This window comes from Pseudomonas sp. AC242 (assembly GCF_979258655.1).
In genome coordinates this window covers 2,983,697-3,041,367 of sequence record NZ_OZ409873.1, presented here as the reverse complement: position 1 = coordinate 3,041,367, position 57,671 = coordinate 2,983,697, and the positions used below count along the sequence as shown (strand labels likewise).

The following is a 57,671-nucleotide window of genomic DNA, read 5'->3' as shown; positions in this document are numbered from 1 at the left end:
GGCTTAGTGTTTATTGATGAAAATACTGGATGGCGGGGGCTTTGTGTTTTGCGGTGTGTCAGTGCGATTCCCCCCTCACCCCAGCCCTCTCCCCCAAAGGGGGCGAGGGGGAAAGGGAGCAGATCTCCAGGCCTTTCAAAACCTGAGTTCGACTCGGTATCTCAAGTCGGTGCAACTTGCACATTCAGCGCGGTCAGTTCCCTCTACCTCTGGGAGAGGGTTAGGGTGAGGGCTGTCGGTAATATAAAAATCTGAAGAGGAGGTATGACATGAATCGATTGACTGGCGGCTGCCTATGCGGCGATGTCCGTTTTGAAGTGGCAGGTCAGCCTTATCGCGTCGGTATCTGCCACTGCCTCGACTGCCGCAAACGCCACGGCGCGCTGTTCGGCACCTCGGCCATATTTCCCGAGGATGCGCTGAAGGTCACTGGCGAAACCCGCGACTACAACGGGCGCTTTTTCTGCCCGCGCTGCGGCTCACCGGTGTTCACGCGTTCGGCAGATGAAGTAGAGGTCAACGTCGGATCGCTCGATGAGCCTAATCAGTTCAAACCCACCTACGAACTCTGGACGATTCGCCGCGACGCGTGGCTGCCGGCGCTTCCACTGGCTCACCACTACGAACGTGATCGCGAAAGCACGGGGCGTACCGAAGAATAGTTGCAACCCTCAGCCGACCTTTGTGGGATCACAGCTAGCCTGCTAGCGAATGCGCTAGTTCAGCCAACACCTTCTTTGGCAGACCCGTCGCCATCGCCAGCAGGCTGGCTTCTACAAGGGATTGGTGTGGATCACAGAATTGCGGGTTGGCACAAAACACTGTGGGAGCTGGCTTGCCAGCGATAGCGGTAGGTCAGGCAACAACGATGTTGAAGGTGCCGCCGCCTTCGCTGGCAAGCCAGCTCCCACAGGAATTGAGGTGGGTTGAGGATTTTTGGTGTGACAAATAGCTAATAGGGGAGCCAGCAGGCTGGCTGCCACAGAGATAAGTGTCAGGCACCGGTCCATTTTCAGCCGCGAATAAAGGCTAAAAGATCCGCGTTAATCGTTTCGGCCTCCGTCGTCGGCATCCCGTGCGGGAACCCCGGATATGACTTCAGCGTGCCATTGGGCAGCAACTTCGCCGACAGCGGCCCCGAGTTCGCATACGGCACAATCTGGTCATCCTCGCCATGCATCACCAGCACCGGCACGGTGACTTTCTTCAAGTCCTCGGTGAAGTCCGTCTGCGAAAACGCCACGATCCCGTCGTAATGCGCCTTCGCCCCGCCAATCATCCCTTGGCGCCACCAATTGGCAATAATCCCTTCCGAAGGCGTGGCCCCCGGCCGGTTGTAGCCGTAGAAAGGCCCGGTCGGAATATCCCGATAGAACTGCGCCCGGTTCGCCGCGAGTTGCGCCTGAAAATCATCGAACACCGACTTCGGCAGCCCGCCCGGATTGCTCTCGGTCTGCACCATCAACGGTGGCACCGCACTGATCAGCACGCCTTTGGCCACATTGTCCTGGCCATGCCGGGCGATGTAATGAATCACCTCACCGCCACCGGTCGAGTGACCGACATGCACCACGTTCTTCAGGCCCAGATGATTAACCACGGCCAGCGTATCGTCGGCGTAATGATCCATATCGTGCCCGTCCCAGACCTGGCTCGAACGCCCATGCCCACGGCGATCATGGGCAACCACCCGAAAGCCCTTGCCGAGGAAAAACAGCATCTGCGCATCCCAATCGTCGGAACTGAGCGGCCAGCCGTGGTGAAAGTGGATCACTGGCGCGTCTTTCGGGCCCCAGTCCTTGTAGAAAATCTCGACGCCGTCTTTGCTGGTGACAAATCCCATGTTCGCAACTCCAGACCAATCTGATGGATAACCCGCGCGTTAATCGCGGACCGGTTTCGCTCATGACGAGTTTTCTACTGTGCAGGCTCGGTGAGAGCCGTTATCAACTGTAGGATTAAAGTCGACATCTGCATGACCGGTGGTCGCAACGTCTGGCTTCGTACGCAAATTAGGCTTTGCTGAAAGGGATAAGCCGAGGCGCGCGTAGGCATCGATGGCCACAGCGGCGCCCCTTCAGAACACCGTGAGTCTGAGGAATTTCCCCGATGCTGACCTTGAATATCAATGGCAAGGATCAGGAGCTCGATGTCCCCGCGGACATGCCGTTGCTCTGGGTCCTGCGCGATGTCGCGCACCTGACCGGCACCAAATTCGGCTGCGGCATGGCCCAGTGCGGGGCCTGCACCGTGCACGTTGACGGCGCGCCGTTGCGCGCCTGCATAACCCCCGCGACCGCCGTGGCCCATGGACAAAAAATTCTTACCATCGAAGGCCTGTCCACCGACGGATCGCACCCGGTGCAACAAGCCTGGGCCGAACTCGACGTGGTGCAGTGCGGTTACTGCCAGTCGGGGCAGATCATGTCTGCCGCAGCCTTATTGGCAAAAATCCCCAAACCCACCGACAGCGATATCGATCAGGCGCTCTCCGGCAATATCTGCCGTTGCGGCACCTATCCCCGCATTCGCGCAGCGGTTAAGCGTGCGTCGGAAATCGGCTGATTCAATCTGTGGGAGATAGACGATGAACAGTCCTGTATCGCGTCGGGGTTTTCTCAAGGGCAGTGCCGTGTTGGGCGGCGGGTTGGTAGTGGCGTTTGTCGTCCCCGGCGGCCACAAATTTGCCTATGCGGCGGAGAATGAAGGCAAGGTTTTCGCGCCGAATGCGTTCCTGCGCATTGCCGCAGACAACAGCGTCACCGTTTTACTGGGCCATTCGGAGATGGGCCAGGGCATCTGGACCGGCCTGACCATGTTGATTGCCGAAGAACTGGACGCGGACTGGTCGAAGATCCGCGTTGAACACTCGGCGGCGTCAGCGGCGGATTACGGCATGCCGGGGTTTGGCGGCATGCAGATCACCGGCGGCTCGACGTCGACGTGGATGGAGTTCGACCGTTATCGACTGGCAGGCGCGACGGCGCGGCAAATGCTGGTAGAGGCAGCGGCGAAGCGCTTTGACGTGGCACCGTCGGCGATTCGTACCGAATCGGGCGTGGTCATCGCTGGTGACAAGCGCGCGACTTACGGCGAGCTGGCAGATGCCGCCGGACAACTGCCGGTGCCGGATCCGAAGTCGATCACTTTCAAGGAAGCCAAGGACTGGAAAATTATCGGCAAACCGACCAAACGCCTCGACACGCCGGAGAAGATCACCGGCCGCGCCAAGTTCGGCATGGATGTGCAGTTTGAAGGCCTGATGACGGCGATGGTTGCGCGCCCACCGGTATTTGGTGCCAGCGTTAAATCCTTCGAAGGTGCTGAGGCGCTGGCGGTGCCGGGCGTGCACAAAGTGGTGCAGGTGCCGAGCGGGGTCGCGGTGATTGCTGATCATTACTGGGCGGCGAAACTGGGCCGTGATGCGCTGAAAGTCGATTGGGATTTGGGGCCGAATGCGGACCTGAGCAGCGAGAAACTGCTGGCGAGCTTCCGTAAATTGGCCACGACACAAGGCACGTCGGCCAGTCAGGCCGGTGATGCCAAGGGCAGTTTTGGTAAAGCGGCGAAGAAAATCGACGTCGAATACAGCGTGCCCTATCTGGCTCATGCGCCGATGGAGCCGCTCAATTGCACGGTGAAGATCAGCGCCGAGAAATGCGAAATCTGGACCGGCACGCAGTTTCAGACGCTCGATCAAATGGTCGCCGGCAAGATCACCGGGCTGAAACCGGAGCAGGTCGAGATTCACACCGAATTCCTGGGCGGCGGTTTCGGGCGCCGGGCCAACCCGACTTCAGACTTTGTCGCCGAAGCCGTGCAAGTGGCGAAAGCCGCGGCCATGCCGGTGAAAACCGTGTGGTCGCGGGAAGACGATATTCGTGGCGGTTACTACCGTTCGATGTTCCTGCATCAGGCGCGGATCGGGCTCGGTGCCGATGGCCTGCCGTCGAGCTGGCAGCATGTATTGGTCGGGCAGTCGATCATGGCCGGCACGATGCTGGAAAAAACCATGGTCAAGAACGGCATTGATGCAACGTCGGTCGAAGGCGTTTCCGACAGCCCTTATGTCAAAGGCCTGGCCAACCACCAGGTCGATCTGCATTCACCGCAAACCGGGATCAATGTGCTGTGGCTGCGCTCGGTAGGTCACAGCCACACGGCGTTTGTCATGGAATCGCTGATCGATGAGATGGCCACGGCGGCAGGCAAAGATCCGGTGGAGTACCGACGAACCTTGCTCAAGGAGCATCCTCGGCATTTGGGCGTGCTCAATCTGGCGGTGGAGAAAGCCAACTGGAAAGCACCGTTGCCCGACGGCCATGCGCTGGGCGTGGCGGTGCACGAGTCGTTCGGCAGTTACGTGGCGCAAGTCGCCGAGGTGTCGCAGGACAATCTGGCGATTCGCGTGCATCGCGTGGTCTGCGCGGTGGACTGCGGGATCGCGGTGAACCCGCAGAGCATCGCGGCGCAGATGGAGTCGTGCATCACTTTCGGTCTGGGCATGGCGCTGCACAGCAAGCTGACGCTCAAGGACGGCGCGGTCGTGCAGTCCAACTATCACGATTATCAGGTGCTGCGGCTCAACGAGATGCCGGTGGTGGAAGTGCACATCGTGCCCAGCAGCGACAAACCCGGCGGCATCGGCGAGGCCGGTGTGCCGCCAACCGCGCCAGCCGTGGCCAACGCGGTGTTCGCCCTGACCGGGCAGCGCCTGCGCGAGTTGCCGCTGCAACTGTCGGGGGTGTGAGATGAAACGACATCTAGTGTTGGGCACGGTGGTTTTACTGGGGCTGGGCGGTTATGCCTCGGACCTGTTCGCCGATGATCAGGAAGCGCTGAAAGCGTTCGGCACGGTGCAGAAAGTTTTCCAGAGCCCGCGTTGCCAGAACTGCCACATTCCCGGGGATTCGCCGCTGCAGTTCGACGCCGGCATCCCCCACGCGATGAACGTGGTACGCGGCATGGACGGCAAGGGCGCCGCCGGTCTGCCGTGCGCAACCTGTCACGCAGAAAACAATCCGCCGGCCAGTTACGGCCCGCATGCACCGCCGGGTGCGCCGCACTGGAGCCTGCCGCCGGCGGCGCACAAAATGGCCTGGATCGGCCTGCCGCCGGACAAGCTCTGCGCGATGATCAAAGATCGCTCGAGCAATGGTGATCGCGACTTTGCCGCGCTGATCAAACACGTCAGCGAAGACAAACTGGTGCTGTGGGGCTGGAACCCCGGGGCCGGGCGCGCGCCGGTGCCAGTGCCGCACGATATTTTTGTCGAGCAATTCAAGCTGTGGGCCGAGGCGGGCGGGCCATGCCCGGTGGCGCAAATGTGAGCCATTGCCAAATTAGCGCTACGCTTGAAAGCATTGTTGCCAATGGAGTGTGCTGATGCTGGTTCCAGGAAAACCTGCGAATGAAACGGCGCGCGTTCAAGCGTTGCACGGTCTTGAACTGCTCGATTCCGCCCCTGAAGAGCGTTTCGACCGACTGACACGGTTGGCGAAACGCCTGTTCAATGTGCCGATTGCACTGGTGACGCTGGTCGACACCAACCGGCAGTGGTTCAAATCGTGTGTGGGGCTTGATGTCAGCGAAACGCCGAGGGATGTTTCATTCTGCGGCCATGCAATTCTTAACGACGGCCTGCTGTTGGTGCCGGACGCCCGCGAGGATGTGCGCTTCCATGACAACCCGCTGGTCACCGGCGCGCCGAACATTCGCTTCTACGCCGGTTACCCGCTGACTGTGCCCAATGGCAATAAAATGGGCACGCTGTGCCTGATCGACACCAAGCCCCGCGACCTCGACCAGGAAGAGCGTGCGCTGTTGCGTGATCTGGCGGAAATGGCCGAGCAAGAGTTGGCTGCTGTGCAGATCGCGAGCATGGATGAATTGACCTTGCTGTCCAATCGCCGTGGTTTCAAGCAACTGGCGCAGCATGCGCTGGACGCCTGCGCGCGGCTGGAACGGCCGGCAACCTTGCTGTTTTTCGACCTCAATGACTTCAAACAGATCAACGATCTGTATGGGCATGCCGAAGGTGACAGTGCGCTGAAGACCTTCGCCGATGTGCTGCGTATTGCCTTTCGCGAAAGTGACGTGGTCGGGCGGCTCGGTGGCGATGAGTTCGTTGCGCTGCTGACCGGCTCCAGCCATGTCGAAACCACAGCGATCATGGCGCGGCTCAAGGATATTCTCGAAGAGCGCAATGCCACGTTGCATCGCGGGTATGCGATTCGCTTCAGCGTCGGGCAGATCGAGTACGACGCCAAGCGCCATGAGACCGTGGATCGGCTGCTGGCGGATGCCGATAGTGCGATGTACGTGCACAAGCAGGCCTTGAAGCGTTGTTGATTCGGGCCTCATCGCTGGCAAGTCGAATCGTCGCACCGCAGCTCCCACAGGGATCTGCAGTGAACCGGGATTTTGTGAACACCCGAGAAACCTGTGGGAGCTGGCTTGCCAGCGATGGCGTCCGCACATCCAACATCGTCATCGGCTGACCCACCGCCATCGCGAGCAGGCTCACTCCTACAATGGTGTCGGGTGTTCTCAAAATCCCGGTTCACCACAAATCCATGTGGGAACTAGCCTGCTAGCGAATGCGTCAGCCCGAACCCTACATATCTATTTGGCAAACAACTGCCCAATGTCTTTAAACGCCTTGAACTCCAGCGCATTGCCGCACGGGTCAAACAGAAACATCGTCGCCTGTTCCCCGACCAAACCCTGAAAGCGAATTCCCGGCTCAATCACAAACTTGGTCTCGAGCGACTGCAAACGCTCGGCCAGCGCCTCCCATTCCTGCATCCCCAACACCACGCCAAAATGCGGCACTGGTACGTCATGCCCATCGACGGCGTTGGTGTGCGCGGCTTCCTGCGAGGTGTTTTTCGGTGCCAGGTGAATCACCAGTTGATGACCAAAGAAATTGAAATCGACCCAGTGCTCACTGGAGCGACCTTCCTCCAGACCAAACACCTCGCGATAAAAGTGCCGTGCGGCTGCGAGGTCATACACCGGAATGGCCAGATGAAAAGGGCTGAGCTGCATAGTGAATTCTCGATCAGGTTCGGTTGACTGAGTTTAGTGCTGTGAAATGTGATTGAAAGACGATAGTTTTTGCGTCGAGCTCAAATTATTTCGATCAGTCGAGGTGCACATGCTGCGTGAATTGAAGACCTTTCTCGCCGTGGCGCGGCATGGCACTTTTGCTGCGGCGGGGCTGCACATTGGCCTGACGCAATCGGCGGTCAGCGCGCAGATCCGCAATCTTGAACAGGCGTTGGGGATTCGCCTGTTCGACCGCACTGGCCGCCAGGCAATGCTCAATCCGGCGGGGCAGCGGGCGGTGCCGATGGCGCAGGAGATGCTGGCGATCTTCAGCCGGATGGCGATCAGCGAGGACGTCAGTGAGTTTCGCGGCGAGCTGAAAATCGGTGCCGTGGCCACTGCGCAAACCGGGTTGTTGCCTCAGGCGTTATTGCGCTTGCGTCAACAGGCACCGGGGCTTGAGCCAAAACTGATGCCGGGCGTGTCGTTGAACCTGCTCAGTCAAGTGGATGCCGGCGAAGTTGATCTGGCAATCATGATCAAGCCGCCGTTCGAACTGCCCAAGGAGTTGTCGGCGCAGGTGATTCGGCGTGAGCCGTTTGTGTTGATCGTGCCGCCGCAGGTCGATGGCAACGATCCGCTGCGGTTACTCGCCGAACGGCCGCATGTGCGCTACGACCGCAATTCTTTCGGTGGGCGATTGGTGACGCGGTTTCTGCACGAGCAGCGCATAGAGGTCAACGTAGCGCTGGAGCTGGATGAACTGGAAGCGATCGTGAAAATGGTCGAGTCGGGATTGGGGGTTTCACTGCTGCCCAAAGCAGGGCTGTGGCTGGACCATCCGCTCAAGGTCAGGATCATCGAGCTGGGCGAACTGACGTTCTATCGCGAGATGGTTTTGCTGCAGCGTTACAGTCAGCGCAATCAGCCGATTCAAAAGCTGTTCGCGCAGTGTCTGGAATAACCCCAATCCCCTTGTAGGAGTGAGCCTGCTCGCGATCGCAGTGGTCCAGAGACATGAATGTTGCTGACCCGACGCCATCGCGAGCAGGCTCACTCCTACAAGGGATTTGGGTTGTTCAAGAAATAGCAGGCATAAAAAAACCCGCCAGATTGGCGGGTTTTTTATTGGCTAAGCGAAGATCACTCTTCGATGTTGCCCATGGCGGTGGTGTTGAAGCCGCCGTCTACGTACATGATTTCGCCGCTGATGCCCGACGCCAGGTCGGAGCACAGGAAGGCGCCGGCGTTGCCGACTTCGTCGATGGTGACGTTGCGACGCAGCGGGGTTTGCGCTTCGTTGGCGGCCAGCATCTTGCGGAAGTTCTTGATGCCCGAGGCTGCCAGAGTACGGATCGGGCCAGCCGATACGCAGTTGACGCGGGTGCCGTCCGGGCCCAGGGAGCCGGCCAGGTAACGTACGCCAGCTTCCAGCGAAGCCTTGGCCATGCCCATCACGTTGTAGTTCGGCATGGTGCGCTCGGCGCCCAGGTACGACAGGGTCAGCAGGCTGCCGTTGCGGCCTTTCATCATTTCGCGGCCGGCCTTGGCCAGGGCCACGAAGCTGTAGGCGCTGATGTCGTGAGCGATGCGGAAACCGTCACGGGTGGTGGCTTCGGTGAAGTCGCCGTCCAGTTGGTCGCCCGGGGCGAAACCAACGGAGTGGACGATGCAATCCAGGCCGTCCCACTTCTTGCTCAGTGCTTCGAAGACCTTGGCGATTTCTTCATCGCTGGCCACGTCGCACGGGAAGCACAGCTCAGGGCTCGAACCCCAGCCTTGGGCGAATTCTTCAACACGACCTTTCAGTTTGTCGTTCTGATAAGTGAAGGCAAGCTCAGCGCCCTCGCGATGCATGGCGGCAGCGATGCCGGATGCGATGGACAGCTTGCTGGCGACACCGACGATCAGTACGCGCTTACCGGCGAGAAAACCCATGTGTTGCTCCTCTTTCAGGTTATTGCGCAGTGGCTGGTGCCAAAAAAGCGGCTTCCAGCAACTGCTGTGTATACGGATGTTGGGGGGCGGCAAAAATACTTTGCGCGTCTCCCTGTTCGACCACTTGGCCATGCTTGACCACCATCAGCTGGTGGCTCAGCGCTTTCACCACAGCCAGGTCATGGCTGATAAACAAATACGTCAGGTTGTACTTGGCTTGCAGTGAACGCAACAGCTCCACCACTTGCCGCTGCACCGTCCGGTCGAGCGCCGAAGTCGGCTCGTCCAGCAGGATCAGCGCCGGTTTCAGCACCAAAGCCCGGGCAATGGCGATTCGTTGCCGTTGCCCACCGGAAAATTCGTGGGGGTAGCGGTGCCGGGTTTCCGGATCCAGACCTACCTCCTTCAATGCCGCAATAATCGCCGCCTGTTGTTCCTCGGCGGTGCCCATCTTGTGAATCCGCAGGCCTTCGCCAACGATGTCACTGACACACATGCGTGGGCTCAGGCTGCCAAACGGGTCCTGAAACACCACCTGCATCTCCCGACGCAACGGGCGAACCTCGTTCTGCGTCAGGCAGTCTAGCTGCTTGCCTTCAAAGCGGATCGCGCCTTTGCTGCCGATCAACCGCAAAATCGCCAGGCCCAGCGTGGATTTGCCGGAACCGCTTTCCCCGACAATCCCCAGGGTCTGACCCTGAGGCAGGCTGAAATTGATGCCGTCCACTGCCTTGACGTGATCCACCGTGCGCTTGAGCAGGCCTTTCTTGATCGGGAACCAGACTTTCAGGTCCTCGACTTCAAGCAGCGGCGCGCCGATTTTATTGCTCGCCGGGCCGCCGCTGGGCTCCGCGCCGAGCAATTCCCGAGTGTACGGATGCTGCGGCGAACGGAACAGCTCTGCGCACGATGCCTGTTCGACGATGCAACCGCGCTGCATGACACATACGCGATGCGCAATTCTTCGCACCAGGTTCAAATCGTGACTGATCAGTAACAGCGACATGCCCAATCTGGCCTGCAATTCCTTGAGCAAATCGAGGATTTTCAGCTGAACGGTCACGTCCAGCGCCGTAGTCGGCTCGTCGGCAATCAGCAATTCCGGCTCGTTGGCCAGGGCCATGGCGATCATCACCCGCTGACGCTGGCCACCGGAGAGTTCGTGGGGCAGGGCCTTGAGACGCTTGTGCGGCTCGGGGATGCCGACCATCTCCAGCAGCTCCAGCGTGCGTTTGGTCGCCACTTTGCCTGTCAGGCCCTTGTGGATGCCGAGCACTTCGTTGATCTGCTTCTCGATCGAGTGCAGCGGATTCAGCGAGGTCATCGGCTCCTGAAAGATCATCGCGATACGATTACCGCGAATGTGCCGGATGGTTTTTTCACTGAGGCCCAGCAGGTTTTGCCCGGCGTAGTTGATGCTGCCGGCCGGATGGCGGGCCATCGGGTAGGGCAGCAGGCGCAGGATTGAGTGCGCGGTCACCGATTTGCCCGAGCCGGATTCGCCGACCAGCGCGAGGGTTTCGCCGCGCTTGATGTCGAAACTCACGCCTTCGACGACCCGGTGCACGCGCTCGCCGATACCGAACTCGACGGCGAGGTCACGCACTTCAATCAGATTGTCCTGATTCATTTCACTTCCTCGGGTCGAAGGCATCGCGAGCGGACTCGCCGATAAACACCAGCAAACTCAACATCAATGCGAGTACGGCGAAGGCACTCATGCCCAGCCACGGCGCTTGCAGGTTGGATTTGCCCTGGGCGACCAGTTCACCCAGCGACGGACTGCCGGCCGGCAAGCCGAAACCGAGGAAGTCCAAAGCGGTGAGGGTGCCGATGGCGCCGGTGAGGATGAACGGCATAAACGTCATGGTCGAGACCATTGCATTTGGCAGGATGTGGCGGAACATGATCGCGCCGTTCTGCATGCCCAGCGCCCGCGCCGCACGCACGTATTCGAGGTTGCGACCACGGAGGAACTCGGCGCGCACCACGTCGACCAGGCTCATCCACGAGAACAGCAGCATGATCCCCAGCAGCCACCAGAAATTCGGCTGGACGAAACTGGCGAGGATGATCAGCAGATACAGCACCGGCAAACCCGACCAGATTTCCAGAAAACGTTGGCCGGCCAGATCGACCCAGCCGCCATAGAAACCCTGCAAGGCCCCGGCAATCACGCCGATGATCGAACTCAACACGGTCAACGTCAGCGCAAAAAGCACCGAAATGCGGAAGCCATAAATCACCCGCGCCAACACATCGCGACCCTGATCGTCAGTACCCAGCAGATTGTCCGCCGACGGTGGCGCGGGCGCCGGGACTTTCAAGTCGTAGTTGATGCTCTGATAGCTGTAGGGAATCGGCGCCCACAACACCCACGCATCCTTGGCCTTGAGCAGTTCGCGGATGTACGGGCTCTTATAGTTGGCTTCCAGCGGGAATTCGCCGCCGAAGGCGGTTTCCGGGTAGCGCTTGATCGCCGGGAAGTACCAGTTGTTGTCGTAATGCACCACCAGCGGCTTGTCGTTGGCGATCAGCTCGGCACCGAGGCTCAGGCCGAACAGCACCAGAAACAGCCACAGCGACCACCAGCCGCGCTTGTTGGCTTTGAACAGTTCGAAGCGGCGGCGGTTGAGAGGGGACAGGTTCATCTCAATGCTCCCGGCTTTCGAAGTCGATGCGCGGATCGACCAAGGTGTAGGTGAGGTCGCCGATCAGTTTCACCACCAGCCCCAGCAGGGTGAAGATGAACAGGGTGCCGAATACCACCGGGTAATCGCGGTTGATCGCCGCTTCGAAACTCATCAGACCCAAACCGTCGAGGGAAAAGATCACTTCGACCAGCAAGGAGCCTGTGAAGAAGATGCCGATGAACGCCGACGGGAACCCGGCGATCACCAACAGCATGGCGTTGCGGAACACGTGGCCGTAGAGCACACGGTGGCGGGTCAGGCCTTTGGCCTTGGCGGTGACCACGTATTGCTTGTTGATTTCGTCGAGGAAGCTGTTTTTGGTCAGCAGGGTCATGGTCGCGAAGTTGCCGATCACCAGCGCAGTCACCGGCAACGCCAAGTGCCAGAAGTAATCGAGGATCTTGCCGCCGAAACTCAACTCATCGAAGTTGTTCGAGGTCAGGCCCCTTAGCGGGAACCAGTCGAGATAACTGCCGCCGGCAAACACCACGATCAGCAGGATCGCAAAGAGGAACGCCGGGATCGCGTAACCGACGATGATCGCCGAACTGGTCCACACATCGAAGTGGCTGCCGTGCCGCGTGGCCTTGGCGATCCCCAGCGGGATCGACACCAGGTACATGATCAGCGTGCTCCACAGCCCCAGCGAGATCGACACCGGCATCTTTTCCTTGATCAGGTCGATGACCTTGGCGTCGCGGAAAAAACTGTCGCCGAAATCCAGCTGCGCGTAGTTCTTGACCATGATCCACAGGCGTTCCGGGGCCGATTTGTCGAACCCGTACATGTGCTCGATTTCCTTGATCAGCGCCGGGTCCAGGCCCTGCGCGCCGCGATAGGACGAACCAGCCACGGACACCTCGGCACCGCCGCCGGCAATGCGGCTGGTGGCGCCTTCGAAGCCTTCGAGCTTGGCGATCATCTGTTCCACCGGGCCGCCGGGCGCGGCCTGGATGATCACGAAGTTGATCAGCAGGATGCCGAACAAGGTCGGGATGATCAGCAGCAGTCGCCGAAAAATATACGCCAGCATCTGATTACTCCGTGCCCGCAGGGTCGGCTTGCAGTTTGGTTTCGACTTCTATCGCCGGTTTCGCGTCAGGCTTGACCCACCAGGTGTTAATCCCGATGTCGTACTTGGGCGAGACTTTCGGGTGACCGATGTGATTCCAGTAAGCCACGCGCCAGGTCTTGATGTGCCAGTTGGGGATCACGTAATAACCCCATTGCAGCACACGATCCAGCGCACGGGCATGGGCCACCAGGCTTTTGCGCGAGTCGGCGTTGATCAGGTTCTCGACCAGTTGATCGACGATCGGGTCTTTCAAACCCAAGGAATTGCGGCTGCTCGGTTTGTCGGCGGCGGCGCTCATCCAGTATTCGCGCTGCTCGTTACCCGGTGAGTTGGACTGCGGGAAGCTGCCGACCATCATGTCGAAATCCCGCGAACGCACGCGGTTGATGTACTGCGAAACGTCGACGCGGCGGATCACCAGATCGATGCCGAGGTCGCTGAGGTTGCGCTTGAATGGCAGCAATACGCGCTCGAATTCGGTCTGCGCAAGGAGGAATTCGATGACCACCGGTTTGCCGGTGGCGTCGACCATTTTGTCGTCAACGATCTTCCAGCCAGCCTCTTGCAGCAGTTGATAGGCCTCGCGCTGTTGGGTGCGGATCATGCCGCTGGCGTCGGTCTTCGGGTTTTCGAACGCCTCACTGAACACCTGTGCCGGCAGCTTGTTGCGGAACGGCTCGAGGATTGCCCGCTGATCGGCGTCGGGCAGGCCGGTGGCGGCCATTTCCGAGTTCTCGAAATAGCTGCGGGTGCGGAAGTAGGCGCCGTTGAACAGTTGCTTGTTGGTCCATTCGAAGTCGAACAACAGGCCGAGCGCCTGGCGCACGCGCACGTCCTGAAACACTGGACGGCGCAAGTTGTAAACGAAGCCCTGCATGCCGGTCGGGTTGCTGTTGGCGATCTGTTCCTTGATCAAGCGGCCCTCGGTGACCGCCGGAATGTTGTAAGCGTTGGCCCAGTTTTTCGCGGTCATTTCCAGCCAGTAATCGAACTGCCCGGCCTTCAACGCTTCGAGGGCGACGGTGTTGTCGCGGTAGTAATCGGTGGTCATCGTGTCGAAGTTATAGAAACCACGATTGACCGGCAGGTCCTTGCCCCAGTAATCCTTGACCCGCTCGTAACGCACCGAACGGCCGGCCTTCACTTCAGCAACCTTGTACGGGCCGCTGCCCAGCGGGATTTCCAGGTTGCCCTTGTTGAAGTCGCGATCGGCCCACCAGTGTTTTGGCAGCACCGGCAACTGGCCGAGGATCAGCGGCAACTCGCGGTTGTTGCTGTGTTTGAACTTGAACAGCACTTTCAGCGGGTCTTCAGCGATGACTTCGGAGACGTCGCTGTAGTAGCCGCGAAACATCGGCGAGCCTTCCTTGGTTAGCGTGTTGAAGCTGAACACTACGTCATCGGCGCGCACCGGGTGGCCGTCATGAAAACGGGCTTCGGGGCGCAGGTAGAAACGTACCCAGCTGTTGTCCGGGGCCTTTTCGATTTTGCCGGCGATCAGACCGTATTCGGTGAACGGTTCGTCGAGGCTGTGCTTGGTCAGGGTGTCGTAGATCTGCCCGATATCATCGGCGGGCACGCCTTTGCTGATAAACGGGTTGAGGCTGTCGAAGCCACCAAAACCGGCCTGACGAAAGATGCCGCCCTTCGGCGCGTCCGGGTTTACGTAATCAAACTGTTTGAAATCGGCCGGGTATTTCGGCGGCTCGTTGTACAGGGTCACGGCGTGTTGCGGGGCGGCCAAGGCCAGCCCGGCGAACAGCAGGCCGCTGGCCTGGACGAGCAGGGCGCGGATCGGTTTCATTGATCTTTCTCCGAAGACTTCAGCCACCACGCGCTCAGGCCTAGTGTGTAGGGCGGCGTGGTGACGAAGGCCAACCGGTTGCGGTAGGCCAGGCGGTGATAATTCAGATACCAGTTGGGAATGCTGTAGTGCTGCCAGAGCAGCACGCGGTCGAGCGCCTTGCCGGCGGCGACTTGTTCGTCGCGGGTGCGCGCGGCGAGCAGTTGTTCGAGCAGGTGATCGACCACCGGGTTGGCGATGCCTGCGTAATTCTTGCTGCCCTTGACGTTCACCTGGCTGGAGTGGAAGTACTGCCACTGCTCAAGGCCCGGGCTTAGGGTCTGGTTGAGCGTCATCGAGATCATGTCGAAATCAAATTGATCGAGGCGCTGCTTGTACTGCGCCCGATCCACGGTGCGCAGGCGCGCGTCGATGCCGATGCTGTTGAGATTCTCGATGTAGGGCTGGTACAGGCGCTCGAGGTTCGGATTGACCAGCAGCAGTTCGAACCGCAGCGGTTGGCCGCTAGCGTTTTGCAGACGCTGACCGTTGAGCTTCCAGCCGGCTTCAGCGAGCAATGCCAAGGCTTTGCGCATGGTTTCCCGGGGGATGCCGCGACCGTCGGTTTTTGGCAAGGTAAACGGCTCGGTGAATAGCTTGGCCGGCAGTTGTTCCTTGTACGGTTTGAGCATCAGCCATTCATGCCCGACCGGCAGGCCGGAGGTTGTGAATTCACTGTTGGGGTAGTAGCTGGTGGTGCGTTTGTAGGCATCGCTGAACAGCGCGCGATTGGTCCACTCGAAGTCGAACATCAGGCCCAGCGCTTCGCGGGTTTTCACGTCCGAGAACGTCGCGCGGCGTGTGTTCATGAACAGGCCCTGACTCTGGGTCGGGATCTGATGCGGGATCTGCGCCTTGATCACATCGCCACGGCGCACGGCAGGGAAGTTGTAGCCGTTGGCCCAATTCTTCGCCTGATGCTCGATGTAGATGTCGAACTCGCCAGCCTTGAACGCTTCGAAGGCCACGTCGCTGTCGCGGTAAAACTCGACTTCCATGCGATCGAAGTTGTACTTACCGCGATTGACCGCCAGGTCCTTGCCCCAGTAATCCTTGACCCGCTCGAAGATCAACTGCCGGCCCGGCGTCACCGAAGTGATGCGATAGGGGCCGCTGCCCAGTGGCGGTTCGAAGGTGGTGGCCTTGAAGTCGCGGTCTTTCCAGTAATGCTGCGGCAGCACCGGCAATTCGCCGAGGCGCAGAATCAACAGCGGATTGCCGGAGCGCTTGAGCACGAAGCGAATGCGCTGTTTGTTGAGAATGTCGACCCGCAGCACTTCCTGCAACGCGGTGCGGTACAGCGGATGGCCGTCCTTGAGCAGCGTTCGATAGGAGAACGCTACGTCGTAGGCGGTGATCGGCGTGCCATCGTGAAAACGCGCCTCGGGACGCAGATTGAAGACGACCCAGCTGCGATCTTCGCTGTACTCCACCGATTGCGCGATCAAGCCGTAACTCGATGCGGGTTCGTCGCCGGACGGCGAATACTGGCCGGTGCCGACCATCAACGGCTCGTTCAGCTCATTGATGCCGTACTGGAGGAAATTCGCTGTGGTGACCGGGCTGGTGCCCTTGAAGGTGTACGGATTGACCGTATCGAAGGTGCCGAACGCCATCACCCGCAACGTACCGCCCTTGGGCGCTTGCGGGTTGACCCAGTCGAAGTGGGTAAATCTGGCCGGGTACTTGAGCGTGCCGAACTGCGCATAACCGTGACTTTCGGTAATCGTCGCGCTTGCGGTTGAGCTCAAGGCCAGGCTGATCAGGAGCAGGAGGAGGGCACGCTTCAAGTCAGATCCGATCCAGGCGGCTTGGGCTTAGTGGGCCGTACAGTAACAGCTTGTCTGGACAGGAAAAAGATGCGGGTTAATGCGGAGTTAATCGTTTGCGCGAAGAGCCCCTCACCCTAACCCTCTCCCAGAGGGAGAGGGGACTGACCGAGTTGTTTCTTCGAGCTACGCCGACCTGAACCGTCGAGTCGAACTCACGTTTTGAAAAGCCCCCTCACCCTAACCCTCTCCCGGAGGGAAAGGGGACTGACTGTGGTGTCTAGGCGAATTGCACCGACGTGCGATATCGAGCTGAACTCAGATTTTGAAAAGCCCCCGATCGGCTCCCTTTCCCCCTCTACCCCTTGGGGGAGAGGGCTGGGGTGAGGGGGATCGATCTAAAGCACGCCACAAAATCCGAACCAAAAAAAAGCCCCTGAAAATTCAGGGGCTCGTCTGTCAGTGCGGCTGATAAACCGTGAGCATCTGCCCCGGCTTCAACGCCTTGCCCGCACCCGGATTCCAGCGCTTGAGATGCTGCATCTCAACGTTGAAGCGCTTGGCTACCACGTACAGCGTATCGCCGCGTTTGACCTTGTACTGAGTCTGCTGCGCGCTGTCGTCCTTGCCTTTGCTCTTGCTGTTGGCCGCAATCACCGTGTTCACACGGCCGGACTTGCGAGCCGGAGCACGCTTGGTGGTGTCCTGCATGACCAGAGTCTGGCCAACTTTGAGGTTCTTGCCGGTCAGCTTGTTCCAGCGTTGCAGATCCTTGACTTCGACCTTGTTGGCCTTGGCAATGGAACCGAGGTTGTCACCACGCTTCACGCGATAAGCCCGCTTGAGCTTGGCCACTTCCGATGGGTCAGCACCCTCGAACACCGGCTTCAGCGAACGCGGGCTGATCAGTTCGTCAGGCCGCATGGTCTGCAAACTGGCGGTCAGCAATTGCGCCTTCGACGTTGGCACCAGCAAATGCTGAGGGCCATCGATGGTGGTGCGTTGCTTGAAAGCCGGGTTGAGCTGGAACAGTTCGTCTTCGTCGATGTTGGCAACCGCGGCGACTTTGGACAAATCCATGCGCTGGTTGATTTCGACGACCTGGAAGTACGGTTCGTTGGCAATCGGGTTGAGGTTCACGCCGTAAGCTTCCGGCGCCAGCACCACTTGCGACAGTGCCAGCAACTTCGGCACGTACGCCTGGGTTTCCGCCGGCAGCGGCAGGTTCCAGTAATCGGTGGGCAGGCCAAGCTTTTCGTTGCGTTCGATCGCGCGGCTGACCGTGCCTTCGCCGGCGTTATATGCCGCCAGGGCCAGCAACCAGTCACCGTTGAACATGTCGTGCAGACGGGTCAGGTAATCCATCGCTGCCGTGGTCGAAGCGGTGATATCGCGACGGCCATCATAGAAGCGGGTCTGACGCAGGTTGAAGTAACGCCCGGTGGACGGAATGAATTGCCACAGACCCACCGCATCGGCCCGCGAATAGGCCATCGGGTTATAGGCGCTTTCAATCACTGGCAGCAGGGCCAGTTCCAGCGGCATGTTGCGTTCTTCGAGGCGTTCGACGATGTAGTGAATATAGAGACTGCCGCGTTCGCCGGCGTTCTCGAGGAAAGAGGGATTGCTGGCGAACCACAGGCGCTGTTGCTCGATGCGCGGGTTGACGCCGAGGCCTTCCTGCAGCTGAAAGCCCTGGCGCATGCGTTCCCAGATGTCTTGGGGAACCTGTGGGCTGGGCTTTTCGGTCAGCCAGATCGGCTTCTGCTTGGCTCGCGCAGCAATGTTCGGCGTATGGGTCGCTTCAGTCTGCGGAGCATGGCTGGAACAGCCCGCCAGCGTGGCGGACACAGCCACCGCGATAGCTTGCGCCAGGCGGGTCAATGCGTCTGAATTGACGGACTTACGTATGGATGACGACATTGGCTGGAAGTAAGTTCCGGGCAAAAATGTCGGGGGATTCTAGAAAGCGCACCCCCCTAGGTCAACCATTCAGAATTTTTGTACCAAGCGGCGGGGTACTTAGAACTTATCTTTCCAGGCCCGCAGAGCCGCAAATACCTCACTCGGCGCCCGGTTTTGAGCGCCTGCCCGTTCGTCCACTTTTTGTGTAACTAATGTTTCAGTGGTGCGCAAAAACGGGTTTGTGAGCTTTTCCAGGGCGAGCGTCGAGGGCAGGGTCATCACACCGTTTTGCCGCTGCTGGGTGACTTTTTCCAGACGGGCGGTAATGTCCGGGTTCGTCGGTTCGACGGCGGCGGCAAACTTGAGATTGCTCAGAGTGTATTCATGCGTGCAGTAGACCAGCGTATCTTCCGGTAACGCTGCAAGGCGGCTGAGAGAATGGTGCATTTGCTCCGGCGTGCCCTCGAACAGGCGACCGCAACCGGCGGCGAACAGGGTGTCGCCGCAGAACAGCAAACCGTGGTGGTAATAGGCCATGTGTCCCAGGGTGTGACCGGGCACCGCATAGACGTCGAAGTCCCAGCCGAGCACGCTGACCGTGTCGTTGTCCTTGAGCGCCACATCGCGCCCCGGAATGTTTTCGCTGGCCGGGCCGTAGACCTTGGCGCCGGTCGCCGCTTTCAGGCGTTCGACGCCGCCGACGTGATCATGATGGTGGTGGGTGATCAGAATGTCGCTCAACACCCAGCCCGGGTGCGCTGCAAGCCATGCCTGTACCGGCGCGGCATCGCCCGGATCGACCACCGCGCAGCGCTGGGTGCGGTGATCCTGTAACAACCAGATGTAGTTGTCGGTGAACGCGGGCAGGGCACTGATCTGTATCATCGTCGGAATTCGCCAAGCGGAAAACATTGGCGCATCTTAGTAGTTCCTGGCGCTTTGGAGAATGCGATGAGTGATAAAGCGTTCGCACAGGCTGATCCTGACTGGCTGGCCCTGATCGGTGCAGCCCGTGAATGGCTGTCCGGCCCGCTCGGGCAATTTCTGCTCGATGAAGAGCGGCGCATGCTCGAAGACGAGTTGGGCCGGTTCTTTGGCGGTTATCTGGTGCATTACGGCCCCTCGGCCGAAACCCCGCCGGCGGCGCCGCAAGTGCAGCGCAATGTGCGCCTCGGTGCGCCGTTGCCGGGGGTCGAGATTGTCTGCGAAGAGCAAGCCTGGCCGCTGAGCGAGCATGCTGCCGATGTGGTGGTGATGCAGCACGGCCTGGATTTCTGCCTGTCGCCTCATGGTTTGCTGCGTGAAGCAGCGAGCAGCGTGCGCCCCGGCGGGCATTTGCTGATCATCGGCATCAACCCGTGGAGCACCTGGGGTCTGCGCCATGTTTTCGCCCACGACGCCTTGCGTCAGGCGCGCTGCATCTCGCCGTCGCGGGTGGCCGACTGGCTCAATCTGCTGGGCTTTGCGCTGGAGAAACGCCGCTTCGGGTGCTATCGTCCGCCGCTCGCGTCACCCAAGTGGCAGGCCCGTCTGGCCGGCTGGGAACGCAAGGCCGGTGACTGGCAGCTGTCGGGCGGTGGCTTCTATTTATTGGTCGCGCGCAAGATCGTCGTGGGGCTCAGGCCGTTGCGGCAGGAACGTCGCGAGCCGATGGGCAAGCTGATTCCGCTGCCGATGGCCAAGGTCAACCGCCGCCGCATCGAACCGTAAACCTTCTTTTATTTGTGGCCGGGCTTGTCCCGGCCTCGGTCATTGTCGATCCGTGATCGGCAAGACAGGCATTTTTCTGGATAGAGTGGCATGAGCGAAAGCGTTGAAAGCGTCGACACCGTAGAACTGTTCACTGACGGCGCCTGCAAAGGCAACCCCGGCCCGGGCGGCTGGGGCGCCTTGCTGGTGTGCAAGGGCGTCGAAAAGGAGCTGTGGGGCGGCGAAGCCAACACCACCAACAACCGCATGGAACTGCTCGGCGCGATCCGTGGCCTCGAAGCCTTGAAGCGTCCGTGCGAAGTGCTGCTGGTGACTGACTCGCAGTATGTGATGAAGGGCATCAACGAGTGGATGGCCAACTGGAAAAAACGTGGCTGGAAAACCGCCGCGAAAGAGCCGGTGAAGAACGCTGATCTGTGGAAAGAGCTGGACGAGCAGGTCAACCGCCACAAAGTCACCTGGAAATGGGTGCGTGGGCACATTGGTCATCACGGTAACGAGCGGGCGGACCAGTTGGCTAACCGTGGTGTCGACGAAGTGCGCGGTTACAAGCAGAGCTGATTTTGCCGTTACACCGTGGCGCGGCCTTCGCGAGCAGGCTCGCGAATGGGACGCCACGGTCTGACTGAAACACCCCACCGAGCGTGTTAACATCCGCGTTTTTTGCAAGATCGACCCGTTGAGAGCTGAACACTGATGGCCACCAGATCCGTTGTACTCGATACCGAAACCACCGGCATGCCGGTGACCGATGGTCACCGGATCATTGAAATCGGCTGTGTCGAACTGATCGGCCGACGCCTGACGGGCCGGCATTTTCACGTTTATCTGCAGCCGGATCGCGAGAGTGATGAAGGCGCCATCGGCGTTCACGGCATCACCAACGAGTTCCTGGTCGGCAAGCCACGCTTTGCCGAAGTCGCCGATGAGTTTTTCGAGTTCATCAAAGGCGCGCAGCTGATCATCCACAACGCGGCGTTCGACGTTGGCTTCATCAACAACGAATTCGCCTTGATGGGCCAGCAGGATCGCGCTGACATCACCCAGCACTGCTCGATCCTCGACACCCTGATGATGGCCCGGGAACGTCACCCGGGGCAGCGCAACAGCCTCGATGCGTTGTGCAAACGTTATGGCGTCGACAACTCCGGCCGTGAATTGCACGGCGCTTTGCTCGACTCGGAGATTCTCGCCGACGTCTACCTGACCATGACCGGTGGCCAGACCAGTCTGTCGCTGGCGGGTAATGCGTCTGACGGCAATGGCACTGGCGATGGTGCGGACAACTCGGCGACCGAGATTCGTCGTTTGCCGGCGGATCGCCAGCCAGCGCGAATCATTCGTGCGACTGAAGATGAGTTGGCGGCGCATCTGGTGCGGCTGGAAATTATTGCCAAGTCTGCCGGTGGCCCGGCGTTATGGACGCAGATCGCCGAAGCCGACGCCCAAGCCTGAAGATCAAAAGATCGCAGCCTTCGGCAGCTCCTACATTGGAATGCAATCCCCTGTAGGAGCTGCCGAAGGCTGCGATCTTTTGTTTTTGGCGCCATGAAGCCAACTGGCCACCCTCGCCACTTTCGCTGCAACCCTCTACCCTGAGTGCATTGGCCGATTCAATTCTGCCGCCTCGGGACACTGAGCCTCATGTACAAAGATTTGAAGTTTCCGGTGTTGATCGTCCATCGCGACATCAAGGCCGACACGGTCGCGGGTGACCGTATCCGTGGCATCGCCCGGGAGTTGGAGCAGGAAGGTTTCAATATCGTTTCGGCCATCGACTACACCGAAGGGCGGTTGGTGGCATCGACTCACCATGGCCTCGCGTGCATGCTGATTGCCGCCGAGGACGCCAGCACTAACTCGCATCTGTTGCAGAACATGGCCGAACTGATCGGTCTGGCACGGGTGCGTGCGCCGGATCTGCCGATCTTCGCTCTCGGTGAGCAGGTCACCCTGGAAAATGCCCCGGCCGATGCCATGGCCGAGCTCAATCAATTGCGCGGCATTCTCTATCTGTTCGAGGACACCGTGCCGTTTCTGGCGCGGCAAGTGGCGCGGGCGGCGCGCAAGTATCTGGATGGCTTGCTGCCGCCGTTTTTCAAGGCGCTGGTGCAGCATACGGCGGACTCCAATTATTCCTGGCACACCCCCGGCCATGGCGGCGGCGTGGCGTATCACAAGAGTCCGGTGGGGCAGGCATTTCACCAGTTCTTCGGTGAAAACACCCTGCGTTCGGATTTGTCGGTGTCGGTGCCGGAACTCGGTTCGCTGCTCGATCACACCGGGCCGCTCGCCGAAGCGGAAGCGCGGGCGGCGCGCAATTTCGGCGCCGATCACACCTTTTTCGTGATCAATGGCACCTCGACCGCCAACAAGATTGTCTGGCACTCGATGGTCGGGCGCGATGATCTGGTGCTGGTCGATCGCAACTGCCACAAGTCGGTGTTGCACGCCATCATCATGACCGGCGCCATTCCGCTGTACCTGTGCCCGGAGCGCAATGAACTGGGGATTATCGGCCCCATTCCTCTGAGCGAATTCAGCCGCGAATCGATTCAAGCGAAGATCGATGCCAGCCCGCTGACCAAGGGCCGCACAGCGAAAGTCAAACTCGCCGTGGTCACCAACTCGACCTATGATGGCCTCTGTTACAACGCCGAGTTGATCAAGCAAAGCCTCGGCAACAGCGTCGAAGTGCTGCATTTCGATGAAGCCTGGTATGCCTACGCGGCGTTTCATGAATTCTTCACCGGGCGCTACGGCATGGCCACCTCGCGCAGCGAAGACAGCCCGCTGGTATTCACCACGCATTCCACGCACAAACTGCTGGCGGCGTTCAGTCAGGCGTCGATGATCCATGTGCAGGACGGCGGCGCGCGGCAACTCGACCGCGACCGTTTCAATGAAGCGTTCATGATGCACATTTCGACTTCGCCGCAGTACAGCATCATCGCTTCACTGGACGTGGCCTCGGCGATGATGGAAGGCCCGGCCGGGCGTTCGCTGTTGCAGGAAACCTTCGACGAAGCCCTGAGCTTTCGTCGCGCGCTGGCCAATCTGCGTCAGCACATTGCCGCCGATGACTGGTGGTTTTCGATCTGGCAGCCGCCGGGTGTCGAAGGCATTGATCGCGTGCAGACCGAGGACTGGCTGCTGCAACCGGATGCCGATTGGCATGGTTTTGGCGAAGTCAGTGACGATTACGTGTTGCTCGATCCGATCAAGGTCACCCTCGTCATGCCGGGGCTCAATGCCGGTGGCGCGCTGAGCGAGAAGGGCATACCGGCGGCGGTGGTCAGCAAGTTTCTTTGGGAGCGCGGCCTGGTGGTGGAGAAGACCGGGCTGTATTCGTTCCTGGTGCTGTTCTCGATGGGTATTACCAAAGGCAAGTGGAGCACGCTGCTCACCGAACTGCTGGAGTTCAAGCGCAGCTACGATGCGAATGTGCGCCTCGACACCTGCCTGCCGTGTGTGGCCCAGCAAGACACCGCGCGTTATCGCGGCATGGGCCTGCGCGATTTGTGCGATCAATTGCACGCCTGCTACCGCAGCAATGCCACAGCCAAACACCTCAAACGCATGTATACCGTGCTGCCGGAAATTGCCATGAAACCGGCCCACGCCTACGATCATCTGGTGCGCGGCGAAGTCGAAGCGGTGCCGATCGATGAGCTGGAAGGCAGGGTTGCGGCGGTCATGCTAGTACCGTATCCGCCGGGCATTCCGCTGATCATGCCCGGCGAACGCTTTACCGAATCGACCCGATCGATTATTGATTACCTGAAATTTGCTCGCACGTTCGATAGCAGCTTCCCCGGTTTTGTCGCGGATGTGCATGGATTGCAGCACGAAGATGAAGGCAATGGGCGGCAATACACCGTCGATTGCGTCAAGGAATGAGGACTTTTCCCAGTATGCAACCGGTCATGAATCCAAAATACCCAGGGCTGTCGGTGCGCGTCGCCGATGAAGGCTTTGCGCCGTATATCTGGGGCAGCGACTTCAGCTTCGAAGTCGCGGCCTATGGTGCCGCCGTGATCGGCCAGCCTGTCGAACAATGGCGGGTGACGCCGATCGTGCCGTACCGCAAGTGCTACGGCATCGATCCGGAGGAGTTCAGCGCTTTCCACAACGCGCCGGACAGCGCGATTTTCATGGCCTATCTCGACGATGAGCCGGTCGGCCATCTGGTGATCAGCACCAACTGGAACGGCTTCGCGCATATCGATGAACTGGCGGTGCATGCGCCGGCCCGGCGCCATGGTGTGGCAAAAGCGCTGCTCGATGTCGCGCAGTTCTGGAGTCGCAAGAAAAAGCTGCCGGGGATCATGCTGGAAACCCAGAACAACAACCTCGGCGCCTGTCGGCTGTATGAGCGTTGCGGCTATGTGATCGGTGGTATCGACCAGTTGCGCTATCGCGGCATTGATCCGAACACCGCCGAAGTGGCGCTGTTCTGGTATCGATTATTCGATAACCCGTTGGAGAACCCGATCAGCTCGCCAGCATCGCCTCGGCTTGTTCCGTGAGGATCGCCAGTAATGTCTGAATCGCTGCCGACGGCGCGACGTGCTTGAAGGTCAGCGCGTAGACGCTGATCGGTACGGCCGGCGACAGCGGGCAGACATCCAGCCCGGCCGGGCGCGCGCCCAGTGCAGTGAACGGGTCGACGATGGCCAGGCCTTCACCGGCCTCGACCATGCTGCGCATCATCTGATGGGTTTGCACCCGCGTCTGCACGCTCGGCGCCGGGCGCAGCGCCTGGAGTTTGTTTTCCAGTGCCGGGCTCAACGGGTCCTGACCTTCGAGGCCGATCATGGCCTGACCGGCCAGATCCTGCAGGGAAATGTATTTCTGTTTCGGCTGCAACCAGCCATGGGGCGCGAGCAATTGCAGCTTGCCCTGGGCCAATGGCCGGCAATCAATGTCGGGGTGTTCGGGGTCGTGCAGGCTTAAACCGAGATCGCTCTCGCGCAGCAACAGGCTGCGGACAATGTCGCGAGTCGGCGCGCTGAGCAGGCTGCACGGTGCGTCGGGCAGACGACGACGCAGGGCGGCGAGACTTTGTGGCAGTAATTGTTGCGCCAGCGGCGCAGTGCCGATGATGCGCAAAGGTGGGGCGAGGTATTGCTTGAGGCTGCTGGCCAGCCGTTGCACCGGCTCCAACGCTTCATAAACGTGGGCGATTTCGACCTGCAACGCCCGCGCTTCGGGTGTCGATTGCAGGCGTCCGCGCACGCTGGCGAACAGCATGAACCCCAACTGACTCTCGGCTTCGCGCAAACGCTCTTCGACCTCGGCCACCGGCAACTGCAACCATTCGGCGGCGGTGCCCAGGTGACCGGTCTGCAAGAGCGCCTGAATCACTTCGATATGACGTAAACGCATGCGTGAAGTCCATGTTCAGCAGGTGGGGTCAGTGGCTGAATCCTACCCCAAGTCTGCGCATATGACTTCTGCTCATAACGGCCAGTTATGAAGCGACGGTTGGCTCGGGTTCACGCGTCAGGGTGATACCTGACTGGACCAGGAGAAACTCGTTCTCGCTGACCTTGTTCACGCGATCGCCAATCGCCAGTTTGTAAATCGGCTCCGAGCCAGTGGAACCGTCTGCCGACGGATTGGATTCCTGGAACTCATGCACGGAATAAACGCGGCCTTCCGCATCTCTTGCATGGAACTGACCGACGAGTACTGCTGCCATCTGCTTAGAACCTCTGGAGATAAAACGCTTGATTTGCGGCTTGGTAGACCGCCATCAAGGCCTGTAAGTTTTCCTACAGGAAAAAAATAATCAGCACGCAGGAATTTGCCCTTGTGTGCTGGTGGAATCGTCACCGGATCATCTATAACTACTCGCTCCTCCCACGGACCATCGAGAGTCTTCCATGAGCAATGTCTACAACGTCGCCGTAGTGGTCGGTAGCCTGCGCAAAGCATCGATCAATCGCAAAGTCGCCCTGGCACTGGCAGAACTGGCCCCGGCGAACCTAAAGCTTGAGATTGTCGAAATTGGCGATCTGCCACTGTATAACGAAGACATCGACGGTGATTCACCGCCGGCAGCCTACAGCACTTTCCGGGAAAAAGTGGGTTCATCCGACGCGGTGCTGTTTGTCACGCCCGAATACAACCGTTCGGTGCCAGCGCCGCTGAAGAATGCCATCGACGTCGGCTCGCGGCCTTATGGCAAGGCTGTCTGGAGTGGCAAACCGGGGGCGGTGATCAGTGTTTCGCCAGGTGCCATCGGTGGTTTCGGGGCGAATCAGCACCTGCGCCAGTCGTTCGTGTTTCTCAACGTGCCGTGCATGCAGCAGCCGGAAGCGTATCTGGGCGGTGCAGGCTCGGCGTTTGATGAGGCGGGCAAGTTGAGTGAGTCGGTGAAACCTTTTCTGCAAAGCTTTATCAATGCGTACGGACAGTTCGTAGAGCAACACAAGAAGTAAGCTCACCGAAATCCCTGGCACTACAGAGATCCTGTGGGAGCGAGCTTGCTCGCGAAGGGGCCATCAGCCAAGCGTCATAGGTGACTGACAGTCCCTCTTCGCGAGCAAGCTCGCTCCCACAGGTTTTAGTGTTCAGCTCTTTTACTTAATTTAAGGCTGTTGCGGATGCTCGCTGCGTCACTGATTTTCCTGCTGACCATTACCCTTGTCATCTGGCAACCCAAAGGCCTCGGCGTCGGCTGGAGTGCGACGCTTGGCGCCGTGCTGGCGCTGATCTTCGGCGTTGTGCACCTGAGCGATATCCCGCTGGTGTGGCAGATCATCTGGAACGCCACTGGCACTTTTGTCGCGCTGATCATCATCAGCCTGTTGCTCGACGAAGCCGGGTTTTTCAATTGGGCCGCGTTGCACGTGGCGCGTTGGGGGCGGGGCAGCGGGCGCAAGCTGTTTGCCTTTATGGTGCTGCTCGGCGCGCTGGTTTCAGCGCTGTTCGCCAATGACGGCGCGGCGCTGATCCTCACGCCGATCGTGATTTCGATGTTGCTGGCACTACGGTTCTCTCCAGCCGCGACCTTGGCCTTTGTCATGGGCGCAGGTTTTATTGCGGACACGGCGAGCCTGCCGCTGGTGGTGTCGAACCTGGTCAACATTGTTTCGGCGGACTTCTTTCACATTGGCTTCAACCGTTATGCCGCAGTGATGGTGCCGGTGAACTTCGTCAGTGTCGCGGCAACGCTGGGTATGTTGCTGTGGTTCTTCCGCCGCGACATCCCAGCGGCGTACGACCCTGAGCAACTCGAACATCCCGAAACCGCGATCCACGATAAAGCCACGTTCTATGCCGGTTGGGCGGTGTTGGTGATTCTGCTGATCGGTTGCTTTGCGCTGGAGCCGCTGGGCATTCCGATCAGTGCGATTTCCGCCGTGTGCGCCGCGCTGTTGCTGGGCATCGCCGCCCGTGGCCACAAGATTTCCACGCGCAAGGTGATGAAGGAAGCGCCCTGGCAGATCGTGATTTTTTCGCTGGGCATGTATCTGGTGGTCTATGGCCTGCGCAATGCCGGGCTGACCGGGTATCTGGCCGGTTGGCTGGATGTCTTCGCAGGTCACGGCGTCTGGGGCGCGGCAATGGGCACGGGGGTGCTGACGGCGTTGCTGTCGTCGATCATGAATAACCTGCCGACGGTGTTGATTGGTTTGTTATCGATCGATGCGAGTCAGGCGAGCGGGGTGGTCAAGGAGGCGATGATCTATGCCAACGTGATTGGCAGCGATCTGGGGCCGAAGATCACGCCGATCGGCAGTCTGGCCACGTTGTTGTGGCTGCATGTGCTGGAGCGCAAGGGCATTCACATTGGCTGGGGGTATTACTTCCGGGTCGGGATTGTGTTGACGGTGCCGGTGTTGTTGGTGACGTTGGCGGCTTTGGCTGTGCGGCTGTCCCTTTAGACCGAGTCGGCCGCAATCGCTGGCAAGCCAGCTCCCACAGGGATCTTCTGTGTGCTCACTACCTGAGTCACACCACAAAGCCAGCTCCTATTAACTTTGTGGTGTGCTCACTACCTGAGCCACACCACAAAGCCAGCTCCTATTAACTTTGTAGTGTGCTCACTACCTGAGCCACACCACAAAGCCAGCTCCTATTAACTTTGTGGTGTGCTCACTACCTGAGTCGCACCACAAAGCCAGCTCCTATTAACTTTGTGGTGTGCTCACTACCTGAGTCACACCACAAAGCCAGCTCCCATTAGCTTTGTGGTGTGTTCACTATCTGGGCCACACCACAAAACCTGTGGGAGCTGGCTTGCCAGCGATGGGGCCGGTACAGGCGACACAAAAAAATCAGGCCTGGCCGGGAACATTCGGCCAAAGGTCCGACACCAGAAACAACCGCTCAGCCTCTTCCCATTCCCCTCGCGCATTTTCGATCAGGCGCACCATCAACTGCGCCGGGGCCAGTGGCTCAAGATCCTCCAGCCACATCCGTAAATGCTCCAAAGTCCAGGTCTGATCCGCCGGATAATGCGCCGGTGCCAGCCAGGCATGGCGGGGCAGGGGTTGCCAGCGTCCGGCTGGACGTTGCGCGACAAACGCCGGCCAGTCCTTCTGATGCAACCAACTGCCGCGCAAATGCTGCGGATGCGCACCGTTCGGTGATTCAGCCTGCCCGGGCCACGGGTACAACAGATAACCGCCCAGCCACAGCTGCGCACTGAACACCTCGATGTCCAGCTTCGCCAATACTGCACGGCTTTCCGGGCGCGCCGAAATCGGCAACTGATGTTGCGCCAGATGCGCCAGTTTGCGGTCCAGCCGATCATGACAACCCGGCCCCAGCCATTGCGCCGGATCACGACCGTCACCATTTTGCGGCCCAAGGTAAAGCTTGATCGCCAGTTCCAGGTGATGCACGCCATCGCGATCACGCAGCAGCATGTCCAGCTCACCGAGGGTGTGGCCCTCACGGCGGATCGGCAGGTTGGCGGCGATCAATTCAATGCCCGGCGCATGCTGCACGGCAAACTGCCACAGACGCTCGTAATACAAGCCCAGCCGCCGCGTACGTGCCTGTGACAACCAATGCAGCAAGCCATAGCTGTCGTGATCAAGCTGACGCAACCAGTGTTCCAGTCGCTCTGGATCGTGCACCCAGTCGCTGCCCGCCAGCGGATGGCGCTGCGGCCACGGTGTGGTGGCAAGCATCGGCGGGGCGAGGATCACCCACGCCAGATCGCGCACTTCCGGATGGCGTAATTGGTGGGGCAACTGGAGCAAGTCGGGAAATAGGATCATCTTGCGAGCATAGCCGTAAACACGAGCACACCCTTGAGGCTGAAAGGATTTTGTCTAACCGGCGCTTTCGCCCATAATCGTGTTTTTCGCGTTTTCGATTGTCCGCAGAGGTCCCATGGAGCAATTTCGTAATATCGGCATCATCGGTCGCCTGGGCAGTTCCCAGGTGCTGGATACCGTCCGCCGACTGAAACGGTTTCTGCTCGATCGTCACCTGCATGTGATCCTCGAAGACACCATCGCTGAAGTGCTGCCGGGCCACGGCCTGCAAACCTCGTCGCGCAAGATGCTCGGCGAAGTCTGCGACATGGTCATCGTCGTCGGCGGTGACGGCAGCCTGCTCGGCGCCGCACGTGCGCTGGCCAAACACAATATTCCGGTGCTGGGCATCAACCGTGGCAGCCTCGGCTTCCTCACCGATATTCGCCCGGATGAGCTGGAAGTCGAAGTCGCCAAGGTGCTCGACGGCCACTATCTGGTGGAAAACCGCTTCCTGCTGCAAGCCGAAGTGCGCCGGCATGCCGAGGCCATTGGTCAGGGCGACGCGCTCAACGATGTCGTGCTGCACCCCGGCAAATCGACGCGGATGATCGAGTTCGAGTTGTACATCGACGGCCAGTTCGTCTGTAGCCAGAAGGCCGACGGCCTGATCGTCGCCACGCCGACCGGTTCCACCGCGTACGCGCTGTCCGCCGGTGGGCCGATCATGCATCCCAAGCTCGATGCCATTGTGATCGTGCCGATGTACCCCCATATGTTGTCGAGCCGGCCAATTGTGGTCGATGGCAACAGTGAGCTGAAAATCGTCGTGTCGAAAAACATGCAGATTTACCCGCAAGTCTCCTGTGACGGGCAGAACCATTTCACCTGCGCGCCGGGCGACACCATCACCGTCAGCAAGAAAGCGCAGAAGCTGCGCTTGATTCACCCGCTCGACCATAACTACTACGAAGTCTGCCGCACCAAGCTCGGCTGGGGCAGCAAGCTGGGCGGTGGAGGCGACTGATGCTCGATCCCGCGCGCAGTTATGACCTGATTGGTGACGTGCACGGATGCGCTCTGACCCTCGAACACTTGCTTGACCGTCTCGGTTATCACAAGCAGGGCGGGGTCTGGCGGCATCCATCGCGCATGGCCGTGTTCGTCGGCGACATCATCGACCGTGGCCCACGCATTCGCGAAGCGCTGCACATCGTCCACGACATGGTCGAGGCCGGTCAGGCCTTGTGCATCATGGGCAACCACGAATTCAACGCGCTGGGCTGGAGCACGCCGGCGCTACCGGGCAGCGGCAAGCAGTTCGTGCGCGAACACACGCCGCGCCATGCACGCCTGCTGCACGAAACCCTGACCCAATTCGAAGACCATCCCGGCGACTGGCACGATTTCCAACGCTGGTTCTATGAGCTGCCGTTGTTTGTCGACGCTGGGCGTTTCCGCGTCGTCCACGCGTGCTGGGATGCTGGCCTGATCGAACCGCTGCGCGCGCTGTTCCCCAACGGTTGCATCGACGAACACTTCCTGCAGGCCTCGGCCGTGCCGGACAGCTTCGCCTGCACCGTGTTCGACCGTCTGCTGCGCGGCACTGACATGCGCCTGCCGGATGGCCTGACCATGACCAGCGGCGACGGTCTGGTGCGTTCGTTCTTCCGCACCAAGTTCTGGGAAGACGATCCGAAAACCTACGGCGATATCGTCTTCCAGCCGGATGCACTGCCGGATCCGGTGGCGCAGAAGCCGCTGACCTCCAGCGAAAAAAACAACCTTCTGCGCTACGGCGTCGACGAGCCGTTGCTGTTCGTCGGCCACTATTGGCGCAGCGGCAAACCGGCGCCGATCCGCCCGAACCTCGCGTGTCTGGATTACAGCGCGGTGCTCTACGGCAAACTGGTCGCCTATCGTCTGGATCAGGAAACCCGCCTCGATCCGCATAAATTTGTCTGGGTCGATGTCGAGCGGCCGGAGGTGCTGCAATGAGTGCGGTAGCGGTATTACGTCTGCCGTTGGCAGTGGACTTGAGCGGTTTCGTCAAACTGCTGCAACGTATGCAAGTGCCGCATCGGGTCAGCGAAGAGGCCGGCGAACAAGTGTTGTGGGCGCCGGCGGAAATCAGCGATGACGTGCGTTCACTCTACGAACGCTTCCCGGCTGGCGATCCCGATCAGCAAATGGACATTCCCGTCGCGCCGACCGTCAAGCGGCCGAGCTTTGCCGAGCAACTGAAATACGCCAAGGCCACGGGGTTCATCCTGTTGTTGTGCCTGATCGTTGGTGGATTGACGTACCTCGGTGAGAATCTGCAGACCCTGCGCTGGCTGACCTTCCTCGATTTTCAGGTAGTCGGCGAGTACATCCATTTCACACCGTTGGCCGACAGCCTTGCGGCGGGGCAGTGGTGGCGGCTGGTCACGCCGATGCTGATCCACTTCGGCATCCTCCACCTGGCCATGAACGGCATGTGGTACTGGGAGCTGGGCCGGCGTATCGAGTCGCGTCAGGGCAGCATTAACCTGATCGGCTTGACGCTGTTGTTCAGCCTCGTTTCCAACTACGCACAGTTTGTCTGGAGCGGCGCGACCTTGTTTGGCGGGCTGTCCGGCGTACTTTACGGTTTGCTCGGGCATTGCTGGATCTTCCAGCTGCTGTCGCCGAACCCCGCCTATCGCCTCCCGCGCGGCGTGCTGGTGATGATGCTGGTGTGGTTGCTGGTGTGCATGTCCGGGCTGATCTCGATGATCGGTTTCGGCGAAATCGCCAACGCTGCCCACGTCGGCGGGTTACTCATCGGATGCTTCACCGGTTTGTTGGGCGGTTTGTATAACCGCCGTAAACTGGCCGCCTAAAATTTTCTGTAGATAAAGAGCACGGAGACCCTGATGTCCTCTTTTAACGACATGATCAACAACATTACCCCGGACATCTACGAGAGCCTGAAGCTGGCCGTGGAAATCGGCAAATGGTCCGACGGTGGCAAACTCACCGCCGAACAGCGCGAGCTGTCGTTGCAGGCGATGATCGCCTGGGAAATCCAGAACCTGCCTGAAGACCAGCGCACCGGTTACATGGGTCCGCAGGAATGTGCCTCGAAGTCGATTGAAGTGCCGAACATCCTGTTCAAGTCGGATGCCATCCATTGATCGAGATTGGCCGCGGTGCAATCAGCAAAATGTCGGCGCGCCTGGACGGGCCGAACGTGCAATACGCGTTTCGTCTGGATGACGTCGAGGTGCCGGTCAACCCGTTGATCGGCACCACGGTGCGTCTGGAATACCTGGGGGCGATCCACTGCACCCATTGCGGGCGCAAGACCAAAACCAGTTTCAGTCAGGGCTATTGCTACCCGTGCATGACCAAACTGGCGCAGTGCGATCTGTGCATCATGAGCCCGGAGCGTTGCCACTATGACGCCGGCACCTGTCGCGATCCAGCGTGGGGCGAGCAGTTCTGCATGACCGATCACGTGGTTTACCTGTCCAATTCGTCGGGCATCAAGGTTGGCATTACTCGTGCTACGCAACTGCCGACTCGCTGGATCGATCAGGGTGCATGTCAGGCATTGCCGATCATGCGCGTCTCGACACGGCAGCAATCGGGCTTCGTTGAAGACCTGTTCCGCAGTCAGGTGGCGGACAAGACCAACTGGCGCGCGTTGCTCAAGGGTGATGCGGCGGCGGTCGATCTGGCGCAGGTACGTGACCAGTTATTCGAAAGCTGCGCCGAAGGCCTGCAAGGTTTGCAGGAGCGATTCGGCCTGCAGGCGATTCAGACCATTGCCGATGTCGAACCGCTGGAAATCCGCTACCCGGTCGAGCAATACCCGGCCAAAATCGTCAGCTTCAACCTGGACAAGAACCCGATTGCCGAAGGCACGCTGCTGGGGATCAAGGGCCAGTACCTGATCTTCGACACCGGCGTGATCAACATTCGCAAGTACACGGCCTATCAGCTCGCCGTGCATCAATAAGGACGCCAGCATGCGCACCGAACAACCGAAGATGATTTACCTGAAGGACTATCAGGCGCCCGAGTACCTGATCGACGAAACACACCTGACCTTCGAGTTGTTCGAGGATCACAGTCTGGTGCACGCGCAGTTGGTGATGCGCCGCAACCCGGCGCGTGGCCCGGGCCTGCCGCCGCTGGTGCTCGATGGCCAGCAGCTGGAATTGTTGTCTGTGAGTCTGGCCGATCAGGCGCTGTCTGACGCCGACTACCAGCTGACCGAAAACCATCTGACTCTGCAACCGACCAGCGAAACCTTCACGCTCGACACCAGCGTCAAGATCCACCCGGAAACCAACACCGCACTGGAAGGCCTGTACAAGTCCGGCACGATGTTCTGCACCCAGTGCGAGGCCGAAGGTTTCCGCAAGATCACTTATTACCTCGACCGCCCGGACGTGATGAGCAAGTTCACCACCACCGTGGTCGCCGAACAGCACAGCTACCCGGTGCTGCTCTCCAACGGCAACCCGATTGCCTCGGGCCCGGGCGAAGACGGCCGGCACTGGGCTACGTGGGAAGACCCGTTCATGAAACCGGCGTACCTGTTTGCGCTGGTGGCCGGTGACTTGTGGTGCGTTGAAGACACCTTCACCACCATGACCCAGCGCAACGTCGCGCTGCGCATTTACGTCGAGCCGGAAAACATCGACAAGTGCCAGCACGCGATGAACAGCCTGAAGAAGTCGATGCGCTGGGACGAAGAGGTTTACGGTCGCGAGTACGACCTGGACATCTTCATGATCGTCGCCGTCAACGACTTCAACATGGGTGCGATGGAGAACAAAGGCCTCAACATCTTCAACTCCAGCGCCGTACTGGCCCGCGCCGAAACCGCGACCGATGCTGCGCACCAGCGCGTTGAAGCGATCGTCGCTCACGAATACTTCCACAACTGGTCGGGCAATCGCGTGACCTGCCGCGACTGGTTCCAGCTGTCGCTGAAGGAAGGTTTCACGGTGTTCCGTGATTCCGGCTTCTCCGCCGACATGAACTCGGCCACGGTCAAGCGTATTCAAGATGTGGCGTACCTGCGCACCCACCAGTTTGCCGAAGATGCCGGCCCGATGGCTCACGCTGTGCGCCCGGACAGCTTTATCGAGATTTCCAACTTCTACACCCTGACCGTGTACGAGAAGGGTTCGGAAGTGGTCGGCATGATCCACACCTTGCTCGGCGCCGAAGGCTTCCGTAAGGGCAGCGATCTGTACTTCGAGCGCCATGACGGTCAAGCGGTGACCTGCGACGACTTCATCAAGGCGATGGAAGATGCCAACGGCGTCGATCTGACCCAGTTCAAGCGCTGGTACAGCCAGGCTGGCACGCCGCGTCTGGCGGTGAGCGAGTCGTACGACGCCGCCGCGAAAACCTACAGCCTGACCTTCCGCCAGAGCTGCCCGGAAACCCCGGATAAAGTTGAAAAACTGCCGTTCGTGATTCCGGTCGAACTCGGCCTGCTCGACAGCCAAGGCAACGAGATTGCGCTGCGTCTGAGCGGTGAAGCGTCGGCGCAAGGCACTACTCGCGTGATCTCCGTTACCGAGGCCGAGCAGACTTTCACCTTCGTTGATATCGCTGAGCAACCGCTGCCATCGCTGCTGCGCGGCTTCTCGGCGCCGGTGAAACTGAGCTTCCCGTACAACCGCGATCAACTGATGTTCCTGATGCAGCACGACAGCGACGGCTTCAACCGCTGGGATGCCGGTCAGCAACTGTCGGTGCAGGTCCTGCAAGAGTTGATCGGCCAGCAGCAGAAGGGCGAGAGTCTGAAGCTTGATCCGCGTCTGGTGTCGGCGCTGAAAACCGTGCTGTCCGATGAGTCGCTGGATCAGGCGATGGTTGCGGAAATGCTCTCGCTGCCGGGTGAGGCCTATCTGACCGAAATCAGCGAAGTGGCGGATGTCGAGGCGATTCACACCGCTCGCGAATTTGCCCGCAAGCAACTGGCGGACAGTTTGTTCGAGGCGCTGTGGCTGCGTTATCAGGCCAACCGTGACCTGTCGAAGAAAACCCCGTACGTGGCCGAAGCCGAGCACTTCGCCCGTCGCGCGCTGCAGAACATTGCGCTGTCGTACCTGATGCTCAGTGGCAAGCCGGAAGTATTGGCAGCGGCGCTGGAGCAGTTCGAGAGCGCCGACAACATGACCGAGCGCTTGACGGCGCTGGCGGTGTTGGTCAACTCGCCGTTCGAAGAGCAGAAAGCGCTGGCACTGGCCAGTTTCGCCGAGCACTTCAAGGACAACCCGCTGGTCATGGATCAGTGGTTCAGCGTGCAGGCCGGCAGCACTTTGCCAGGCGGTCTGGAGCGCGTGAAAGCGTTGATGCAGCACCCGGCGTTCAACATCAAGAACCCGAACAAGGTGCGTGCGCTGGTCGGTGCATTTGCCGGGCAGAACCTGATCAACTTCCATGCGGCCGATGGCTCGGGTTATCGCTTCCTTGCGGATCTGGTGATCGAGCTGAACGGCTTCAACCCACAGATCGCCTCGCGCCAACTGGCGCCGCTGACTCGCTGGCGTAAATACGACGGTGCGCGGCAGGCGCTGATGAAGGCTGAGCTGGAGCGGATTCGGGCGTCGGGGCAGTTGTCGAGTGATGTGTATGAGGTGGTGAGCAAGAGCCTGGCTTGATGGTGTGTTGGAGTCGGTGTTCCAGCTGTGGACCGGCCCTCACCCTAACCCTCTCCCAGTGGGAGAGGGGACTGACCGAGGTGATGTTCGAGTTACACCGACCTGAAAGTCCGAGCCGAACTCAGATTCTGAAACAGATCAAAAGCCCCTCACCCTAGCCCTCTCCCAGTGGGAGAGGGGACTGATCGAGGTGGATGTTCGAGTTACGCCGACCTGAAAGTCCGGAGGCGAACTCAGGTTTTGGATAGCACGAAGATCTGCTCCCTTTCCCCCTCGCCCCCCTGGGGGAGAGGGCTGGGGTGAGGGGGTGGGATTCACGCATCACCACAAAACCCAAGCCGTACATATAAAAAAAACGCCGCACTAATAATGCGGCGTTTTTATTGACTGAAAGTTACTTCAGGTCAAACCGGTCCAGGTTGGTGACCTTCGTCCACGCCGCCACAAAGTCCTTCACAAACTGCTCCTTCGCATCCGAACTGGCATACACCTCAGCCAGCGCCCTCAACTGTGCATTGGAACCAAACACCAGATCCACCCGCGTCGCCGTCCACTTCACGCTGCCGGTTTTACGGTCGCGCCCCTCGAACTCATCCGCATCCCTTGAAGTCGGCTTCCACTCCACGCCCATGTCCAGCAGGTTGGTGAAGAAGTCGTTGGTCAGCGCTTCAGTTTGCGAGGTGAACACGCCATGCCGGGTTTGCCCGACGTTGGTATTCAACACCCGCAAACCACCCAGCAGCACAGTCATTTCCGGTGCGGTGAGGGTCAGCAGTTGTGCCTTGTCGATCAGCAGCGCCTCGGCCGAAACGGTGTACTTGCCTTTGCTGTAGTTGCGGAAGCCATCGGCAATCGGTTCAAGGAAGCCAAAGGAGTCGACGTCGGTTTGCTCTTGGCTGGCATCCGTCCGTCCCGGAGTGAATGGCACCGTGACCGAATGGCCGGCATTTTTCGCTGCTTGTTCGACCCCGGCATTCCCGGCCAACACGATCAGGTCCGCGAGCGAGACTTTCTTGCCAGCAGCGCCGTCATTGAACTCGTTCTGAATGCCCTCAAGGATTTGCAGCACTTTGGCCAGTTGCTCAGGCTGGTTGGCTTGCCAGAACTTCTGCGGTGCCAGACGCAGGCGGCCGCCGTTGGCGCCGCCGCGTTTGTCCGAACCGCGGAATGTCGAAGCAGCGGCCCAGGTGGTCGAGACCAGTTGTGACACCGAAAGCCCCGACGCGAGGATTTTGCTTTTCAGCGCGGCAGCGTCGCTGTCGTCGATCAGTGGGTGCGTGGCATCCGGAATCGGGTCTTGCCACAGCAGTTCTTCGTTCGGCAGTTCCGGGCCAAGGTAACGAGACAATGGACCCATGTCGCGGTGGATCAGTTTGTACCAGGCACGGGCAAACGCATCGGCCAATTGATCTGGATTGGCGAGGAAGCGCCGCGATATCTGCTCGTAGGCTGGGTCGAAGCGCAACGCCAGGTCGGAGGTGAGCATGGTCGGCGAAAGCTTTTTGCTCGGGTCATGGGCATGCGGAACGGTGCCGGCACCGGCGCCGTTTTTCGGGATCCACTGATGCGCACCAGCCGGGCTTTTGCTCAGCTCCCACTCGAAGCCGAACAGGTTTTCCAAGTAGTTGTTGCTCCACTTTGTCGGCGTGGTGGTCCAGGTCACTTCCAGGCCGCTGGTGATGGTGTCGCCGCCCTTGCCTGTACCGAACGCGTTGCGCCAGCCCAAGCCCTGTTCTTCCAGGCCTGCCGCTTCCGGTTCTGGCCCGACGTTATCGGCAGGGCCGGCGCCGTGGGTTTTACCAAAGGCGTGACCGCCCGCGATCAACGCCACGGTTTCTTCATCGTTCATGGCCATACGGCCAAAGGTTTCGCGGATATCGTGGGCCGACGCGACCGGGTCAGGATTGCCTTCAGGCCCTTCGGGGTTTACGTAAATCAGGCCCATTTGCACCGCAGCGAGCGGGTTTTCCAGATTGCGTTCGCCCTGATCGGTGCGGCTTTCTTCTTTGCCATGCAAATCCGGCTCGGCGACCAGCGTGCCGTCACCGGGCTCCTGCATGGCTGACTTGTCTTTGCCGTAACGGCTGTCGCCACCGAGCCATTCGTGCTCGGAACCCCAATAGACGTCTTCGTCCGGTTCCCACACATCGGGACGGCCACCGGAGAAACCGAAGGTCTTGAAACCCATGGATTCCAGCGCGACGTTACCGGTGAGAACAATCAGGTCGGCCCAGGAAATATTACGGCCATATTTCTGCTTGATTGGCCATAACAGGCGCCGGGCCTTGTCGAGGCTGACGTTGTCCGGCCAGCTGTTCAGCGGCGCAAAACGTTGTTGCCCGGAGCCGGCGCCACCTCGACCATCGGCGGTGCGATAGGTACCGGCGCTGTGCCAGGCCATGCGGATGAAGAGGGGGCCGTAATGGCCGAAGTCGGCCGGCCACCAATCCTGGGAGTCGGTCATCAGTGCGTTGAGGTCTTGTTTCAGGGCTTGAAAGTCGAGGCTCTTGAAGGCTTTGGCGTAGTCGAAGTCCTTGCCCAACGGATCGGACTTGGGCGAGTGCTGACTCAGGATTTTCAGGTTGAGTTGATTCGGCCACCAGTCACGGTTCGTCGTACCACCACCGGCGGCGTGGTTGAACGGGCATTTCGATTCGTTTGCCATGTTCGGGTCCTTATCAGGTCTGCTACGGCCGGCTCGTGCCGACTTCGGACTAGTAAGGCTAGACCCGACTTGAGGAGTCAGCTAATAGGCCGACTATTGGAGGCTGATAGGCAAAGTCTTTCAGCTTCTTTCGGAGCACTTCACGGATGAGCCGATAGCGGCTGCCTGCTTGAAACATGCGTTGTTGAGCCTCTGCAAAAAACAAAATGTGAAAATCGGGATGACAGGAAGAAATGTTATTGTATAACATAAAATTCGTTTCATTCTGTTTCTACCAGCGTTAAAGCAAAACGCTGGCAGCGATCCTCACATTTCAGCGCATGGAAATTTTGCAATGCCTGCCCGTTCCCACCCCCTGCAACGACGCCTCAATCCGTTGGCCGCCGCGCTGCTTTTTGCGTCGCCGGTATTCGCCGCCGACACCCTCGAACTGCAACCGCAAGTCATCACCGGCAATCCGCTCGGCAGCCAGACACTTGCCTCGCCCTCGACGGTACTTAGCGGCGACGACCTCACGTTCCAACAGAAGGGCAGCCTCGGCGAAACCCTGAACAAGCAACCCGGCGTGTCCTCGTCGTACTTCGGCCCGGGTGCGAGCCGACCGATTATTCGTGGCCAGGACGGTGATCGCATCCGTATTCTGCGCAACGGAGTCGGCGCGCTGGATGCCTCGTCGCTGTCTTACGACCACGCCGTGCCGCTGGACCCGGTCAACGTCGAGCGCGTTGAAATCGTCCGTGGCCCGGCGGCTCTGCTGTACGGCGGCAGTGCCATTGGCGGGGTGGTCAACACCTTCGATAACCGCATCCCGACTGAGGCCATCGATGGCATTCATGGCGCTGGTGAGTTGCGCTATGGCGGTGCCGACACCACGCGCAGCAGCGCCGGCAAACTGGAGGCTGGTAACGGACAATTCGCCTTGCATCTGGACGCTAGCGCCCGCGAGTTCAATGACCTGAAAATCCCCGGTTACGCGAAAACCGCTCGCGAACGCGCAAACGACGACGGCGACTCGAAAAAACATCGCCTGGCCAACAGCGATGGTCGCCAGGATGGCGGCGCGGTCGGCGGGTCGTACACCTGGGATGACGGTTATGCCGGTCTGTCCTACAGCAACTACGATTCCAATTACGGTTCGCCCGCTGAACAAGACGTACGTATTCGCATGCAACAGGAGCACTACGCCTTTGCCTCGGAGATACGCAATCTCGACGGGCCATTCACCTCGATCAAACTGGATGCCGGTTACACCGATTACGAGCACCGCGAAATCGAAGGCGGCGAGGTTGGCACGACGTTCAAGAACAAAGGTTACGAAGCACGGGTCGAGGCGCGGCATCAGCCGTTGGGGCCGTTCAATGGCGTGATTGGTGCACAGGTCAGCCGCAACGAGTTTTCGGCATTGGGTGAAGAGGCGTTTGTGCCGCAGACCGATACCAATGCCGCTGCGCTGTTCATTCTTGAGGAGTTGCAAGCCACCGATCGACTGCTGTTCACCCTCGGCGGACGCCTTGAGCACACCACGGTCGACCCGGACGCGAAGGGTAACGAACGCTTCGCCAGCGCCGACCGCTCCAGCAGTTTCACCGCTGGCAGTCTTTCCTCTGGCGCGGTGTACACGCTGACGCCGATCTGGTCGGTGGCTGCGACGCTGGGCTACACCGAGCGCGCACCGACGTTCTATGAGCTTTACGCCAACGGTGCCCATGTGGCGACCGGCACCTATGAAGTCGGTGATGCCGGGCTGTCGAAAGAAAAAGCCGTGTCCAGTGATCTGGCGTTGCGTTTCGATAACGGCACGCACAAGGGCAGTGTCGGTGTGTTCTACAGCCACTTCTCCAATTACATCGGTTTACTCGGCACGGGCCGCACATTGAATGATGAAGGCGAGGAGGACGCCGATGGCATCCCTGAATACACCTACTCCGGCGTGCGGGCGCGCTTCAGCGGTATTGAGGCGCAGGACCGCTGGAACCTTGGCGAAAATGCCTACGGCAAGTTTGCCCTGGAGTTGTCCGGTGACTACACCCGCGCGAAGAACCTGGACACCGGCGAAGATTTACCGCGAATCGCGCCGCTGCGGCTCAACACCGGGCTGCTGTGGGAACTGGACAAGTGGCAGGCGCGCATCGATGTAGAGCACGCCAGTTCACAACATCGGGTGCCGGATAACGAAAGCGGCACCGACGGCTACACCACGCTGGGCGCCAATGTCGGGTATCACTTTGATGTCGGCCAGAGTAAATGGCTGGCCTTCGTCAATGCCGAGAACCTGACCAATCAAACCGTGCGTTACGCCAGTTCGATCCTGCGCGACATTGCGCCGGCAGAAGGGCGCAGCATTCAGGTCGGATTGCGCACGAGGTTCTGATAATCACTGATTCCCACTGTAGGAGCGGCCGCAGGCTGCGATCTTTTGATCTTTATTTTAAAAGCAAAAGATCGTCCGATCGCGGCCCGAGCCTGCGGCAACTCCTACACGGGCGTGATCAGGTGGATTGGGCGGTGTCGTCATCCGGCACGTCGTCGAGAATATCCTCTTGCCCCGGCAATTCAGTAATCACACTGAAATCCGTCACTTCAACCGCACCCAACCCATACCCCAGCAAATGGAAAGAAAACGCTTTGCGCTCTTGCGGGTTGTCGAAGCTGAAGTTCATTTCCAGCGGCTGCTCGGCGGTTGCCACCATCTCCTGCGGCAAGCCGATCTGCACGTCCTGTTCAAACTCCTTGGCCTTGAGCTGAATGTACGCCGCCTGCTGCGGATCGACCGAGCGCACGGTCAGGCGTACGCGGGTGTGCGAGCCTTTGGGCATTTCCAGGTATTGCGCGCCAATCAGATTGTCGGCCCAGTCATCGTTGATCTGCGCTTGCAGCGGGATGACGTTGGTGCTGCCGAATTGATAGCGATGATTGAGCGGCGTGCGCAACAGCGACAGGTCGAGGGCGTTGGCACGGGCGGCGATCTGTCGGGCCGGGTGGCCGCTGTAGTTGCCTTTATAGATGGCGCTGTCGGCGATGAACCCGGCGCTTTCGTAGTAGCGGCAGCGACGCGGCATATCGCACTCGGAAAAGATCCCCTGACCGTTGTGATAGCGCAGCTTGCCGTTGGTGAACGACATGATTTCGCGGCCGCTGTCATAGTCGCGAAACAGCGAGCGACCGCTCAGGGCGGAAGGCACCGGCAAGTCGAAGTAATCGAGAATCGAGGTGCTCAGATCGACGTGGCCATACACGCCTTTGTTCAGCCGTGGCAGTTGTGCCTGCTCCGGTGCCAGGGTCAGGTTGAAGCCCCACGAAGAAGCCAGGCGGACACCGTCGATGCCGTGGGATTCGTCCGAGGTGATCACCACCAGCGTGTCTTTCAGAACGCCTTGGCGTTCGAGGCCGTTGAGAAACTGCTCCAGCGCATCGTCGAGATAACCGACGGCCGCCTGTTTTGGCGTTTCGTAGCGTTCCAGATATTCCTCGGGTGCGGAGTAGGGCTGATGCGTGCCGACGGTCAGCAACGTCAGCATCCACGGTTTTTTCTGTTTTTTCAGTTGGCCGACATAGTCCAGCGCGCCTTCGAAAAATGCCTTGTCATCCTTGCCCCACGGGAACTCCAGATAGTTGCTGTTGGTGAACCACTCCAGACCGTGCGTCGCATCGAAACCGATGTGCGGCATGATCTTGTCTTTGGCCATGAAACGCAGCCCGGCACCTTGCAAGTAGTGAGTGCTGAAGCCGTGATCTCGCAGTTGCGCCGGCAGGCAGGCCTGATTGCGCTCGTTGAGGGTGAGCATTTCCACGCCTTTGGGCGTGCCGTTGTTGAGCTTGTCGTAATCGCCGCAGAGCATCGCGTACAGACCGCGAATGGTCTGGTGTGTGTGCAGCACGTAATCCGGGGTGTTCATGCCGCGCTCGGCCCAGCGGCTGAGGTTGGGCATCAGGTCTTCCTGATAATGGCTGCTGATCGCCTCGCGGTTGGCGCGGATATAGGCGCCGGGAATGCCTTCCAGCGCGATGATCAGTACGTTGCGCGCTTGCCCCGGCGCGGCCAGCAATTTCTGCCCGTTGAGGTCGACGTCGGTGAGTCCGGCCATGGCCGGCGCGGGTTCTTCGACGTCACCGTCCAGCCACTCCTCGGCCTGGATCTGCAGATCAGCGGCCTCGCTGGCCAGCAACTGGTGTGGCAGGTTGTACTGGCGCCACGGATCGGCTTCGCTCGGCCACAGGTTTTGCGCACCCCAGTGCGCGGCGAACAATAGCAGTGGCGCGCTCCAGGCTGCGCGGGGCAGGGGCGGGCGCGGCATGCCACGGCCGGCAAATTGGGTCAGCAGCCAGAACACCAGAGCCAGCAGCAAAGTGATGCCCAGTGCAGGATGGGCCAGGCCGCCACCGGTGGAATTTTCCACGAACTGCGGATCGATCAGGTAATGAATGTCGGAAGGTGTCGGCAGACGCCCGACGGCGCTGACCAGTTCAGCGGTCGCCACCGCCAGCAAGGCCCAGAACAGCAGCACCGGCAAGGCCAGCCACCACGCCCGGCGATGCAGCAACACCACCAACAGGCTGCCAATGGCCAGATCCGATAAATAGCCCAACGGCGCCGACCAGCCCAGCGCCGCACGCAGGCACACCGGCACCACCAGCACCAGAACAATCAGCGAAAAGAGGCGGGCATGCGGCTGCCGCAACCGGTTAAAAAGAGCACTCACAAAAAAGACCTTCCAGCCATTAAATCGTCATAAAAGTGTGCGCGATGATACCAAGGGTGGGCTGTCTGATCGCCCTTTTAAACGCTCAGCTGATGCGCTGGCGTGCGGGCTAATCAAGGTGATGGTGCGTCCGCAGGCCTGACCGGCCCTCGTGTTGCACGACCATTGGCGATATTGCTGCCGACGGATTTATTGTTTCAGGCTGTTTAAGGTGCCTAACCATCACCGGCATCCAATGTAGGAGCTGTGCAACGCTGCGATCGTTTTAAACCTCACAATCAAAAGCGCGCAGCCCGATTTCGCTCAACAACCCGTGCTATCGATATGCGATAAAGATATTTAATTTCTATTTTTTATAGCGATAAAGTCAGGCCTTTCAGCAAACCACCCCCATGCTGCGAGGTTGTCATGGCCACACCGTTCAAACGTCCCGCACTGACTCTGTTGGCCGCTTCTCTGGTCGCGAGTGCGTTGTTCAGCACCGGCGCTCAGGCCGAAGGCAAGATCAGCATCGCCCAGCAATTCGGCATCGGTTACCTGATTCTCGATGTGGTGCGCGATCAGAACCTCATCGAAAAACACGGTAAGGAACAGGGCCTCGACATCAAGGTCGACTGGAACAGCATCTCCGGCGCCACCGCGATGAACGAAGCGTTGCTCACCGGATCGCTCGACGTGGTTTCCGCCGGCGTGCCGCCAATGCTCACCGTGTGGGATCGCACCAAGGGTAAACAGAATGTCAAAGCCATCGCCGCACTGGGCTCGATGCCCAACTATCTGCTGACCAACAATCCGAACATCAAAACGCTCAAGGACTTCACCGACAAGGACCGGATTGCCGTGCCGGCCGCCGGCGTCGGCTTCCAGTCGCGCACTTTGCAGATCGAAACCGCCAAGGAGTTCGGTGACGCGCAGTACAAGAAATTCGACGACATTTCAGTCAGCCTGCCGCACCCCGATGCGACGGCCGCGCTGATCGCCGGCGGCTCGGAAATCAACTCGCACTTCTCCAGCCCGCCGTTCCAGTACCAGGCCCTGCAGAATCCCAACGTGCACAAAGTGCTGAGCTCTTATGATGTGCTCGGTGGGCAGGCGACGTTCAACGTGCTCTACACCACAGAAAAATTCCACGACGAAAACCCGAAAACCTACAAGGCGTTCTATGACGCGTTGGCCGAGGCCGAGAAGATCATCAAGGCTGATAAGCCGGCGGCGGCTCAGGCGTACATTCGTGTCGAGCAGTCGAAACTGCCGCTGGCTCTGGTCGAGCAAATCGTCAAGGATCCGGAAATCGATTTCACTGTGGTGCCGCAGCGCACCTTCATCTATGCCGAGAAATTGCAGGAACTGGGCGTGCTGAAGAACAAGGCCGACAGCTGGAAGGATTATTTCTTTGAAGAGGCGCATGGTGGGGCCGGTAGCTGAAGAACCCGGCCCGGTGCAGGGGATTTCCGGAACTCAACCGGCAGGCTCGATCAGTCGCGTAATGGGGTGATCGTGCCCCTCGACGTGCCATTTCACCCACAACCGATTGCGTCCGTCGGAACTTTTATCTGGCTCGATGGACAGCCAGTTACGACTGGCAATCAGGCAATTTCCATCGTATCCAATGGCTTGCATTTCGGCAGTAAGGTCGGTGTCGATCTTTTCCCGGGTACCGGTGATCGTTTCCAGGCTTCTGATCGTCAGCACAGGCAGAGGAGGATGGACGATGCCGGTTGAAATCAACTGATGGATGACTTCTGCACCATTGTCGATATGTCGGGGGTTGGCCGAACGAATGACGCTGGCGGCGGCTACATGCACATCCCCGGAGACAATGGTGACTTTGCATTTCGCCAACTTGGCAAAATCGAGCAATCCATTGATCAGTTGCTTACGCTCGTTTTTGTGCGGCTGATGGCGCCAGTGGTCCCGGAAATCATCCTCCGGCCCGATCTCCCCTGGAATCCATCCGATCAGGGCCTCAAGCAGCGCAAGGTTGACGAACGATACCGGAACGCTGGAGATGAACAGCAGGTGTGAAGGTTTGCTGACCGTCAGGCTTTTGATCCAGGTAAACATCTGCGAGATGCTTTTTTGCGACATGATTTGCGTGGGCTGTTTGAGCTGGCCGTTTCTGCCTTTGATGTCGGGCGCGCGTTCAGACCTGAGGTCGGGAACGACAATGGCGAGGCCACCGAGGCCTTCAAAAGCGAAGGTATGCCCTTGACGAGTAATTGCTCCCGGGCGGCTCTCGGTTTCGTCAACCTGTAATTGGTAGAGTCGAAAATAATAACTGGCAATGCGGAACAGCCCCTGGTGTACGGGACTTTCATGCAGGGCTTGAGGATAGGAACCCCAACCGTCAATGATGTCGTGATCGTCCCACATCATCAGGGTCGGAACGCAGCTGAGCATGTTCAGTATCTGTGGTCGGGCCCAGTATCGCGGATAAACACTGGCGAAAAACTCGTCTGCCTGAATCTCCATTTCTTCAGTCCACAGAGTGTCATCGCGATTCCAGGAGAACTGTTTGTACCATTCATTCAAGGGGCCTTGAGTCTGCAACAGTTCATCGCTGTAAATCTGATCGCCTCCCATGACCAACAGATGGTACTCGGCTTGTTTGTGGGTCTGCGCGAGATGACTCCAGCGTTCGGCATAACGATCTGCCAACGAATTGAGGTATTTGACATCCGACACACCGTTGCAGGAGGTGTAAGCGATGCGGGGCGCCTGATCCAGAGGCGGGACGTGAAATGAGCCCGACACATCTCCCAAGTCATAGTCGATCTTCAACTGCGTTTTACTTTGCTGGATCTGCATGTCCAGTCGCCAGACGGCCATGCGCGGTTTGATCAAAGGAATCCGGGCAATCCGTTTGATCGTCGGATTGTGTGCCTGCGCGACCTGCGTAGTGGGTGCCGGCGCGTTGAGGTCTTGCACCAGCAGGGCAGATACACAGTATTTCTGATTCTGAATACCGCGAAAGCTCAAAACCGGGCCAAAGGGACTCATGTTGTCGTCCTCGCTGACAATAGAAAAACGGATGCCACGCAATGCCGTGGTGTCTCCGAGCGTAGTCCGTTTTTGCAAGTAGCGAGGACGCGAGGGGAGCGTTTCAGTTCATGCCATCATCAAAAATGCTTTCGATTGATAACCCGAATGCCCGGGCAATCTGAAAGGCCAGTGGCAGACTCGGGTCGTAGCGTTCGTTTTCTATAGCGTTAATCGTCTGACGCGACACGCTCAGGCGTTCAGCCAGATCGACCTGCGACCATTTGCGCTCGGCGCGCAATTCCTTGAGGCGGTTTTTCATTGGTAACGGCGTCGCGCAATGTGCAGGCCGACAATCCACATCAGACCCATCACCGGCCACACGCACGTCCACGGAATGTGCGGAGCGCCGACGTTTTCCAGAAAACCGTAGCTGAACGTCAGCAGTGCCGAGGCGGCAAAGGCAAAACCCAAGGCTTCGAACTGGATGCGCAGATGCATTTCATCCATGCGCCGCATATTGCGCACGATGGCCCAGCACATCAGTCCCGCCGGAACGATCGGCGTCAGTGCGACGGCCGAGCGCAGTACGATGGGGGCGTCCATCAGGTATTGCGAGGCAATCAATGAGGCTGTCAGGACCAGCATGTAGATGATTAATGCTGCGCCCAATTCGAGGTAGTACCGGTTCATTCTTCACTTCCTATGTAAAAGACCCTTTACATGGTCGCCGAAGATTTATCCGATGTAAAGCACGCTTTCCATCATGGCTGGTAGCCTCGAACAGACTCATGCCGGAGGATTTCGCCTAGGTCAGTAGCTTAAAAGCACACTTTCTGGACAGCGTAATAGCCACTCAGTAGCATTCGAGCCCAACGGATTATCCCTTCGCACGTCGTCCGACGTGGAACGCTCAAGGAATCGATATGCGCGACACCCCCATTGACCAAAAACGAACGATCGTGACCCAGGTCAACGGCGAGATTCGCTATGAAACCCGGATCAGTTTCAGCTCCACGTCGCTCGTCGATGGCGAAATTCGGGTGCATCGTGCTGAAGGCAATCAGCTAGATGTTCCGGTGGCCGGGGCGGACTTCGCTTTGCGCTTTGATCTGGATGGGGTGCATGGAGTACCGGTGACGCAGCAGGCAGCGGTTGAACCGGTTGAACCGGTGCCTGCCGATAACAGCTTGAAGTTATTCACCTCGAAAACCGTGTGGATCACCCTCGGGTTGTGGTTCTTCGTCAGTTCGGTGTTCGGTTGGCTGGGGATTGTGGTGGCAGGCGGATATCTCGGTTACCAGTGGCGTGAGGTGGAAAAGCGCAAGAAACAGTTGGCCAAGGCGCCCGTAGATAAAGCCGTGACCCGTTCCGGCTCGGGGATGTCACGGGAAAGCGTACGCAAGGCATTGGCCCGCAGGCATTAATGTGGCGCACAGCAAAAACAAAAAAGGGGCGGCCTGATCATCGATCAGGCCGCCCCTTTTTTATTGCTGCTCAGTCAGATCAATGCATTTTGCTGTGATCGTGACCTTCGATGTTGGTCAGCGCGCGAACCGGCGCTTTAACCTCGAGGGTTTCTTTATCACCCTTGGCGTTTTCCACGATCAGGGTCAGCGGCACAGTTTCGCCTTCCTTCAACTGAGCGGTCAGGCCCATCAGCATCACGTGGTAGCCGTTCGGATCAAGCTTGACGGCTTTGCCGGCCGGCAGCTCGACAAACTTCACCGGGCCCATGCTCATGACGTCGTTCTTCATGGTCATTTCGTGGATCTGCACGTCTTTGGCCGCTGGCGTCGCGACACTGAGCAACTTGCTGTCGCTGTCGGCGGTGAGGGTCATGAACGCGCCGCTGGCGGATTGGTTCGGCACGGTGGCACGGACCCAGGCATCGTCGACTTTGGTCGCTGCGGTCGCCTGGAATGCCAGACCCAGCAGAGAAAAACCGATGACAGCGCGTTTGAGGTGGTTCAGAACAGGTTGCATCAGCAAACCTCCATAACAGTAAGCAAATCTTCCGTACATTGTTCTGCCGAAAGCGACGTGGACAGACCCAGGCGCAAGCCGCCGTTGGAGTCGTAAACGTAACTGGTGGCAGTGTGCGAGATGGTATAGGTGTCGTCGGCCGGGACTTTCTCGTAGAACACGTCGAATTCCTTGGCCGTGGCCGCGGTTTCCTCAAGCGTGCCGTACAGCGCAACGAACGTCGGGTCGAAGGCTTTCATGTAGGCGTCGAGGATTTCCGGGGTGTCGCGCTCGGGATCGAGGGTGATGAAAATCACCTGCAAGCGATCGCCATCGGCGCCCATCAGCTTTTTGATTTTCGCCGCGCGGGCGAGGGTGGTCGGGCAGACTGCCGGGCACTGGGTGAAGCCGAAGAAGACCATCGGCATCATGCCGCGAAAGCTCGACAGCGTCATGGTTTCGCCATCGGTGTTCTTCAGTTTGAAGGTGCGCCCCATGATCTTGTTACTCAGATCCTTGCCGTACTTGTACGACAGTTGGCCACGGGTGTCGCAGCCGGCGAGCAGGCCTAGCCCGAGCACGCCCATTCCCGCAAGCACCTTGCGGCGAGTCAACAAAGCCGTCATCTAATACCGCCTTTTGCAGCCCGTCAGTCAGCAGGACTGGCGGGGGGTTAACCGTAAAAGCGGCGCATGATACCAAACTGAAGGCAGAGGCCGGCCACGGATCGCCGCACGGCGCAGGATCGAGCGACAAAAGGTGTAAGAAAAAGTGACCACAGCTTACTGCACGCGTGATTCAGCGGCGCTCCAGCCCCCGCCCAGCGCGGTGTACAGATTGACCTCGGCGACCAGTTGCGCGAGGCGATCGGTGATCAGGCCTTGCTGCGAACTGAACAGCGAACGCTGCGCATCGAGGAACGTCAGGCTGCTGTCGACGCCATTCTGATAGCGGTTCTGCGCCAGGTTGTAATACGTCTGCGTGGCTGCGACGAGATCTCGCTGCGCCTGCAATTGTTGCTGATAGGTGCTGCGCGCGGCGAGGCCGTCGGCGACTTCCTGAAACGCGGTTTGAATCGATTTTTCGTATTCGGCCACCGCCACATCTTTCTGTAATTTCGAATAATCAAGACTGGCGCGCAGGCTGCCGGCGTTGAAAATCGGCAGGTTGATCTGCGGCTGAAAGGTCCAGGCGCCAGAGCCGCCGCCGAACAGTCCGGACAGATCGCGACTCGACGTGCCGGCATTCGCCGTCAGGCTGACACTGGGGAAAAACGCCGCCCGCGCCGCACCGATATTGGCGTTGGCCGCTTTCAGTTTGTACTCCGCCTGAAGGATGTCCGGCCGACGCTGCAGCAGATCCGAGGGCAACCCGGCGGGCAGTTGTTGCACCAGATCGCTGGCCAGCGGACGGGCGGGCAGGGTCACTGGCACCGGCGCGCCAACGAGCAAGGTCAGGCTGTTCAAGTCCTGGGCGACCTGGCGCTGGTAGCGCGCCAGATTGGCCCGAGAGCTGTCGACGCTGGTCTTCGCTTGCGCCTGTTCCAGCGCCGACGATTTGCCGGCCTCGCGATTACGGGTGGTCAGGTGCAGGCTCTGTTCATCGGCGGCGAGGGTGTCGCGGGTCAGCTCCAGCAACTCCTGATCGGCGCGCCAGGTCAGGTAGGCGTTGGCGACGTTGGCCACCAGGCTCAGCTCGGCACTGCGCCGCGCTTCTTCAGTCGAGAGCCAGGTCTGCAAGGCCTCCTCGCTGAGGCTGCGCACGCGACCGAAGAAGTCCAGCTCATAAGCGCTGATGCCAAGGTTGACCGAGTACGTCGAATTGATCAGCGCTTTGCCCTGGGTCACGCTCGGCGGCATCCGCTGGCGTAACTCGTTGGCGTTGGCCGACACCGCCGGGAGCAGGTCGGCGCGCTGAATGCGGTATTGCGCCTGGAACGCTTCGACGTTGAGTGCCGCCACGCGCAGGTCGCGGTTGTTGACCAGCGCGCTTTCGATCAACTGTTGCAGCGCCGGATCAGTGAACAGCGTGCGCCAGTCCTCGCTGCTCGTGGCTGGCTGCGTGGCTGCGGGATACTGCGCGGCAGTGGGTGAAGCGGGGCGCTGGTACTCGGGAATCAATGAACAACCGCCCATCAGAATCGCCATGGACAGCAGGGAAAGTCGCAACGTCAACATCGAACTGCCTCATGCATTAAAAGAGCGTTGTGCTCAGGCCCCGGCCATCCATTTCGCCAGACCATGGCGACCACTGACCCCGAGTTTGGCCGTGGCGCGTTTCAGATATGTCTCGATCGAGCTGTTTTTGACTCGCAGTTGTTCGGCCATTTGCGGCACTGTGCCGCCGGTCAACAGGCCCAGACAGACTTCTTTTTCGCGCACTGACAGGGCGATGTCGCTGATCGCCAGGCGTTCATCGAACACCTGCGCCAACGGTGCCTGATCCAGTTCGGCCAGGGGCTGGCGCGGTTGTCTGGCGAGGATTTGCCGGCTGATCTGCGCGTGGCGTTCGATCAGTGGCAGCAAGGTGTCGGACAGGCGCTTGAGAAACGATAGCTCGGGCAGGGAAAACACCCGTTGGGTATGCGGTCGGTAAAACGAGATCACGCAACGGCGATTGGACGTGCGCGAAACCAGATTGCATTGATGTGCGCTGTGTTGCGGATGGCGAGGCTGGAGCGAGGCTTTCAGTTGAATCAGCAGCGAGTCGTTCATCTCGATCATCTTCTGCAGCAGCGGATGATCGTCGGGGCTCTCCAGCGGATCGGGCGCGGCACAGGTCTGCGCCAAACCGGCGCTGCCCAACGGTTTGATGTCGACCACGCTGGCCTGACGCTCATCCAGCGTCCACTCACTGAGATCTACCCGGTTGACCGGCACCAGCGTGTCGACCAACTGGAACATGTTCGTGGCGAAGTGATCATCGCCGGTGCTGGCAATCAACTCACCCAGTTGCCAGTAGAAGTGCGGGTTTTCCATATTACGAATGCTGCCGGTCAGATTCATATCCTTCATCCCTGGTTCAGAGCCATCACTGAATCGTCTGCCGTCTCTGTAAAAGCCGCCCACGCAGTCATTTCTCCTTGAACATGATCTGGAGCGGGATTTAAGCCTATGGATTTGTCCTACGTCTGTAGGGGAAAACAGGGACACAAAGTGCCACTATTTCTGAATATTGGCGCCGGGGTTCTGACGCTGTTGAACGCCGGCGTAACGGCGAGAGTGACTGTTCAGTCACGCTCAAGCCCCGGAAACCGGGCGATGATGAATTCTGATCGGCAGTGCTCGGGTAAATGGCGGCGCTGCTATGTGGTTTTTTTCCTACAAGCTTTTCAGTATTTCCTCTCCGAATTTTTAGACAGTGCCTGCGATAACCACGCCCATAGCGCGTACCAGGGTGGTGGTTGTCCGGGTTTCAGGTGTCATGTCGGTGGCGGGGCCGATGCTTGAATACCGGCAAAATTTCATGAGAAGGACCTTATGCAGCCTACTTCTGCCAACGTGGCGGACGATCTGTCCGTGCCTGTCGAGACATTCGCGCTGACTGCCGCTCAGCGGGATATCTGGCTGGACCAACTGAGCCGCGGAGATTCGCCGCTGTACAACATTGGCGGTTACGTCGAACTGAGCGGGCCGCTGGATCCGGCATTGATGCAATCGGCACTCGAATGCCTGGTTGCGGCGAACGACGCCTTGCGCATTGTGCTGCTGGCGGACGTCGGTCACGACGGGCTACCGTTGCAAGGGTTTGCACAGACGTTGCCGTTGCCCATGCCGCTGTTTGATTTCAGCGGGCACCCCGATCCCCAGTCGGCGGCTCGGGCGCTGGTCGAAGAGCAAATGGCCCAGGCTTATGTGATGAGCGGGCAAGCGCTGTTCCGCTTCTGTCTCATTCGCCTCGATCAGCACCGCCACTGGCTGGCGGCGCAGGCCCACCATTTGATTATCGATGGTTGGGGTTTTGGTCTGCTGTTCAAATCGGTGGGCGACATTTACAGCGCGTTGTCCCGTGGCGAGCGTCCAGATGTGGCGGCACCGTCCTATGTCGCCTTTATCGAAGATGACGCGCGCTATCATCAGTCATCACGCTATGAACTCGATCAGCGCTACTGGCTGGACAAATACCGCAGCCTTCCCGAACCCTTGTTGATTCCCCGTCATCGCGAACCCCTTGACCCTGAAGCGGCGCCGAGTTGCATCCACGTCGAGGCTTTTCCGGCCCTGCTGCACGAGCGCATGAAAGACACCGCGCGACACCTCGGTGGTTCGGCCTTTCACGTATTGTTGGCGGCGCTGCACGTGTATTTCAGTCGTACCGCCCAGCGTGATGAGTGGGTTGTCGGCTTGCCGATTCTCAATCGCTCCGGTGCCCGTTTCAAAAGCACCTTGGGCTTGTTCACCCAGGTCAGTGCGATGCGCATGGACTTTGGCCGTGAGCTGTCATTCGCTGACTTGATCAAGGCGATCGGCGATGGCCTCAAACAGGACTTCCGCCACCAACGCTACCCGCTGAGCGAGATGAACCGCGCGCTGGGTCTGTTACGCGAAGATCGCTCGCAACTGTTCGAGCTGTCGGTGTCCTACGAGCAGGACGACCATGACTACCGTTACGCTGAGGCGCCGGGGCACGTGGTCAAAGTCTCCAACCAGCACGAGGCGACACCGCTGGCCATTCACCTGCGCAGCAACCGTTACAACGACAAGGCCTGGTTGCATCTGGTGTATTCGCCGGCCTATTTCACGGCTGACGAGATCGCGGCGTTGACCGAGCGCTTGTTGCTGATACTGGAGCAAGGGCTGGAGTGTCCGGAACTGGCAATCGCCGATTTCAACCTTAATAGCCCGGCAGAACTGGCCCGGCTCAATCAGTGGAACGACACTCGCGTCAGTTATCCGCAAGGGCAACTGATTCATCAGCGATTCGAATCGCGAGTGGCCGAACAACCGGACGCCGTGGTCGCGACGTGTCAGGGACGAATCCTTGGTTATGCCGAGCTGAACCGGCAAGCCAATGCGTTGGCCCATCATCTGCTGGGCCTCGGTGTGCGGCCGGATGACCGGGTTGCAATCGTTGCCCGCCGCGGCCTGGAAACGCTGGTCGGGCTGCTGGCGGTTCTCAAGGCTGGCGCCGCTTATGTGCCGATTGATCCGGCGCATCCGCCCGAGCGCCTGAGTTACTTGCTCGGCGACAGCGCTCCGGTGGCGATACTGACGCAAAGTGATCTGCGTGATCGCTTGCCCGCCACAGCGCTGCCAGTGATCGAGCTTGATCGCCGAGAATGGTCGCTCGACAACGTGACCGATCCCGACGTGCCGGGGTTGAACACCAACCACCTCGCCTATGTGATTTACACCTCCGGCTCGACCGGGTTGCCCAAAGGCGTGATGGTTGAACACCGCACCTTGGGCAATCTGCTCGACTGGCACTGCGCGGCATTCGCTCTCGGCCCTGGCCAGCACACGTCGAGCCTGGCCGGTTTCGGTTTCGACGCGATGGCGTGGGAGGTCTGGCCGGCGTTGTGTGCCGGAGCGACGTTGCATTTGTCACCCGCGAGCGAAGGCAACGAAGACATCGATGCGCTGCTGACGTGGTGGCGGGCGCAGCCGCTGGACGTCAGCTTTCTGCCAACACCGATTGCCGAATACGCCTTCAGCCAACAACTCGATCACCCGACCTTGCGCACCTTGCTGATCGGCGGTGATCGTCTGCGCCAGTTCAATCGTGCGCAGAGTTTTGCGGTGATCAACAACTACGGCCCGACCGAAGCCACGGTGGTCGCCACCTCAGGTTTGATCCTTCCGGGGCAGGCGTTGCACATCGGCAAACCGGTGAGCAATGCCACGGCTTACCTGCTCGATGATCAGCAGCGCCCGGTGCCGATCGGCATCATCGGCGAGTTGTATGTCGGCGGCGCCGGGGTTGCCCGGGGCTATCTGAATCGCCCGGAATTGACCGCAGAACGCTTCCTCGACGACCCGTTCAGTGCGCAGCCGGATGCGCGCATGTATCGCACCGGCGATCTCGCACGGTGGCGCACCGACGGCAATCTTGAGTACATCGGTCGTAATGATGACCAGGTGAAAGTTCGCGGCGTGCGTGTTGAACCGGGCGAAATCGAAGCCGCGCTCGCCAGCCATGATGCGGTGCAGGAAGCCGTGGTGCTGGTGCGCGACGGCCAGCTGTTGGCGTGGTTCACCGAGCGTGAAACGCTGGACATCCTGCAACTGCACGCGCACCTGACAGCGCGTTTGCCGGCCGCCCTGTTGCCCGCCGCTTACGTCCGTCTGGCGAGTCTGCCGCTGACGGCCAACGGCAAGCTCGATCGCCAGGCCTTGCCGGCGCCGGGGCCGGACGCGTTGATCCGTCGTCAATACGAGGCGCCACAAGGTGACGTCGAAATCGCTTTGGCGCAGATCTGGGCCGAGGTCTTGCAAGTCGAACGGGTCGGGCGTCACGACCACTTTTTCGAACTGGGCGGCCATTCGTTGTTGGCCGTCGGCCTGATCGAACGCATGCGTCAGATTGGCATGAGCAGCGATGTTCGCGTGCTGTTCAGCCAACCGACCCTGGCGGCGCTGGCAGCGGCGGAGGGCAGTGGCCGCGAAGTCGAAGTGCCGGCCAACCGCATTGCCGCCGATTGCACGCACATCACGCCGGACCTGTTGCCACTGGTGCAATTGGATCAGGCGATGATCGAGCGTATCGTTGCGACGGTGCCGGGTGGTGCCGCCAATGTGCAGGATATCTACCCCTTGGCGCCGTTGCAGGAAGGCATTCTCTACCACCACATCACCGCTGCGCAGGGCGATCCGTATCTGCTGCAATCGCTGCTGGCATTCGACAGCCTCGAGCGGGTCGAGGCCTTCGCCGTTGCGCTGCGTCAGGTCATGGCGCGGCACGACATCTTGCGCACGGCGGTGGTCTGGGAGGGGCTGACGTCACCGGTTCAGGTCGTTTGGCGCGAGGCCATTTTGCCGGTGCAGGAAGTCGAACTTGACCCTGCTGGCGGCGCAATCATCGATCAGTTGCACGAGCGCTTCGATGCGCGGCGTTATCGCCTCGATGTCAGTCAGGCGCCGCTGCTGCGCCTGATGTATTCCCGTGATCCCGCGCATAACCGGGTGGTCGGCATCTTGTTGTTCCATCATTTGGCGATGGACCACATTGCGCTGGAGGCGATGCGCGAAGAAATTCACGCCAGCCTGTCCGGGCACGGCGAACCGCTGGCGGCACCGGTGCCGTACCGCAACTATGTGGCGCAGACGCGATTCGGCGTCAGCGAGCAGGAGCATGAAGCGTTCTTCCGGCAGATGCTCGGCGACATCGACGAGCCGACCTTGCCGTTCGCTTTGCAGAACGTACAGGGCGACGGCAGCAACATCGAAGAGGCCGAGCAAGCCTTGGCCAGCGATCTCTATCAGCGTTTGCAGCAGCAGGCACGCCTGGCCGGCGTGAGTGTCGCCAGCCTGATTCACCTCGCCTGGGCGCAGGTGCTGGCGGCGACATCCGGCCAGCAAAGCGTGGTGTTCGGCACAGTGTTGATGGGGCGCATGCAGGGCGGCGCGGGTGCCGACCGGGCGTTGGGGGTGTTCATCAACACCTTGCCGCTGCGGGTCGATGTCGGCGAAGGCGCGCGCGCAGCGGTGAAATCCACTCATGCGCGCCTGACCGCTTTGCTCGCCCATGAACACGCGTCCCTGGCGCTGGCCCAGCGGTGCAGTGGCGTTGCTGCGCCAGCGCCGCTGTTCAGCGCCTTGCTCAACTATCGGCACAGCGATGATGTCGAGCAAAAAACCTCCCGGCAAACCTGGCAGGGCATCGAAACCCTGGCCAACGAGGAGCGCACCAATTACCCGTTTACCCTGAGTGTCGATGACTTCGGCACAGGCTTGCGTCTGACCACCAGAACCTTGTCGAACATCGGCGCGCAGCGGATTGGCGCTTACGTGCAAGCGGCCCTGAATGGCTTGGTCGCGGCGCTGGAGACCGAGCCTCAGCGGCCGCTGAATAGCCTGCTGCCGTTACCGCAGGAAGAACTGCAACGGCTGCTGATCGAGTTCAACGATACGGTGGTCGGCTGCCCGCTGGACCAGCCGCTTCACACACTGTTCGAACAACAGGTGCAGCGCAAACCGAATGCCGTCGCCGTGCAATTCGCCGAACAGCGCCTGACTTATCGCGAGCTGAACGAGCAGGCCAACCGCTTGGCTCATCATCTGCGCGGGCTGGGCGTGCGGCCGGATTCGCGGGTAGCGATTTGTGTCGAGCGCGGGCCTGAACTGGTGATCGGCCTGCTGGGCGTACTCAAGGCGGGCGGTGCTTATGTGCCGCTCGATCCGGATTACCCGCTGCAACGGCTGAATTACATGTTGCAGGACAGCGCACCGGTCGCGTTGCTGGTGCATGCGGCGACGCGTGACCTGCTTGGCGAACCCGGCGTGCCGCTAATCCATCTCGACCTCGGCGCCTGGCAGAACCAGCCGCACGACAATCTGCAGGTGCCAGATCTCGGCGCGGCGAATCTGGCCTACATGATCTACACCTCCGGCTCTACCGGCACGCCGAAGGGTGTGATGATCGAGCACCGCAGCGCCTGCAACATGGTGCACTGGGGCTCGCAGTTGTCGCCGCCAACTGAGCACGGGGCGTTGCTGCAAAAGGCCCCGTACAGTTTCGACAGTTCGGTATGGGAAATCTTCTGGCCGCTCTGCTCGGGCATGCGCCTGGTGCTGGCGCGGGCCGATGGCAACCGCGATTCGGCTTATGTCACGCGAGTGATTCGCGAGCAGAACATTACCGTGGTCAAGTTCGTGCCGGCGTTGTTGCAGCAGTTCATCGAACAGGACGACGTCAGCCAGTGCACCAGCCTCACCGACGTGCTTAACGGTGGCGGCGAGTTGACCGTCGCCCTGGCCCGGCAAGTCCGCGAGCGCCTGCCGTGGGTGCGCCTGCACAACGTCTATGGGCCGACCGAAACCACGGTCGACAGCAGCGGCTGGACGCTGCAACCCGGCGATCCGGTGCCGCCGACACTGGTGCCGATCGGCAAGGCGCTGAGCAACACGCGGTTGTATGTCCTTGATGCATGCGATCAGCCAGTGCCGCTTGGCGTGAGCGGGCATTTGCACATTGGCGGGGTGGGCGTGGCGCGGGGCTATTTGGGACTGCCGCAATTGCAGGCCGAACGCTTTATCGACAGCCCGTTCGTGGCCGCTGATCGCTTGTATCGCACCGGTGATCTGGTGCGTTACGGCGCCGATGGCAACCTCGAATTCCTCGGTCGCAACGACTTTCAGGTCAAGCTGCGCGGGGTGCGCCTTGAGCTGGGCGAGATTGAAGCGCGCCTGCTGGAACACCCGGCCATTCGCGAGGCCGTGGTGCTGGTGCGCGATGAGCGACTGGTGGCGTATTACAGCGTGCGTACCGGGCTGACTGCACCGACGCTTGAGGCCTTGCGAGCGCATGTACTGGCGCAGTTACCGGAATTCATGGTGCCCGGTGCCTACGT

At 59.8% G+C, this 57,671-nt stretch carries 45 protein-coding genes (1 of these 45 cut by a window edge); 23 read left to right on the top strand and 22 right to left on the bottom strand.

Going from position 1 to position 57,671, the window contains the following annotated elements; all coding sequences use genetic code 11:
* Positions 1-269 precede the first annotated feature (269 nt).
* Entirely contained in the window at positions 270-662 is a 393-nt protein-coding gene (locus ACZZ0A_RS13515; RefSeq protein WP_463543291.1) for a GFA family protein, read from the top strand.
* Between the two features lie 350 nt (positions 663-1,012).
* Here ACZZ0A_RS13515 and ACZZ0A_RS13510 read toward each other — a convergent pair whose 3' ends face one another.
* Entirely contained in the window at positions 1,013-1,843 is an 831-nt protein-coding gene (locus tag ACZZ0A_RS13510; protein ID WP_150707278.1) for an alpha/beta fold hydrolase, read from the bottom strand.
* A gap of 266 nt (positions 1,844-2,109) precedes the next feature.
* Here ACZZ0A_RS13510 and ACZZ0A_RS13505 point away from each other — a divergent pair, with 266 nt between their 5' ends.
* Genes ACZZ0A_RS13505 through ACZZ0A_RS13490 form a run of 4 tightly spaced genes read left to right on the top strand, consistent with a single transcriptional unit; the run spans position 2,110 to position 6,351 of the window.
* On the top strand, positions 2,110-2,565 hold the full coding sequence (locus ACZZ0A_RS13505) for a (2Fe-2S)-binding protein (protein ID WP_003224136.1): 456 nt from the start codon (positions 2,110-2,112) through the stop codon (positions 2,563-2,565).
* A 22-nt stretch (positions 2,566-2,587) separates the two neighbouring features.
* Positions 2,588-4,750 (top strand): xanthine dehydrogenase family protein molybdopterin-binding subunit, encoded by a 2,163-nt coding sequence (locus ACZZ0A_RS13500; RefSeq protein ID WP_463543290.1) that lies wholly within the window; start codon positions 2,588-2,590, stop codon positions 4,748-4,750.
* Between the two features lies 1 nt (position 4,751).
* A complete protein-coding gene (locus tag ACZZ0A_RS13495; RefSeq protein WP_463543289.1) occupies positions 4,752-5,330 on the top strand; it encodes a hypothetical protein in 579 nt (192 codons plus the stop codon).
* A 55-nt stretch (positions 5,331-5,385) separates the two neighbouring features.
* The gene (locus ACZZ0A_RS13490; protein WP_095111842.1) at positions 5,386-6,351 is read left to right on the top strand and encodes a GGDEF domain-containing protein; all 966 of its coding nucleotides are present in this window, start codon (positions 5,386-5,388) and stop codon (positions 6,349-6,351) included.
* Positions 6,352-6,624: 273 nt separating this feature from the next.
* Here the strand turns inward: ACZZ0A_RS13490 and ACZZ0A_RS13485 are convergent, their stop codons facing one another.
* Positions 6,625-7,050, bottom strand: a complete 426-nt coding sequence (locus ACZZ0A_RS13485) for a VOC family protein (protein WP_463543288.1) — start codon at positions 7,048-7,050, stop codon at positions 6,625-6,627.
* Between the two features lie 109 nt (positions 7,051-7,159).
* On the opposite strand from ACZZ0A_RS13485, the gene ACZZ0A_RS13480 reads away from it, so the two are divergent.
* Positions 7,160-8,014 carry a LysR family transcriptional regulator gene (locus tag ACZZ0A_RS13480; RefSeq protein ID WP_463543287.1) on the top strand — a complete coding sequence of 285 codons (855 nt, stop codon included), beginning with the start codon at positions 7,160-7,162 and terminating at the stop codon, positions 8,012-8,014.
* A 179-nt stretch (positions 8,015-8,193) separates the two neighbouring features.
* Here the strand turns inward: ACZZ0A_RS13480 and fabI are convergent, their stop codons facing one another.
* From fabI to gloB, 8 genes are all read right to left on the bottom strand, one after another.
* Positions 8,194-8,988 carry an enoyl-ACP reductase FabI gene (fabI, locus tag ACZZ0A_RS13475; RefSeq protein WP_007910591.1) on the bottom strand — a complete coding sequence of 265 codons (795 nt, stop codon included), beginning with the start codon at positions 8,986-8,988 and terminating at the stop codon, positions 8,194-8,196.
* Between the two features lie 19 nt (positions 8,989-9,007).
* On the bottom strand, positions 9,008-10,618 hold the full coding sequence (locus ACZZ0A_RS13470) for an ABC transporter ATP-binding protein (RefSeq protein WP_463543286.1): 1,611 nt from the start codon (positions 10,616-10,618) through the stop codon (positions 9,008-9,010).
* Position 10,619: 1 nt separating this feature from the next.
* Positions 10,620-11,639: an ABC transporter permease gene (locus ACZZ0A_RS13465; RefSeq protein WP_095047909.1), complete on the bottom strand. Its 1,020-nt coding sequence runs from the start codon at positions 11,637-11,639 to the stop codon at positions 10,620-10,622.
* A gap of 1 nt (position 11,640) precedes the next feature.
* Complete coding sequence (locus tag ACZZ0A_RS13460; RefSeq protein ID WP_007910584.1) at positions 11,641-12,714, bottom strand: microcin C ABC transporter permease YejB; 1,074 nt, start codon at positions 12,712-12,714, stop codon at positions 11,641-11,643.
* A 4-nt stretch (positions 12,715-12,718) separates the two neighbouring features.
* Positions 12,719-14,560: an extracellular solute-binding protein gene (locus ACZZ0A_RS13455; protein WP_463543285.1), complete on the bottom strand. Its 1,842-nt coding sequence runs from the start codon at positions 14,558-14,560 to the stop codon at positions 12,719-12,721.
* Positions 14,557-16,389: an extracellular solute-binding protein gene (locus tag ACZZ0A_RS13450; protein ID WP_463543284.1), complete on the bottom strand. Its 1,833-nt coding sequence runs from the start codon at positions 16,387-16,389 to the stop codon at positions 14,557-14,559. Before ACZZ0A_RS13450 ends, ACZZ0A_RS13455 begins: the two co-directional genes overlap by 4 nt.
* 438 nt (positions 16,390-16,827) lie before the next feature.
* Positions 16,828-18,291, bottom strand: a complete 1,464-nt coding sequence (locus ACZZ0A_RS13445; protein ID WP_007910577.1) for a transglycosylase SLT domain-containing protein — start codon at positions 18,289-18,291, stop codon at positions 16,828-16,830.
* A gap of 99 nt (positions 18,292-18,390) precedes the next feature.
* On the bottom strand, positions 18,391-19,158 hold the full coding sequence (gene gloB, locus ACZZ0A_RS13440) for a hydroxyacylglutathione hydrolase (protein ID WP_463543283.1): 768 nt from the start codon (positions 19,156-19,158) through the stop codon (positions 18,391-18,393).
* A 66-nt stretch (positions 19,159-19,224) separates the two neighbouring features.
* Between gloB and ACZZ0A_RS13435 the strand changes: the two genes are divergently transcribed.
* The 5 genes from ACZZ0A_RS13435 (at position 19,225) to ACZZ0A_RS13415 (ending at position 24,512) form a co-directional block, all read left to right on the top strand.
* Positions 19,225-19,983, top strand: a complete 759-nt coding sequence (locus tag ACZZ0A_RS13435; RefSeq protein ID WP_007910573.1) for a class I SAM-dependent methyltransferase — start codon at positions 19,225-19,227, stop codon at positions 19,981-19,983.
* Positions 19,984-20,073: 90 nt separating this feature from the next.
* Positions 20,074-20,544 (top strand): ribonuclease HI, encoded by a 471-nt coding sequence (gene rnhA / locus ACZZ0A_RS13430; protein ID WP_007910572.1) that lies wholly within the window; start codon positions 20,074-20,076, stop codon positions 20,542-20,544.
* A gap of 135 nt (positions 20,545-20,679) precedes the next feature.
* Positions 20,680-21,438, top strand: a complete 759-nt coding sequence (dnaQ, locus tag ACZZ0A_RS13425) for a DNA polymerase III subunit epsilon (RefSeq protein WP_305442941.1) — start codon at positions 20,680-20,682, stop codon at positions 21,436-21,438.
* Positions 21,439-21,627: 189 nt separating this feature from the next.
* Positions 21,628-23,883 carry an Orn/Lys/Arg family decarboxylase gene (locus ACZZ0A_RS13420; protein ID WP_095111848.1) on the top strand — a complete coding sequence of 752 codons (2,256 nt, stop codon included), beginning with the start codon at positions 21,628-21,630 and terminating at the stop codon, positions 23,881-23,883.
* Positions 23,884-23,897: 14 nt separating this feature from the next.
* On the top strand, positions 23,898-24,512 hold the full coding sequence (locus tag ACZZ0A_RS13415) for a GNAT family N-acetyltransferase (protein ID WP_007910569.1): 615 nt from the start codon (positions 23,898-23,900) through the stop codon (positions 24,510-24,512).
* Here the strand turns inward: ACZZ0A_RS13415 and ACZZ0A_RS13410 are convergent.
* Positions 24,478-25,371: a LysR family transcriptional regulator gene (locus ACZZ0A_RS13410; protein ID WP_095111850.1), complete on the bottom strand. Its 894-nt coding sequence runs from the start codon at positions 25,369-25,371 to the stop codon at positions 24,478-24,480. The two genes, ACZZ0A_RS13415 and ACZZ0A_RS13410, sit on opposite strands and share 35 nt — an antisense overlap.
* An 85-nt stretch (positions 25,372-25,456) precedes the next feature.
* Positions 25,457-25,687, bottom strand: coding sequence for a hypothetical protein (locus tag ACZZ0A_RS13405; RefSeq protein ID WP_007910567.1), 231 nt, complete (start codon positions 25,685-25,687; stop codon positions 25,457-25,459).
* Between the two features lie 184 nt (positions 25,688-25,871).
* Here ACZZ0A_RS13405 and ACZZ0A_RS13400 point away from each other — a divergent pair, with 184 nt between their 5' ends.
* Positions 25,872-26,429, top strand: a complete 558-nt coding sequence (locus ACZZ0A_RS13400) for an NADPH-dependent FMN reductase (RefSeq protein WP_007910565.1) — start codon at positions 25,872-25,874, stop codon at positions 26,427-26,429.
* Positions 26,430-26,594: 165 nt separating this feature from the next.
* The gene (locus ACZZ0A_RS13395; protein WP_116029626.1) at positions 26,595-27,878 is read left to right on the top strand and encodes an arsenic transporter; all 1,284 of its coding nucleotides are present in this window, start codon (positions 26,595-26,597) and stop codon (positions 27,876-27,878) included.
* A 393-nt stretch (positions 27,879-28,271) separates the two neighbouring features.
* Here the strand turns inward: ACZZ0A_RS13395 and ACZZ0A_RS13390 are convergent, their stop codons facing one another.
* Complete coding sequence (locus ACZZ0A_RS13390; protein WP_095111851.1) at positions 28,272-29,222, bottom strand: DUF1853 family protein; 951 nt, start codon at positions 29,220-29,222, stop codon at positions 28,272-28,274.
* A 115-nt stretch (positions 29,223-29,337) separates the two neighbouring features.
* Between ACZZ0A_RS13390 and ACZZ0A_RS13385 the strand changes: the two genes are divergently transcribed.
* The 6 genes from ACZZ0A_RS13385 to pepN are packed head-to-tail and all read left to right on the top strand — an operon-like array spanning position 29,338 to position 35,854.
* Positions 29,338-30,228: an NAD(+) kinase gene (locus ACZZ0A_RS13385; RefSeq protein WP_003224174.1), complete on the top strand. Its 891-nt coding sequence runs from the start codon at positions 29,338-29,340 to the stop codon at positions 30,226-30,228.
* The gene (locus tag ACZZ0A_RS13380; RefSeq protein WP_007919225.1) at positions 30,228-31,199 is read left to right on the top strand and encodes a metallophosphoesterase; all 972 of its coding nucleotides are present in this window, start codon (positions 30,228-30,230) and stop codon (positions 31,197-31,199) included. The genes ACZZ0A_RS13385 and ACZZ0A_RS13380 overlap by 1 nt, the downstream gene beginning before the upstream one ends.
* A complete protein-coding gene (locus ACZZ0A_RS13375) occupies positions 31,196-32,065 on the top strand; it encodes a rhomboid family intramembrane serine protease (protein WP_095111852.1) in 870 nt (289 codons plus the stop codon). Before ACZZ0A_RS13380 ends, ACZZ0A_RS13375 begins: the two co-directional genes overlap by 4 nt.
* 33 nt (positions 32,066-32,098) lie before the next feature.
* The gene (locus tag ACZZ0A_RS13370) at positions 32,099-32,359 is read left to right on the top strand and encodes a YeaC family protein (RefSeq protein ID WP_007919229.1); all 261 of its coding nucleotides are present in this window, start codon (positions 32,099-32,101) and stop codon (positions 32,357-32,359) included.
* Positions 32,356-33,186 (top strand): DUF2797 domain-containing protein, encoded by an 831-nt coding sequence (locus tag ACZZ0A_RS13365; RefSeq protein ID WP_007919231.1) that lies wholly within the window; start codon positions 32,356-32,358, stop codon positions 33,184-33,186. The genes ACZZ0A_RS13370 and ACZZ0A_RS13365 overlap by 4 nt, the downstream gene beginning before the upstream one ends.
* A 10-nt stretch (positions 33,187-33,196) precedes the next feature.
* Positions 33,197-35,854: an aminopeptidase N gene (gene pepN / locus ACZZ0A_RS13360; protein ID WP_463543282.1), complete on the top strand. Its 2,658-nt coding sequence runs from the start codon at positions 33,197-33,199 to the stop codon at positions 35,852-35,854.
* 394 nt (positions 35,855-36,248) lie between these two features.
* Here the strand turns inward: pepN and katG are convergent, their stop codons facing one another.
* Positions 36,249-38,519 (bottom strand): catalase/peroxidase HPI, encoded by a 2,271-nt coding sequence (gene katG / locus ACZZ0A_RS13355; protein ID WP_463543281.1) that lies wholly within the window; start codon positions 38,517-38,519, stop codon positions 36,249-36,251.
* A 334-nt stretch (positions 38,520-38,853) separates the two neighbouring features.
* Here katG and ACZZ0A_RS13350 point away from each other — a divergent pair, with 334 nt between their 5' ends.
* Positions 38,854-40,890 carry a TonB-dependent receptor gene (locus ACZZ0A_RS13350; protein ID WP_463543280.1) on the top strand — a complete coding sequence of 679 codons (2,037 nt, stop codon included), beginning with the start codon at positions 38,854-38,856 and terminating at the stop codon, positions 40,888-40,890.
* A 118-nt stretch (positions 40,891-41,008) separates the two neighbouring features.
* On the opposite strand, the gene ACZZ0A_RS13345 is transcribed toward ACZZ0A_RS13350, so the two are convergent.
* Positions 41,009-43,219: an LTA synthase family protein gene (locus ACZZ0A_RS13345; RefSeq protein ID WP_463543279.1), complete on the bottom strand. Its 2,211-nt coding sequence runs from the start codon at positions 43,217-43,219 to the stop codon at positions 41,009-41,011.
* 408 nt (positions 43,220-43,627) lie between these two features.
* Between ACZZ0A_RS13345 and ACZZ0A_RS13340 the strand changes: the two genes are divergently transcribed.
* A complete protein-coding gene (locus ACZZ0A_RS13340; RefSeq protein ID WP_007915967.1) occupies positions 43,628-44,644 on the top strand; it encodes an ABC transporter substrate-binding protein in 1,017 nt (338 codons plus the stop codon).
* A gap of 33 nt (positions 44,645-44,677) precedes the next feature.
* Here ACZZ0A_RS13340 and ACZZ0A_RS13335 read toward each other — a convergent pair whose 3' ends face one another.
* The 3 genes from ACZZ0A_RS13335 to ACZZ0A_RS13325 form a co-directional block, all read right to left on the bottom strand.
* Positions 44,678-46,261, bottom strand: a complete 1,584-nt coding sequence (locus ACZZ0A_RS13335; protein ID WP_141232651.1) for an alkaline phosphatase D family protein — start codon at positions 46,259-46,261, stop codon at positions 44,678-44,680.
* 61 nt (positions 46,262-46,322) lie between these two features.
* Positions 46,323-46,520 carry a helix-turn-helix transcriptional regulator gene (locus ACZZ0A_RS13330; protein WP_095111858.1) on the bottom strand — a complete coding sequence of 66 codons (198 nt, stop codon included), beginning with the start codon at positions 46,518-46,520 and terminating at the stop codon, positions 46,323-46,325.
* Positions 46,517-46,891 (bottom strand): hypothetical protein, encoded by a 375-nt coding sequence (locus ACZZ0A_RS13325; RefSeq protein WP_095111859.1) that lies wholly within the window; start codon positions 46,889-46,891, stop codon positions 46,517-46,519. Before ACZZ0A_RS13325 ends, ACZZ0A_RS13330 begins: the two co-directional genes overlap by 4 nt.
* Positions 46,892-47,124: 233 nt before the next feature.
* Between ACZZ0A_RS13325 and ACZZ0A_RS13320 the strand changes: the two genes are divergently transcribed.
* The gene (locus ACZZ0A_RS13320) at positions 47,125-47,625 is read left to right on the top strand and encodes a hypothetical protein (protein ID WP_463543278.1); all 501 of its coding nucleotides are present in this window, start codon (positions 47,125-47,127) and stop codon (positions 47,623-47,625) included.
* Between the two features lie 79 nt (positions 47,626-47,704).
* Here ACZZ0A_RS13320 and ACZZ0A_RS13315 read toward each other — a convergent pair whose 3' ends face one another.
* The 4 genes from ACZZ0A_RS13315 to ACZZ0A_RS13300 all read right to left on the bottom strand — a co-directional run bounded on the left by ACZZ0A_RS13315 (position 47,705) and on the right by ACZZ0A_RS13300 (position 51,168).
* Positions 47,705-48,184 carry a copper chaperone PCu(A)C gene (locus ACZZ0A_RS13315; protein ID WP_463543277.1) on the bottom strand — a complete coding sequence of 160 codons (480 nt, stop codon included), beginning with the start codon at positions 48,182-48,184 and terminating at the stop codon, positions 47,705-47,707.
* Positions 48,184-48,789 (bottom strand): SCO family protein, encoded by a 606-nt coding sequence (locus ACZZ0A_RS13310; protein WP_463543276.1) that lies wholly within the window; start codon positions 48,787-48,789, stop codon positions 48,184-48,186. The genes ACZZ0A_RS13315 and ACZZ0A_RS13310 overlap by 1 nt, the downstream gene beginning before the upstream one ends.
* Before the next feature lie 156 nt (positions 48,790-48,945).
* A complete protein-coding gene (locus ACZZ0A_RS13305; protein WP_007915981.1) occupies positions 48,946-50,340 on the bottom strand; it encodes an efflux transporter outer membrane subunit in 1,395 nt (464 codons plus the stop codon).
* A 33-nt stretch (positions 50,341-50,373) separates the two neighbouring features.
* Positions 50,374-51,168, bottom strand: a complete 795-nt coding sequence (locus ACZZ0A_RS13300) for a helix-turn-helix transcriptional regulator (protein ID WP_095111863.1) — start codon at positions 51,166-51,168, stop codon at positions 50,374-50,376.
* Positions 51,169-51,642: 474 nt separating this feature from the next.
* Here ACZZ0A_RS13300 and ACZZ0A_RS13295 point away from each other — a divergent pair, with 474 nt between their 5' ends.
* Positions 51,643-57,671: the 5' portion of an amino acid adenylation domain-containing protein gene (locus tag ACZZ0A_RS13295; protein ID WP_463543275.1), read on the top strand. The gene runs 382 nt beyond the window's last position; the window shows 6,029 of its 6,411 coding nt (coding positions 1-6,029); its start codon is at positions 51,643-51,645; the stop codon falls past the right edge of the window.

Coding starts and splice junctions, on each gene's coding strand:
- ACZZ0A_RS13455 (WP_463543285.1), bottom strand. CDS start 14,560: ATGAAACCGATCCGCGCCCTGCTCGTCCAGGCCAGCGGCCTGCTGTTC.
- ACZZ0A_RS13315 (WP_463543277.1), bottom strand. CDS start 48,184: ATGCAACCTGTTCTGAACCACCTCAAACGCGCTGTCATCGGTTTTTCT.
- ACZZ0A_RS13330 (WP_095111858.1), bottom strand. CDS start 46,520: ATGAAAAACCGCCTCAAGGAATTGCGCGCCGAGCGCAAATGGTCGCAG.
- ACZZ0A_RS13480 (WP_463543287.1), top strand. CDS start 7,160: ATGCTGCGTGAATTGAAGACCTTTCTCGCCGTGGCGCGGCATGGCACT.
- ACZZ0A_RS13500 (WP_463543290.1), top strand. CDS start 2,588: ATGAACAGTCCTGTATCGCGTCGGGGTTTTCTCAAGGGCAGTGCCGTG.
- ACZZ0A_RS13505 (WP_003224136.1), top strand. CDS start 2,110: ATGCTGACCTTGAATATCAATGGCAAGGATCAGGAGCTCGATGTCCCC.
- ACZZ0A_RS13370 (WP_007919229.1), top strand. CDS start 32,099: ATGTCCTCTTTTAACGACATGATCAACAACATTACCCCGGACATCTAC.
- fabI (WP_007910591.1), bottom strand. CDS start 8,988: ATGGGTTTTCTCGCCGGTAAGCGCGTACTGATCGTCGGTGTCGCCAGC.
- ACZZ0A_RS13300 (WP_095111863.1), bottom strand. CDS start 51,168: ATGAATCTGACCGGCAGCATTCGTAATATGGAAAACCCGCACTTCTAC.
- ACZZ0A_RS13445 (WP_007910577.1), bottom strand. CDS start 18,291: ATGTCGTCATCCATACGTAAGTCCGTCAATTCAGACGCATTGACCCGC.
- ACZZ0A_RS13350 (WP_463543280.1), top strand. CDS start 38,854: ATGCCTGCCCGTTCCCACCCCCTGCAACGACGCCTCAATCCGTTGGCC.
- ACZZ0A_RS13495 (WP_463543289.1), top strand. CDS start 4,752: ATGAAACGACATCTAGTGTTGGGCACGGTGGTTTTACTGGGGCTGGGC.
- ACZZ0A_RS13390 (WP_095111851.1), bottom strand. CDS start 29,222: ATGATCCTATTTCCCGACTTGCTCCAGTTGCCCCACCAATTACGCCAT.
- ACZZ0A_RS13320 (WP_463543278.1), top strand. CDS start 47,125: ATGCGCGACACCCCCATTGACCAAAAACGAACGATCGTGACCCAGGTC.
- ACZZ0A_RS13375 (WP_095111852.1), top strand. CDS start 31,196: ATGAGTGCGGTAGCGGTATTACGTCTGCCGTTGGCAGTGGACTTGAGC.
- ACZZ0A_RS13485 (WP_463543288.1), bottom strand. CDS start 7,050: ATGCAGCTCAGCCCTTTTCATCTGGCCATTCCGGTGTATGACCTCGCA.
- ACZZ0A_RS13490 (WP_095111842.1), top strand. CDS start 5,386: ATGCTGGTTCCAGGAAAACCTGCGAATGAAACGGCGCGCGTTCAAGCG.
- katG (WP_463543281.1), bottom strand. CDS start 38,519: ATGGCAAACGAATCGAAATGCCCGTTCAACCACGCCGCCGGTGGTGGT.
- ACZZ0A_RS13305 (WP_007915981.1), bottom strand. CDS start 50,340: ATGTTGACGTTGCGACTTTCCCTGCTGTCCATGGCGATTCTGATGGGC.
- rnhA (WP_007910572.1), top strand. CDS start 20,074: ATGAGCGAAAGCGTTGAAAGCGTCGACACCGTAGAACTGTTCACTGAC.
- ACZZ0A_RS13470 (WP_463543286.1), bottom strand. CDS start 10,618: ATGAATCAGGACAATCTGATTGAAGTGCGTGACCTCGCCGTCGAGTTC.
- ACZZ0A_RS13340 (WP_007915967.1), top strand. CDS start 43,628: ATGGCCACACCGTTCAAACGTCCCGCACTGACTCTGTTGGCCGCTTCT.
- ACZZ0A_RS13465 (WP_095047909.1), bottom strand. CDS start 11,639: ATGAACCTGTCCCCTCTCAACCGCCGCCGCTTCGAACTGTTCAAAGCC.
- ACZZ0A_RS13415 (WP_007910569.1), top strand. CDS start 23,898: ATGCAACCGGTCATGAATCCAAAATACCCAGGGCTGTCGGTGCGCGTC.
- ACZZ0A_RS13510 (WP_150707278.1), bottom strand. CDS start 1,843: ATGGGATTTGTCACCAGCAAAGACGGCGTCGAGATTTTCTACAAGGAC.
- gloB (WP_463543283.1), bottom strand. CDS start 19,158: ATGATACAGATCAGTGCCCTGCCCGCGTTCACCGACAACTACATCTGG.
- ACZZ0A_RS13435 (WP_007910573.1), top strand. CDS start 19,225: ATGAGTGATAAAGCGTTCGCACAGGCTGATCCTGACTGGCTGGCCCTG.
- ACZZ0A_RS13405 (WP_007910567.1), bottom strand. CDS start 25,687: ATGGCAGCAGTACTCGTCGGTCAGTTCCATGCAAGAGATGCGGAAGGC.
- pepN (WP_463543282.1), top strand. CDS start 33,197: ATGCGCACCGAACAACCGAAGATGATTTACCTGAAGGACTATCAGGCG.
- dnaQ (WP_305442941.1), top strand. CDS start 20,680: ATGGCCACCAGATCCGTTGTACTCGATACCGAAACCACCGGCATGCCG.
- ACZZ0A_RS13395 (WP_116029626.1), top strand. CDS start 26,595: ATGCTCGCTGCGTCACTGATTTTCCTGCTGACCATTACCCTTGTCATC.
- ACZZ0A_RS13410 (WP_095111850.1), bottom strand. CDS start 25,371: ATGCGTTTACGTCATATCGAAGTGATTCAGGCGCTCTTGCAGACCGGT.
- ACZZ0A_RS13380 (WP_007919225.1), top strand. CDS start 30,228: ATGCTCGATCCCGCGCGCAGTTATGACCTGATTGGTGACGTGCACGGA.
- ACZZ0A_RS13325 (WP_095111859.1), bottom strand. CDS start 46,891: ATGAACCGGTACTACCTCGAATTGGGCGCAGCATTAATCATCTACATG.
- ACZZ0A_RS13420 (WP_095111848.1), top strand. CDS start 21,628: ATGTACAAAGATTTGAAGTTTCCGGTGTTGATCGTCCATCGCGACATC.
- ACZZ0A_RS13460 (WP_007910584.1), bottom strand. CDS start 12,714: ATGCTGGCGTATATTTTTCGGCGACTGCTGCTGATCATCCCGACCTTG.
- ACZZ0A_RS13400 (WP_007910565.1), top strand. CDS start 25,872: ATGAGCAATGTCTACAACGTCGCCGTAGTGGTCGGTAGCCTGCGCAAA.
- ACZZ0A_RS13310 (WP_463543276.1), bottom strand. CDS start 48,789: ATGACGGCTTTGTTGACTCGCCGCAAGGTGCTTGCGGGAATGGGCGTG.
- ACZZ0A_RS13385 (WP_003224174.1), top strand. CDS start 29,338: ATGGAGCAATTTCGTAATATCGGCATCATCGGTCGCCTGGGCAGTTCC.
- ACZZ0A_RS13515 (WP_463543291.1), top strand. CDS start 270: ATGAATCGATTGACTGGCGGCTGCCTATGCGGCGATGTCCGTTTTGAA.